General features: G+C 36.7%; 62 protein-coding genes, 2 tRNA genes and 1 riboswitch (1 of these 65 running past the window's edge). Of the genes, 26 read left to right on the top strand and 38 right to left on the bottom strand.

Features of this window, described 5'->3' with window-relative positions; all coding sequences use genetic code 11:
- From CP367_RS01640 to CP367_RS01625, 4 genes are all read right to left on the bottom strand, one after another.
- Positions 1-181, bottom strand: partial view of a YibE/F family protein gene (locus tag CP367_RS01640; protein WP_089145621.1) — the 5' portion only. 605 nt of this gene lie to the left of the window's left edge; only the first 181 of its 786 coding nucleotides appear in the window; it begins with the start codon at positions 179-181; its stop codon lies off the left edge, out of view.
- Positions 178-1,311, bottom strand: coding sequence for a YibE/F family protein (locus CP367_RS01635; RefSeq protein ID WP_089145622.1), 1,134 nt, complete (start codon positions 1,309-1,311; stop codon positions 178-180). The genes CP367_RS01640 and CP367_RS01635 overlap by 4 nt, the downstream gene beginning before the upstream one ends.
- A gap of 90 nt (positions 1,312-1,401) precedes the next feature.
- Entirely contained in the window at positions 1,402-2,151 is a 750-nt protein-coding gene (locus tag CP367_RS01630) for a MerR family transcriptional regulator (RefSeq protein WP_013085684.1), read from the bottom strand.
- Between the two features lie 26 nt (positions 2,152-2,177).
- Positions 2,178-3,260 (bottom strand): D-alanine--D-alanine ligase family protein, encoded by a 1,083-nt coding sequence (locus tag CP367_RS01625; protein WP_089145623.1) that lies wholly within the window; start codon positions 3,258-3,260, stop codon positions 2,178-2,180.
- A gap of 152 nt (positions 3,261-3,412) precedes the next feature.
- Here CP367_RS01625 and CP367_RS01620 point away from each other — a divergent pair, with 152 nt between their 5' ends.
- Complete coding sequence (locus CP367_RS01620; RefSeq protein ID WP_089145624.1) at positions 3,413-4,663, top strand: CAP domain-containing protein; 1,251 nt, start codon at positions 3,413-3,415, stop codon at positions 4,661-4,663.
- 35 nt (positions 4,664-4,698) lie between these two features.
- Here CP367_RS01620 and CP367_RS01615 read toward each other — a convergent pair whose 3' ends face one another.
- From CP367_RS01615 to CP367_RS01580, 8 genes are all read right to left on the bottom strand, one after another.
- Complete coding sequence (locus CP367_RS01615) at positions 4,699-5,436, bottom strand: amino acid ABC transporter ATP-binding protein (protein WP_005725595.1); 738 nt, start codon at positions 5,434-5,436, stop codon at positions 4,699-4,701.
- Positions 5,429-6,913, bottom strand: coding sequence for an ABC transporter substrate-binding protein/permease (locus CP367_RS01610; protein WP_089145625.1), 1,485 nt, complete (start codon positions 6,911-6,913; stop codon positions 5,429-5,431). The genes CP367_RS01615 and CP367_RS01610 overlap by 8 nt, the downstream gene beginning before the upstream one ends.
- Positions 6,914-7,039: 126 nt before the next feature.
- Positions 7,040-7,864: a hypothetical protein gene (locus CP367_RS01605; protein ID WP_005718333.1), complete on the bottom strand. Its 825-nt coding sequence runs from the start codon at positions 7,862-7,864 to the stop codon at positions 7,040-7,042.
- 12 nt (positions 7,865-7,876) lie between these two features.
- A complete protein-coding gene (locus CP367_RS01600; protein ID WP_089145626.1) occupies positions 7,877-8,560 on the bottom strand; it encodes a TetR/AcrR family transcriptional regulator in 684 nt (227 codons plus the stop codon).
- A 164-nt stretch (positions 8,561-8,724) separates the two neighbouring features.
- Entirely contained in the window at positions 8,725-9,711 is a 987-nt protein-coding gene (locus tag CP367_RS01595; RefSeq protein ID WP_089145627.1) for a ribose-phosphate pyrophosphokinase, read from the bottom strand.
- Positions 9,712-9,807: 96 nt separating this feature from the next.
- Positions 9,808-10,221 (bottom strand): hypothetical protein, encoded by a 414-nt coding sequence (locus tag CP367_RS01590; RefSeq protein WP_023487948.1) that lies wholly within the window; start codon positions 10,219-10,221, stop codon positions 9,808-9,810.
- A 1-nt stretch (position 10,222) separates the two neighbouring features.
- A complete protein-coding gene (locus tag CP367_RS01585; protein ID WP_089142974.1) occupies positions 10,223-10,879 on the bottom strand; it encodes an alpha/beta fold hydrolase in 657 nt (218 codons plus the stop codon).
- A gap of 8 nt (positions 10,880-10,887) precedes the next feature.
- Complete coding sequence (locus CP367_RS01580; RefSeq protein ID WP_061204363.1) at positions 10,888-11,700, bottom strand: glycosyltransferase family A protein; 813 nt, start codon at positions 11,698-11,700, stop codon at positions 10,888-10,890.
- A gap of 160 nt (positions 11,701-11,860) precedes the next feature.
- Between CP367_RS01580 and CP367_RS01575 the strand changes: the two genes are divergently transcribed.
- Positions 11,861-12,814: a DUF1002 domain-containing protein gene (locus CP367_RS01575; protein WP_005718327.1), complete on the top strand. Its 954-nt coding sequence runs from the start codon at positions 11,861-11,863 to the stop codon at positions 12,812-12,814.
- A 27-nt stretch (positions 12,815-12,841) separates the two neighbouring features.
- Here the strand turns inward: CP367_RS01575 and CP367_RS01570 are convergent, their stop codons facing one another.
- On the bottom strand, positions 12,842-13,612 hold the full coding sequence (locus CP367_RS01570; protein WP_005721709.1) for a ribonuclease H family protein: 771 nt from the start codon (positions 13,610-13,612) through the stop codon (positions 12,842-12,844).
- Between the two features lie 95 nt (positions 13,613-13,707).
- Between CP367_RS01570 and CP367_RS01565 the strand changes: the two genes are divergently transcribed.
- Both CP367_RS01565 and cls read left to right on the top strand, forming a co-directional pair.
- A complete protein-coding gene (locus CP367_RS01565; RefSeq protein WP_089142972.1) occupies positions 13,708-14,634 on the top strand; it encodes an alpha/beta hydrolase in 927 nt (308 codons plus the stop codon).
- 19 nt (positions 14,635-14,653) lie between these two features.
- A complete protein-coding gene (gene cls / locus CP367_RS01560) occupies positions 14,654-16,111 on the top strand; it encodes a cardiolipin synthase (RefSeq protein ID WP_005726568.1) in 1,458 nt (485 codons plus the stop codon).
- On the opposite strand, the gene CP367_RS01555 is transcribed toward cls, so the two are convergent.
- Positions 16,112-16,597 (bottom strand): hypothetical protein, encoded by a 486-nt coding sequence (locus CP367_RS01555; RefSeq protein ID WP_005726566.1) that lies wholly within the window; start codon positions 16,595-16,597, stop codon positions 16,112-16,114.
- Between the two features lie 89 nt (positions 16,598-16,686).
- On the opposite strand from CP367_RS01555, the gene CP367_RS01550 reads away from it, so the two are divergent.
- From CP367_RS01550 to CP367_RS01540, 3 genes are read left to right on the top strand one after another with little or no spacing between them, the layout of a single operon-like run.
- The gene (locus CP367_RS01550; protein ID WP_081079798.1) at positions 16,687-17,385 is read left to right on the top strand and encodes an NAD-dependent protein deacylase; all 699 of its coding nucleotides are present in this window, start codon (positions 16,687-16,689) and stop codon (positions 17,383-17,385) included.
- A gap of 52 nt (positions 17,386-17,437) precedes the next feature.
- The gene (locus CP367_RS01545) at positions 17,438-17,956 is read left to right on the top strand and encodes a methylated-DNA--[protein]-cysteine S-methyltransferase (protein WP_089142971.1); all 519 of its coding nucleotides are present in this window, start codon (positions 17,438-17,440) and stop codon (positions 17,954-17,956) included.
- Positions 17,943-18,731, top strand: a complete 789-nt coding sequence (locus CP367_RS01540) for a TerC family protein (RefSeq protein WP_013085663.1) — start codon at positions 17,943-17,945, stop codon at positions 18,729-18,731. The genes CP367_RS01545 and CP367_RS01540 overlap by 14 nt, the downstream gene beginning before the upstream one ends.
- On the opposite strand, the gene CP367_RS01535 is transcribed toward CP367_RS01540, so the two are convergent.
- Positions 18,728-19,093: a DUF488 domain-containing protein gene (locus tag CP367_RS01535; protein ID WP_013085662.1), complete on the bottom strand. Its 366-nt coding sequence runs from the start codon at positions 19,091-19,093 to the stop codon at positions 18,728-18,730. The two genes, CP367_RS01540 and CP367_RS01535, sit on opposite strands and share 4 nt — an antisense overlap.
- A 32-nt stretch (positions 19,094-19,125) precedes the next feature.
- Between CP367_RS01535 and CP367_RS01530 the strand changes: the two genes are divergently transcribed.
- From CP367_RS01530 to CP367_RS01515, 4 genes are all read left to right on the top strand, one after another.
- Positions 19,126-19,758 (top strand): DNA-3-methyladenine glycosylase, encoded by a 633-nt coding sequence (locus CP367_RS01530; RefSeq protein WP_089145628.1) that lies wholly within the window; start codon positions 19,126-19,128, stop codon positions 19,756-19,758.
- 48 nt (positions 19,759-19,806) lie between these two features.
- Positions 19,807-19,980: riboswitch (Lysine riboswitch) on the top strand.
- A 110-nt stretch (positions 19,981-20,090) separates the two neighbouring features.
- Complete coding sequence (locus CP367_RS01525; RefSeq protein ID WP_005720493.1) at positions 20,091-21,704, top strand: ABC transporter substrate-binding protein/permease; 1,614 nt, start codon at positions 20,091-20,093, stop codon at positions 21,702-21,704.
- Entirely contained in the window at positions 21,704-22,459 is a 756-nt protein-coding gene (locus CP367_RS01520) for an amino acid ABC transporter ATP-binding protein (protein WP_089145629.1), read from the top strand. The genes CP367_RS01525 and CP367_RS01520 overlap by 1 nt, the downstream gene beginning before the upstream one ends.
- An 83-nt stretch (positions 22,460-22,542) precedes the next feature.
- On the top strand, positions 22,543-23,460 hold the full coding sequence (locus CP367_RS01515; RefSeq protein ID WP_089142968.1) for a DUF805 domain-containing protein: 918 nt from the start codon (positions 22,543-22,545) through the stop codon (positions 23,458-23,460).
- A 49-nt stretch (positions 23,461-23,509) separates the two neighbouring features.
- Here the strand turns inward: CP367_RS01515 and CP367_RS01510 are convergent, their stop codons facing one another.
- The 8 genes from CP367_RS01510 to CP367_RS01470 all read right to left on the bottom strand — a co-directional run bounded on the left by CP367_RS01510 (position 23,510) and on the right by CP367_RS01470 (position 31,220).
- Complete coding sequence (locus CP367_RS01510; RefSeq protein ID WP_080668502.1) at positions 23,510-24,424, bottom strand: HNH endonuclease; 915 nt, start codon at positions 24,422-24,424, stop codon at positions 23,510-23,512.
- Positions 24,425-25,069, bottom strand: a complete 645-nt coding sequence (locus CP367_RS01505; protein ID WP_013436958.1) for a YfbR-like 5'-deoxynucleotidase — start codon at positions 25,067-25,069, stop codon at positions 24,425-24,427.
- An 85-nt stretch (positions 25,070-25,154) separates the two neighbouring features.
- Complete coding sequence (locus CP367_RS01500) at positions 25,155-26,258, bottom strand: glycosyl hydrolase family 8 (protein WP_089145630.1); 1,104 nt, start codon at positions 26,256-26,258, stop codon at positions 25,155-25,157.
- An 8-nt stretch (positions 26,259-26,266) separates the two neighbouring features.
- Positions 26,267-27,574, bottom strand: a complete 1,308-nt coding sequence (locus CP367_RS01495; protein WP_089145631.1) for a glycosyltransferase — start codon at positions 27,572-27,574, stop codon at positions 26,267-26,269.
- 134 nt (positions 27,575-27,708) lie between these two features.
- Complete coding sequence (locus tag CP367_RS01485) at positions 27,709-28,491, bottom strand: hypothetical protein (RefSeq protein WP_143441225.1); 783 nt, start codon at positions 28,489-28,491, stop codon at positions 27,709-27,711.
- Positions 28,492-28,732: 241 nt separating this feature from the next.
- On the bottom strand, positions 28,733-28,873 hold the full coding sequence (locus CP367_RS01480; RefSeq protein ID WP_003548644.1) for a hypothetical protein: 141 nt from the start codon (positions 28,871-28,873) through the stop codon (positions 28,733-28,735).
- 71 nt (positions 28,874-28,944) lie between these two features.
- Complete coding sequence (locus CP367_RS01475) at positions 28,945-30,723, bottom strand: glycerophosphoryl diester phosphodiesterase membrane domain-containing protein (RefSeq protein WP_089145633.1); 1,779 nt, start codon at positions 30,721-30,723, stop codon at positions 28,945-28,947.
- Between the two features lie 92 nt (positions 30,724-30,815).
- Complete coding sequence (locus CP367_RS01470) at positions 30,816-31,220, bottom strand: iron-sulfur cluster biosynthesis family protein (protein ID WP_005727488.1); 405 nt, start codon at positions 31,218-31,220, stop codon at positions 30,816-30,818.
- A 199-nt stretch (positions 31,221-31,419) separates the two neighbouring features.
- Here CP367_RS01470 and CP367_RS01465 point away from each other — a divergent pair, with 199 nt between their 5' ends.
- The 3 genes from CP367_RS01465 to htpX all read left to right on the top strand — a co-directional run bounded on the left by CP367_RS01465 (position 31,420) and on the right by htpX (position 34,098).
- Entirely contained in the window at positions 31,420-32,526 is a 1,107-nt protein-coding gene (locus CP367_RS01465; RefSeq protein ID WP_089145634.1) for an SLC13 family permease, read from the top strand.
- Between the two features lie 96 nt (positions 32,527-32,622).
- Positions 32,623-33,183, top strand: coding sequence for a LemA family protein (locus tag CP367_RS01460; RefSeq protein WP_061204357.1), 561 nt, complete (start codon positions 32,623-32,625; stop codon positions 33,181-33,183).
- 18 nt (positions 33,184-33,201) lie between these two features.
- Positions 33,202-34,098: a zinc metalloprotease HtpX gene (htpX, locus tag CP367_RS01455; protein WP_023487933.1), complete on the top strand. Its 897-nt coding sequence runs from the start codon at positions 33,202-33,204 to the stop codon at positions 34,096-34,098.
- A 103-nt stretch (positions 34,099-34,201) separates the two neighbouring features.
- Here htpX and CP367_RS01450 read toward each other — a convergent pair whose 3' ends face one another.
- From CP367_RS01450 to CP367_RS01425, 6 genes are all read right to left on the bottom strand, one after another.
- Positions 34,202-34,906, bottom strand: coding sequence for a hypothetical protein (locus tag CP367_RS01450; RefSeq protein ID WP_089145635.1), 705 nt, complete (start codon positions 34,904-34,906; stop codon positions 34,202-34,204).
- A 25-nt stretch (positions 34,907-34,931) separates the two neighbouring features.
- Entirely contained in the window at positions 34,932-35,549 is a 618-nt protein-coding gene (locus tag CP367_RS01445; protein ID WP_089145636.1) for an aggregation promoting protein, read from the bottom strand.
- A 261-nt stretch (positions 35,550-35,810) separates the two neighbouring features.
- Positions 35,811-36,086 carry a hypothetical protein gene (locus CP367_RS01440; protein ID WP_089145637.1) on the bottom strand — a complete coding sequence of 92 codons (276 nt, stop codon included), beginning with the start codon at positions 36,084-36,086 and terminating at the stop codon, positions 35,811-35,813.
- Positions 36,087-36,101: 15 nt separating this feature from the next.
- Complete coding sequence (locus tag CP367_RS01435) at positions 36,102-36,791, bottom strand: hypothetical protein (protein ID WP_089145638.1); 690 nt, start codon at positions 36,789-36,791, stop codon at positions 36,102-36,104.
- A gap of 180 nt (positions 36,792-36,971) precedes the next feature.
- On the bottom strand, positions 36,972-37,796 hold the full coding sequence (locus tag CP367_RS01430) for a helix-turn-helix domain-containing protein (protein ID WP_089145639.1): 825 nt from the start codon (positions 37,794-37,796) through the stop codon (positions 36,972-36,974).
- A gap of 361 nt (positions 37,797-38,157) precedes the next feature.
- The gene (locus tag CP367_RS01425) at positions 38,158-39,099 is read right to left on the bottom strand and encodes an AraC family transcriptional regulator (protein WP_089145640.1); all 942 of its coding nucleotides are present in this window, start codon (positions 39,097-39,099) and stop codon (positions 38,158-38,160) included.
- Positions 39,100-39,255: 156 nt separating this feature from the next.
- Between CP367_RS01425 and CP367_RS01420 the strand changes: the two genes are divergently transcribed.
- From CP367_RS01420 to CP367_RS01410, 3 genes are read left to right on the top strand one after another with little or no spacing between them, the layout of a single operon-like run.
- A complete protein-coding gene (locus CP367_RS01420; protein WP_089145641.1) occupies positions 39,256-40,608 on the top strand; it encodes an ATP-binding cassette domain-containing protein in 1,353 nt (450 codons plus the stop codon).
- A 4-nt stretch (positions 40,609-40,612) separates the two neighbouring features.
- Positions 40,613-41,266, top strand: a complete 654-nt coding sequence (locus tag CP367_RS01415; RefSeq protein WP_089145642.1) for an energy-coupling factor transporter transmembrane protein EcfT — start codon at positions 40,613-40,615, stop codon at positions 41,264-41,266.
- An 8-nt stretch (positions 41,267-41,274) separates the two neighbouring features.
- A complete protein-coding gene (locus tag CP367_RS01410) occupies positions 41,275-42,156 on the top strand; it encodes a prolyl aminopeptidase (protein ID WP_060462185.1) in 882 nt (293 codons plus the stop codon).
- A gap of 23 nt (positions 42,157-42,179) precedes the next feature.
- On the opposite strand, the gene CP367_RS10920 is transcribed toward CP367_RS01410, so the two are convergent.
- From CP367_RS10920 to yycF, 8 genes are all read right to left on the bottom strand, one after another.
- Positions 42,180-42,725 carry a C39 family peptidase gene (locus CP367_RS10920; RefSeq protein WP_233186487.1) on the bottom strand — a complete coding sequence of 182 codons (546 nt, stop codon included), beginning with the start codon at positions 42,723-42,725 and terminating at the stop codon, positions 42,180-42,182.
- Positions 42,726-43,224: 499 nt separating this feature from the next.
- A complete protein-coding gene (rlmH, locus tag CP367_RS01400; protein WP_005720466.1) occupies positions 43,225-43,704 on the bottom strand; it encodes a 23S rRNA (pseudouridine(1915)-N(3))-methyltransferase RlmH in 480 nt (159 codons plus the stop codon).
- A 517-nt stretch (positions 43,705-44,221) separates the two neighbouring features.
- Positions 44,222-45,484, bottom strand: coding sequence for a S1C family serine protease (locus tag CP367_RS01395; RefSeq protein WP_057726593.1), 1,263 nt, complete (start codon positions 45,482-45,484; stop codon positions 44,222-44,224).
- Between the two features lie 79 nt (positions 45,485-45,563).
- On the bottom strand, positions 45,564-46,361 hold the full coding sequence (locus tag CP367_RS01390) for an MBL fold metallo-hydrolase (protein ID WP_068813796.1): 798 nt from the start codon (positions 46,359-46,361) through the stop codon (positions 45,564-45,566).
- Positions 46,362-46,373: 12 nt separating this feature from the next.
- Entirely contained in the window at positions 46,374-47,198 is an 825-nt protein-coding gene (locus CP367_RS01385; RefSeq protein ID WP_005720462.1) for a two-component system regulatory protein YycI, read from the bottom strand.
- Positions 47,199-47,200: 2 nt separating this feature from the next.
- Positions 47,201-48,562, bottom strand: a complete 1,362-nt coding sequence (locus tag CP367_RS01380; protein ID WP_089142959.1) for a YycH family regulatory protein — start codon at positions 48,560-48,562, stop codon at positions 47,201-47,203.
- Positions 48,543-50,396: a cell wall metabolism sensor histidine kinase WalK gene (gene walK, locus CP367_RS01375; protein ID WP_005720460.1), complete on the bottom strand. Its 1,854-nt coding sequence runs from the start codon at positions 50,394-50,396 to the stop codon at positions 48,543-48,545. The genes CP367_RS01380 and walK overlap by 20 nt, the downstream gene beginning before the upstream one ends.
- Before the next feature lie 70 nt (positions 50,397-50,466).
- Positions 50,467-51,183 carry a response regulator YycF gene (gene yycF, locus CP367_RS01370; protein WP_005720459.1) on the bottom strand — a complete coding sequence of 239 codons (717 nt, stop codon included), beginning with the start codon at positions 51,181-51,183 and terminating at the stop codon, positions 50,467-50,469.
- A 136-nt stretch (positions 51,184-51,319) separates the two neighbouring features.
- Here yycF and CP367_RS01365 point away from each other — a divergent pair.
- From CP367_RS01365 to CP367_RS01325, 9 genes are all read left to right on the top strand, one after another.
- Positions 51,320-51,392, top strand: a tRNA-Lys gene (locus CP367_RS01365).
- Between the two features lie 118 nt (positions 51,393-51,510).
- Complete coding sequence (locus CP367_RS01360) at positions 51,511-51,732, top strand: hypothetical protein (RefSeq protein ID WP_089145644.1); 222 nt, start codon at positions 51,511-51,513, stop codon at positions 51,730-51,732.
- A gap of 132 nt (positions 51,733-51,864) precedes the next feature.
- Positions 51,865-51,937, top strand: a tRNA-Lys gene (locus CP367_RS01355).
- 179 nt (positions 51,938-52,116) lie between these two features.
- Positions 52,117-52,878: a 1-acyl-sn-glycerol-3-phosphate acyltransferase gene (locus CP367_RS01350; protein WP_013085640.1), complete on the top strand. Its 762-nt coding sequence runs from the start codon at positions 52,117-52,119 to the stop codon at positions 52,876-52,878.
- Between the two features lie 16 nt (positions 52,879-52,894).
- Entirely contained in the window at positions 52,895-53,731 is an 837-nt protein-coding gene (locus CP367_RS01345) for a glycosyltransferase (RefSeq protein ID WP_065991057.1), read from the top strand.
- A gap of 17 nt (positions 53,732-53,748) precedes the next feature.
- Positions 53,749-54,702: a glycosyltransferase family 8 protein gene (locus tag CP367_RS01340; RefSeq protein WP_089145645.1), complete on the top strand. Its 954-nt coding sequence runs from the start codon at positions 53,749-53,751 to the stop codon at positions 54,700-54,702.
- A 13-nt stretch (positions 54,703-54,715) separates the two neighbouring features.
- The gene (locus tag CP367_RS01335) at positions 54,716-55,663 is read left to right on the top strand and encodes a glycosyltransferase family 8 protein (protein ID WP_005726082.1); all 948 of its coding nucleotides are present in this window, start codon (positions 54,716-54,718) and stop codon (positions 55,661-55,663) included.
- The gene (locus CP367_RS01330) at positions 55,660-56,529 is read left to right on the top strand and encodes a lysophospholipid acyltransferase family protein (RefSeq protein ID WP_013085637.1); all 870 of its coding nucleotides are present in this window, start codon (positions 55,660-55,662) and stop codon (positions 56,527-56,529) included. Before CP367_RS01335 ends, CP367_RS01330 begins: the two co-directional genes overlap by 4 nt.
- 92 nt (positions 56,530-56,621) lie before the next feature.
- Positions 56,622-56,843: a cytochrome b5 domain-containing protein gene (locus CP367_RS01325; RefSeq protein WP_005726080.1), complete on the top strand. Its 222-nt coding sequence runs from the start codon at positions 56,622-56,624 to the stop codon at positions 56,841-56,843.
- Between the two features lie 218 nt (positions 56,844-57,061).
- On the opposite strand, the gene CP367_RS01320 is transcribed toward CP367_RS01325, so the two are convergent.
- Entirely contained in the window at positions 57,062-57,496 is a 435-nt protein-coding gene (locus tag CP367_RS01320; protein ID WP_005723985.1) for a GNAT family N-acetyltransferase, read from the bottom strand.
- Positions 57,497-57,671: the final 175 nt, after the last annotated feature.

Here is a 57,671-nt window from a genome sequence, read left to right as displayed (position 1 = left end):
TTAAAGGAATAAAAATCAGCGTCAAAATTGCAATGTTAATTCCCCATGATATTAGCATCGCCACTAAGATCAATAGAATCGTATTAATTAGCACACTAAAAAAACTACGAATTCCAGTTTCACCACCGACGATTGTCATTAAAATCGCTAAGACAACGATCAATGCAAATAATGTACTCATTTATTCTCACCTTCTTTTTTAAACAAACTCTTCCAATCGCGTTTTTTCAAGAAGAACAAACTGCATCCTGTCGCAAAAATAGCCGTCAGAACAATTCCGATTGCCGAAATCACACTTTGCGTTGCCCCCAGCGACAGAGTAAAGCCAAAAGTTGAAGCTAAAGTATTATTATCACGCAAGTACAAAATAGTTTCTGGCAGCGCACCGGCAATAAAAATTAAGACCAAGACATTAATCAACGGTCCCATAATTTCTTGCCCCATCGTTCGACCACTATGAATCAACTGTCTCATCGTAATATTCTTTTTAGTTTGAATTAATTCATACAAACTAGAAATAATATCGGTCGCCTCATCCATTACTGCACCTAGAATTCCAATCAAAGTCTGAGCTAAAAACAAGCCTCGTGGATCTTGCGTTGCATAGTCACCGGTCTCATATTTCATTTCCGATTCACCCGTTAACTTCATGATCACGTAGCACAAGGCAAAAGAAACAAATACTCCTAGCAGCGTTGCCAACCAAGTCGCCAACATTTTTTTATTCAAGCCCTGCACAATGAGCAAGCTAAAGAATGAAAAGACGATATCAGCTAAGCCAAACAGCAAAATAATGTGGGCGCCATTCAAATGCACATCCCAAATGATAATCAAATAAAAGATCAGCCACGAAATTACCATTGACACAACCAGCGAGAGTGAGTGCTTCCCTACTGCAGCCACCATCAATGCTAAAGTGATTGTCACTACCAAAACTAACACCCAATCACGCTTAGGATTAACGATCGCTGGATCACCCTTCTTGATATTGACAAAAATTCTCTGACCTGCACGATACTTTTGCGTCGTCAATTGCGAAGGATAATACACGTTTTTAGTCGTGTAAGTTTCGCCCTTGTGCTTACCCGATAAAACTTTTAAGTGCAAAATTTGCTGGCGAGTTTCATCCGCATTTTTATACACATCTTCACTTTTTTCAATCAAAGTATCCTTGATCTTGCTATCGGTAATCACGGCAACGTCGTCCTTGTGGTAAATATCAGTGGCAAAATAGGACAAGACCGTCAATAATGCTCCTACAATTGCCACGATAACTGCTATCGTATAGCGCTTTTTCCATTTAAATTTCATTACTTCTACTTCCTATTAATTGTTATACGCCTACTGTAAAACAAAAGCTGGCCTTTTGTTAGGTCAGCTCTTGATTCTTAATCAATTTGTTTAAAACTTAAAGATTTTTTGCCACCAGTGTTCCTTTTGGTCCGTTAATTGCATATCTTCTAGTGTACGGTGAACATTAGAAGTGGCTCGCTTCTTGGCATTTTCCTTTGCCTTAGACATAATCTCGTCATGCATTTGTTCTTGACTCTTATTCATGTCTTTTTTAACTTCAGCGCGCTTTTCTTCTTCACTCTTCGGTTTAGGTTCATCCGCACTCACAATTCCAGAAATATCTGGCAAAGCCGCAAACTTATCTAAATCATCTTGTGGCGCAGCTAATTGCTTTTGTGCTTCAATTAAATCTTGATTTTGCTTTTGAATGACATTCAATTGCTTCTGCAAAGAATTAATTGCCTCATTTTGATTAGAAATTGTCTTTTGCAAAGTGTTAAGCAACTTAACCACCTGCTCAGTATCCATTACATCGGTACTGTTATAAGCGGGCTTAGGAGCTGGTTCTTTAGTTTCAGGTTCAGGTTTCTTTTCACTAACAGCATAGATTTGACGAGCGGCTTCTTGCAAAGTTAAGCCACTATTTTTAGATAAACGGTGAAAAGCCTTTAAGTCATCAATATCTTTTTGATGATACAGACGAGCCTTTTGCTTAGTCCGAGCAAAATAGTCGCTCTTGCCGGTCACCTTCTCCACGATTAAAGAATACTTTCTTAACGTGGCAACACTAATTCCTAATTCTTGTGCAGCTGCCTTAGGTGCAGCCAATTCTTCAAAATCATGCTTGTTAGTCGTCATTAAAATCTACCTCTATATTTTTGGCGTTAGTCATGCTTGTGAAGCAAAGTCTTTTTATGATCAAAACGGTCCATTCCTGCTTCAATTAAGCGAGTAATCAATTCGCTGTAAGGAACACCTGCTTCTTCAAATAGCTTAGGATACATACTAATATTAGTAAAGCCTGGCAAAGCATTAACTTCAGTCAAGACCACCTTGCCACCTGGAGTAAGCATTGAGTCAATTCTTGACATGCCGCTGCTTTCGGTAACTTCATAAACTTTACGGGCATTGCTTCTTACAGTATCGATAATTTCTTGTGGTAAATCTGCTGGGATTTGTAACTTAGAAGTTGAATTATCATCATACTTATTTTCATAAGTGTAGAATGAACCTTTTGCATTGGTGATTTGACCAACACCTGCTACAATTGGCTTGTCGTTACCTAAGACAGCTGTTTCAACCTCGGTGCCAGGAACAGTTTCTTCAACTAAGACCTTATCGTCATACTTGAAGGCTTCTTTTAAGGCTGCAGTATATTCGTCAGCATTAGTTACGTGACTAACCCCAACTGATGAGCCTTGGTTAGATGGCTTAACGAACATGTCGCGGCCCAATTTTTCTGCTACCTTTTCATAGTTAAGTTTAGCATTCTTCTTGTCGTCGTATTCAAAACGCTTAATTGAAATCCAATCAGCGACTGGAACACCAACTCTTTGAGCCAAGATCTTAGTGAATTCCTTATCCATTGTTACAGCGGCTCCTAAGACGTCATCACCGACGAATGGCTTATCCATCAAGCGGAACAAACCTTGTAAAACACCGTCTTCGCCTAAGTTACCGTGAACAATTGGGAAGAAAACATCGATTTCTGGCAAGTTTTCTAATTCAATTAAGTTAGAAATGTTGTTAACCTTATGTGGGTTCTTAACTTGGTATGAAGGATCATCTAAAACCTTGAAGCTTTCTTCTTCATTAGCAAAGTAGCCTTCATTAGTGATCCAAATTGGGTGCACATCAAACTTATCTTTGTCGATTGCCTTATAGATGTTGTGGCCTGAAACAATTGATACTTCATATTCTGATGAATTACCACCAAAAATCAAACCAACTTGTAATTTTTTAGTCATTATTTTATACCTCTTTTAAATGTTCCAATCTTTAATTATACGCAAAGAATACCAGAAAAGCGCAAAATAGTGGAATATTTTTCACTAAAGCCTTTTCATTGGTTATAGTTTATAATGAAAGGTATACTGACAACCATAGAAGGGAGTCTAAAATGCTTCTACGGAAATTTTCTATTGCCGCTGCCGCAACTTTATTTATCCCCCTCGCCGGACAAGTTACACAAGCAGCGACATTCACAACACAAGAAGTTAACGAAGTTCATAATTTTCAAAAGGAATATGCGAACCTTGATAAAACTAGTTATAGTGCCGCAAATATTTATGCTAAAAAGCCAAATCTAAGCAAAAAATTTAAGGTAGGTCGCTTAGATCCAAAATACATTAAAACGCAAACAGATTATATCAATTACTATCGATCATTGTTCAGTCTGCCCGCTATCTCGACTACTGATACACTTAATAAAAACGCGCAGATTACGGCTGCTGTAATGGCCGCAATTAATGCTAACCCATTCATTAACCAACATGGTTTACCTAGTGAAACTAAGCCAAGCAATATCTCCAAATTTGTTTGGAAGCTAGCTAAAGACACTTCTGAAACTTCAAATTTAAACTTTAATGTTTCACAGCAAACCGCTGGGGATGTGATCACTGACTTAATTACTGACCATTATAATTTAACTGGTTCAGATACCGGTCACCGAGCTTGGCTACTTTCAAGTCGTTTAACCACTACAGGCATTGGGGCAGCTTATGGTACAAATGGCTACCGCTATTCCGTTCAAAAAGTACTAAACATTAATGATACTTTTCGTCCTGCTAGTCAGCCGGTAGTTGCTTATCCTAGCATGCGTCTTTTCCCTATTGAATTGCTTCAAGGGAAAAATATCATGTGGTCGCTTTATTTATCAGATAGAACCATTAAAAATAAGCCAACAATTACTATCACTGATTTAGATACTAAAGTTGTTACTACTGCAGCTCATGTTAAGAATTACAGCTCCTGTGGCTACGGCAATTTTAGAACGATCCTAACTTATTCACCCGCAAATACTAACCTAGTTGCAGGACATGAATATGAAGTTGACGTTAAAGGCGTGCAGAAGTACAGATTCAAGCTATTTAAGCAAGATAGTACTAATGACACTACAAATTATCAAGTTCAGCAGGATACAACCAACACGCCGACCAATCAAGCAACCACTAATTTAAATAGCGAAACAGATGTGCAATCACCAATTTTACTTCAAAACAAGATTTTACGTGCTGTCATCATTCCAAAAGCCACTGCTTTGCCTAATAATCAAAACACCTTTTTTAATGCATTAATTCAAAAAGGATGGCATCAAAATTTTTTCGTAAAACAGTACGTATTATCAAACCCCATCATTACAGATGAGTAAATTAAAAGGCCCAAGCAATGCTTGAGCCTTTTTGATTATAAAACTTTAGATAAGAAATCTTTTGCACGTTCACTAGTAGGGTGTTCAAACACTTCCTGTGGCGTGCCTTTTTCTTGTAAATAGCCATCAGCCATAAACCAGACCTCATCGGCTACTTCTCTAGCAAATCCCATTTCGTGAGTTACAATCACCATTGTCATTCCCGAATTAGCTAAATCTTGCATTGTTTTCAAAACTTCGCCAACCATTTCAGGATCAAGAGCACTTGTAGGCTCATCAAATAGCATTACTTCCGGATCCATTGCTAGGGCTCTAGCGATCGCCACCCGCTGCTGTTGACCACCTGATAAACTAGCTGGAAATTGTTTTGCACGATCGGCCAAGCCCACCTTTTCAAGCAAGGCTAGTCCAGTCTTCTCAGCTTGAGCTTCACTAACACCCTTGACTTTCATCGGTGCCAACTTAATATTTTCAATTACATTCATATTAGGAAAAAGGTTAAAGTTCTGAAAAACCATTCCCATCTTTTCCCGCAATTGATCAAGTTCCTTACCATCCTTTAGACTAGCCAAGTCTGTTCCATCAAAAACAATTTTACCAGTCGTAGGACGCTCTAATACATTCAGGCAACGCAAAAAAGTACTCTTACCTGACCCAGATGGCCCGATAATACAGATAACCTGGCCCTTATCTACTTCCGCAGAAATATCTTTCAGAACCTCATTTTTGCCGAAAGTTTTCTTCAAATGTTGGATATCGATCATTTTAGTCATTGTGTTTCATCCGTCTTTCGAAATAATTAAGCAATCTAGTTAAAGTAAAGGTCATGATAAAGTAAATAATCATGGCAATGAATAAAGGTAAAACACCACGGTAAGTCGAAGTCTGAATCAATTCCGTTTGGTACATTAATTCAGTTACCCCAATAACTGAAACCAATGAACTGTCCTTCAGCAGGGTAATAAATTCGTTTCCTAATGCCGGCCAAATATTTTTCAAAGCTTGAGGAATAATTACATAGCGGTAAGCCTTAGCTTGAGAAAGACCTAATGATCTAGCCGCCTCAGTCTGTCCTTTAGCTACTGAAGCAATACCAGAACGAATGTCTTCTGCAACGTAAGCACCAGAGTTCAACCCAATTGCGATAATCCCCGCTACAACAGCTGACAGGTTAGAAATTAATGCTCCAACACCAAAGTAAACAAATAAAATTTGCACCATTTGTGGCGTACCACGAATGAATTCGATATAGCAAACTGCAATCCAGTGCAGCAATTTATTCTTGGACAAACGCATTAAGGCTAAGAGCATCCCTAAGATGATCCCGATTAACACTGAGAAAATCGTGATCACGATGGTATAGCCAACTCCCTTAATAAAGTAAGGAATATATTTAGTCATCGTGTTCGTCTTCTGCGCTGTCTTCATATACTTAGCTGCTTCAGGCAAGTATTTCTTATTAATCAAATCTTTTTGTTCAACGCGATTAATAGTCTTGTTCACAGCAGCTACTAAGTCATTTTGTCCTTTAGCAATTGCTACTGCGTTACCAGCTTGTTGTTCACGCAAGTCACTTCTCACAGCCACCAAGCTATTGTCGTTTTGTTGGTAGGCCTTAGCAGTCATTTCTTCCATGACAATGCCAGAGATCTTATTAGATTTTAATGCCAGAACTAAGTTATTGATTTTGCCTAAGCCTTTAACCTTAGACTGTTTCATTTGCTTTTGAATCAAAGAATACTGAATACTACCAGTTTGCGCACCGACAGTTTTACCAGCAAAATCTTTAATTTTTTTGTATTTGGCCTGATCGCGTTTGTTAATTAAGAAATATTCGCCACTTGGCTTGTAATATATCTTAGAAAAATCAACGCTCTTCTTTCTCTCGGGATTAGGTGTCATAGCCGAAATAACCATGTCTACCTTGCCTGTCTCTAGCGCTACCAAAAGTGAATCAAAGCTCATGTTTTTAATAACTAGCTTTGCATGTAAATCCTTGGCAATATCTTTTGCCAACTCGATATCAACCCCCACATATTTGGTATTGCCATTTTCACTGGTAGTAAACTCCAGTGGCGGATAATCCGCTGAGGTGCCCACTACTAATTCTTTCGACTGCTTAATTTTTTTCATCACTGAGCCAGTCTCAACCTCCTTATTGGCTGCATTAACAGGCTGATTAAACAAAAAAAGAGTCGAAAGCATAGTAATGAAAGCAAGAAAAGTCTTTATAATTTTAGCTTTTTTCATAAACTCGCCAAATTCTTTTAAAATATAAACATATGAAATTTGTTAATTATTTTTTAATTATAAAGAAAGATGATTCTTTGTGCAAACAAAAAACGTAATCATTCTACAGATTACGTTTTCTCATTCTTATTTAGCAGCTGTAATTTGCCATGGTATCGCACAAATGATGTAAATAATTACCCCAGCAATTACATATTCCAAAAAGACGCTACTGCCAATCTCAAGCAAAAAGCCAAATTCAATATTATCGACATTAAAGATTACTGGCACAAGTGCTAACAAGCCTGAAATCAAAATTAGCCAAAAACCTGCCCACATGCCAGCAGCCATCGTATCATGAATCACCATTCGAATTGTAGCCCGCGACTTCATATCGTTGAGTAGCGAAACCATTGTAATAATGGTAACAATAATTATTATCAAATTAACGATAAACAATAAACCAGCAATATTTGCTCCTAAAGTGATCACACTTAAATTGAAGGCTTTAATAATCGCGTAAGGTGCATTAGTTCCCTGCTTTTTCAGTTTACGGTTAACTTCCTGTGCCCCACTTGACGAGCCTTTAGCAATTCCTTGATCGATATCGCTTAAAATCTGATTAGCCAGTGGCAAACTAGTAACCTTAAACCAATGAATACCCAAAGAATAATCAATAATATGGTCGGCAATTGGTTGAGTTTGCGTATCCGATAGTAAGTTTGAATTATCTTCACTATCTGCATTAATCAAATCAGCTAGGCTATCATAATTTTTATTCACTTGGCGAACAACTACTGCCCTATTATAGCTAGTCCTAATCTGTTTTTTCATAAAGATTGGATTTAAAAAAGTAGCTGTAATCAATGACAATGCAGCAATCAAAAAGATGACGAAAGCCAACAAACGTTTATATTGGTTATTTTGCTCATAACCCATTCGTCGCAAATCAGCTCTTTTGCCTTCAACCATGGCGACTCCCCTTTAGCTGAAAATTTCCTTGCCTTCATCGAACATTGTATCAATTGCTCGGTGAACAACTTCCATATCAGCAGTTTCAATAATTTCATGTCCTTCTTTTAAGGCTTGATCAATTTCTTCAGAAGAACAATGCAAGAAACTGAACATCAATGCACTCGTTGCATAGTTAGCAAGAGTTTCGGCCGTTAAATGGTGCTTTTTGCGATCATGATATAGACGGCCAATACCACTAGTTACAAAAGCAATTCCTGTCTCAAGTTCGCTTTCGTCAACGTTAATGTCATCAAATAAATGATTTTCCTTAATCCATTCATTAAGCATGATTCCCCAATTATCTAGGGTAGCATTGCTAACAAAAGCTTCAGAAATAATACGGTCCAAGCCCTCATCGTGCATCCCCAAGATAGCAATCGTATAAATAAATGCCTTAGTTCTAGCATAAGGAAGATTGCTATTAGCCATGTCATAATTATTAACTTGTTGACCTAGAGTATTAAAAAGATTACGAATAATGTCGTTAGTTAACTTAGCCTTATGAGGATAGTATGACTGCAGTAAGGATTTTGAAATGCCTGATTTTTCTGCAATCATTTGCAAAGAAACATTATCCATTCTATTTTCTCTGATCAGATGGAAAGTATTACCTAGAATAACTCTCCGTCTCTTCATGTTTTTCCGTCGTGCCATAGTCTATTCCTCTAACTTTCTCTTTTTCTTTCTATACAACACACATCAATTATATCAATCATTACTATTTAGACATAGTTTTATGACTTATCTACCCGATTTTTTGAATAAAAAATAATCCTCATAGTGAGGATCATTTTTTATTCAAATTATCAATAAGAATTTTACTTTAAACGGTTTTGTTCGTCAAAGATTTGGTGGATTGAACGATCATTGTATACATAATCGATACCACGAGCAAGCAATTGGTCTACGGAAATTCTGACCATTCTGTCTGGGTAGCGCTTGTGCTTAATGGTATCAGTAACTACGATTTGCTCAATTGGTAATTCATTAAGTACTCCAGTAGCATTCTTAGAAAGAAGTGCGTGGGTTGCGGCAACGTAAACTTTCTTAGCACCAGCTGCCAAAACTGACTTAGTTGATGAAGAAATACGTGAACCTGTATCAATCAAATCATCAATGATGATACACTTTTTGTCCTTAACATCACCAATCATGTCGTGAACCTCAGTATCATAGCGAGCACCTCTTTGATCAACAATTGCAATCGGTGCATTGAAGTATTGACCAAAGTTACGAGCAAGCTTAGCGCCTGAGTGATCAGGTGAGACTACAACGATATCATCATCTTCCTTGGTAGCAATTCCGTTATCTAAGAAGTATTGACCAAGAAGTGGAATGGCATGTAAGTGATCAACAGGGATATTGTAGAAACCTTGAATTTGTGAGGCATGTAGATCAACAGTAATTAAACGATCCATGCCAGTCAATTGAAGCAAGTTAGCCACTAACTTAGCGGTAATTGGTTCACGTGAACGAGTCTTGGTATCTGAACGTGAATATGCCAAGTATGGTACAACCACGTTAATTACATGAGCTGATGCACGTTGAAGTGCGTCCAAAACAATTTCAAGTTCCATAAAGTTTTCGTTAACTGGATCTTGGATAGATTGAATTACGAAAACATCACAACCTCTGACAGATTCACCAATGTTAACTTGGATTTCACCATCGCTAAAGTGGTGAACCGCAGTTTCGATCAATGGTTGGTGTAAAATTGCCGCAATTTTTTCATTTAATGCAGTGTTACCACCTAAGCCAATAACTTTCATTGGGTGCAATAATTGATGAAGTTCTTCCTTGTTCATTATTTACCTCTTCTGAATAAAAATCGTATACACCACCATTATATACAAAAAGGCACCTCTATTGAAGAGATGTCTTTTTTGGATGAAGAAATTTATTTACTTTTGTTTTGGATAAACAAGCAAGATTAGCCCTACAATTAAAGCTAATTCAGGCACTAATAAGTTAGCAAAGTTCAAGCTTGCATTATGAATGAAATATACTAAGCACACTGCAGCTACCATTAATGCAATTGCCAAATCTTGTAGATTGATTTTTCTAGTCGATCTAGCAATTACACTAACGATTAACATGATTATGCCTAACACAATCAATATGCCAGCTACAAACATCAATACTGATGAAGTATCAAAATTGCGATAAACCGGAATTGCGCCTAAAAGTAAGACAATCCCAAAAGTGACAAAAACTAACCCACCATTAAACAGATTAAATGCTTCTGCTCCATTATTAAGCCTAGCAATAATCGCAATTATTGCAATTACTACATTAATTACTAAAATTACCCACATTCTACTTACAAAATCCTTTAATCAAATCCAGCAGTTTTAAACTGCGCACTGCATAACTATCATGCGTCTGCCGCGGCATAATCACTAAACGGGCATTAGGCATAAATTGGCTATACCAACGTACATGCTCAACCTTAACCCAGTCTTTTTCACCTACTACACAAAGAGTTGGCGTAGTAATCTTCTTCAAGTCATCTACTGAAATAAAGGACTCAGTCAACTCTACGCGGCTGTCACGATCAAGTCTCAAAAAGCGATGAAAGCCTTCCGTTAAGTAGTGATATGGTCTAATGCCTGCACCATTAACGAAAACGCCAGCTACAATCATCTTCTTAAAGATCGTTGGATGTTTTCTAGCTAGCATCATTGCCACCAGACCACCTGCATCAAAACCGAAGCAATAGCAGCCTTCAATGCCAACCTGTTTAATAAAGGTATAAACGTCTTCTACTTCAGTCTTGTAGTGTTCAGCGATGTCGCCTTCACTTAAACCATGGCCTCGCATATCAAGCACATAGACAGTGTAATAAAGGGAAAGCGGAGCCACAATTTTATCAAACATACCGCCATCTAAGTGATGTCCATGTAGTAAAAGCAAAGGCTCACCTTTACCTAACTTATGATAATAAATTTCAACTCCATTAACTTTTTCTTTCATGTTTTCCCCTACTCACTATCACGCAAGGCCTGCTGTCGCTCTAACTTCTTACGCATCTTTTCTTCCTCGCGGTCTTTCATCATTGTACTGATAATTTTGCTCCAAACCCGGTAATTTCCCCGGAAATTATCCGCAACTTTTTTAATATTAGGCTGGTGAATAATACTGCCCTTTCTCTGCCAGTAGTGGTAATACGGCTTTTGCGTGTAATAGACGCCTTTAGCCACAGAAATATATTTAACGTTAAAAATCTGATCTTCCAGTAGTGAAATATCCCTATCAAACTTCAAATGATATTTCTTAATAATGGCAGTTTTATAGGCCTTGTTCCAGCTATATCCTTTCATTGGTGAGCTAAAGACATTAGTCAACTTCAAATAAGTTTCACCGCGCGTTAAATAGCCACCTTCTGGTCGACCAACAACGCGTTGCTTTTTGTCAGGATAATCCATCCAATAGCCACATGATACTAAGCTGACATCTGGATGACTTTCAAAAGCATGAATAAAAAAGGATGTGTAGCCTGGATCCACCCAATCATCACCATCATGAAAGGTGACATATGGTGTGTCGAGATACTGCATCCCAACATTACGTGCATCGGATGGGCCGCCATTTTTCTTTTTAATTATTTTAAAATATGGAAAACGATTGGCATAGCTTTCGGCTACCTCAACCGAATTATCTGTTGAGCCATCATCTACTACAAGCAATTTGAAGCACTTGTCAACTTGATTAAGCAGAGCATCAAAAGCACGTGGCAAGTATTGCGCCGTGTTATAAACAGGCATGATGATGGTTAACTTAGGCACTTGTAACATATTGTCCCCCTTTGTTGCTCTTTATTATACCATCTTCAATAATAAGGTCGAAATTAAGAAAGTTTTACGTGTTGTTTAATTCACTTTTGAAAAATATTTAGTATAATGTTCCGTATTACAAGAATAAATATTCGATCAAAAAGGAAGAAAAGAAGAAAAAATGAAGAAATTTATCACACTACTCACAGCAATGTTATTAAGCGTGGTCGCGATGATCTCATTTACTAAGCCAGTATTAGCAGATGATGATACACCTGTAGTTACCTTAGGTACATCATTAACTGATGCGCAAAAGCAAGGCACATTAAAGACCTTAACCGCCCCACTAAACGGTGGTAATTATCAAACAATTACTGTTACCGGCTCAGATCTGGTTAAATACTTAAATCCATCCGGTGATAACTTCACTACCTCATCAGGCGTTTGGTCCAGTGCAATGATTCAAAAGACCAGCTCAGGCAGCGGAATCAACGTCAAAATTTTAGACTACGATGGTAAAAATAATATCACGACTATTACTGCCAACCAGTACAAAAACGCAGCCCTGACCGCCGGCATCAGCGATGCCAACATTTATGTTACTAGCGCTATTCCAATTGATGGTTCAGGGGCATTAGCTGGAGTTTATGCTGCCTATGCTAAAAATGGCAATGCATTAAATCAAAAGCAAGTTAATGCCGCTCAAGATGAAATGAATACCTTGTCTGGGATTACCCAAGATAATAAAAACAAAAAAGGTTATTCAGATGCTCAATTGAACAATGCGGTTGCCGGTGCCAAGAATGAGATGGCTAAACAAGGGCAAAACATTACCGACAGTCAAATTCGCGACATTGTCAACAATCAAATTAATATTAACCACTTAGGTGACACCATCAACAACAATCAAAAAAATCAAATTGTCAATCTTCTAATTGAAATTCGTGATTCAGGGGCATTGAAGGACGGTAACTTCAAGCAACAGGCTTCGAAATTATCCAGTCAGATTCAAAATGGAGCTAAAAATATCTTCAATAAATTTAATACCCAAGAAAACCGCAACTGGTTACAAAATTTGTGGGATCAAATCGTTAAGTTCTTTAGTGGTTTGTTCGGCGGTGTTATTTTAAATTAAAAAAGGCTACAGTGTAGCCTTTTTTTCTTACATTTTTTGATCCATATAACGGTTCAATTCATGATCGACAAATTCATTACCGCGATTATTAGCGTGACCTTTCGTCCATTCAAACGTACTATCAGGAAATTCCTTTAATAACCGATCTAATTCCTGCCATTCCGCCACATTAGCCAATGGTCCAGAAGAACGTCTCCAACCACGTTTTTTCCAGCCTTGTAGCCAATGCTTATTAATCGCATTCAACACATACTGCGAATCAAGAACAAATAATAGATGTTTATCGTTAAAACCAAGCTCAAGCAGCTTTTTTAGTGCATTAATCAATGCTGTCTGCTCCATCTTATTGTTAGTAGCACCATATTCACCACCGGAGCCATGAACTTTCTGGTCATCCCATTCAATTAAATAAGCCCAGGCTGCTTTATCGGTCTTTTTAACGTGACCGCCCTTATAAACACCAGTATTGCGCGTGCCACCATCAGTATAAGTCACCGCAAAGAAGTCAGCAGGATTGCTATTAACATGGTTATACTGCTTCGCCTTTTTTCGCGGTGCTTTTTTTATTTCTTGACTCTTTTGTTGCACCCTTTTTACGGCGTTTTGTAAATTATCTTCACCTTTTTGCAGGACATCGCTCTGAGTTTGGGCATTCCAATCTAAGTAATCTGTAGCATCGGTAATTTGTTCAAATGACTTATATTCAGCGCCAGAGAAGCCATCAACTTGTTCTTTGGCTGCATCCCAAGTCCGATATATTCCCGGAGTACGTCCTTTTTTGACTGCATAAAACTTCATTTCTACCTCTAAAATTCCAAAATCTTTACCCAATGGTAAAATATACTTATTGCATAACTTTTATTATAGGAAAAAAGAAAGAGAAGGTGGTAAAAATGTTTTTCAACACAAAAAAATATGCTGAAGAAGTTGAAAAAGATCATAAACATGACCTCCAAGAAGAACCTAGCATGTTTAACATGATTTCTTTGGGGCTGATGGCCACCTTCGCTCCCACGCGAATTTTCCTCAAATTACACAAGCGCCATATTGAAAATAAGGCAAACATTGAAAAAAGCGATCTAAAACAAGTACCCATTATTTATTTCCATGGCTTTCGCGGCGGTGATTATACCACTCGCGTGATGGTGAAACACGCTACTCATGACAAGGGCAATCCCAAGTTTTTAAAGGTAACCGTTGATTTATTAGGAAATTTCAAATTAGAAGGAACTTGGACTAGTGACAAGCATCCTATCGTGCAGGTTGCTTTTCGCCAGCGAATAGTCGGTATCTATGGCATCGACTATTATCTCAACTTCGTCCTGCCCTTTTTAGCTAAAAGATATGGTTTTAAAAACTATATTGCAGTCGCTCATTCATTAGCCTGTCCATGTATTATTCGCACGGAAATGAAGCACTACCGCAGCAAAACGTTCCCACATTTAAAAAAATGTGCCTTTATCGCTGGTCCTTTTGACGGGGTCACTTACTTGGGCGATATCCCCAACGTCAACTATTTGACCGAAAGTGGTCGGCCTAGTGTCATGAACCCGCACTACCTTTATTTGTTTTTTAATCGGCGCAAATTCAATCCTGATATCTCGGTCTTGAATATTTATGGCAACGTTTTAGATAACACAAATACTGATAAATTCATCTCTGTTGTTTCCGCAAAAAGCATTCGCTATATCCTTGCCCCAAAGGCACATTTTTATCAAGAAGTAGAAGTACGCGGTAAAAATGACGCTGAACATAGTTGGATGCATGACAATCCGTTTGTAATCGATATTATTGACAAGTTTCTTAAATTAAAAAAGTAGTTTAATTTTGGAGGAGTTTATGATCTGGTGGCATGACTTTGTTAGAATCATTATCATTACCAACACAATCTTAGCCTTCTACGTTGTCTTCCACCGTAGAAGATCCGTTTCAACCACTTGGGCTTGGTTAATCATCCTGTTAGTATTACCAGTAGTCGGGATCACTCTTTATGCCTTCTTTGGTCGGGGTATTTCCCAGGAAAATATTTTTGCCATCAATAAGCAAAAACACATTGGCTTGAGAAATGTTCAAAAATCGATTGCTAAAGCACCTAAAAATACTAGTCCTTCTGACACTTCAAAGGCTGGTAATATAGCAATTAACTTTTTTAACCACCAACAAGAAGCTCCCCTAACTAAAAATAATCAGGTCAAGCTCTATACCGAAGGTGAAACCTTCTTTCATGACATGCTTAAGGACATGGTACGAGCTAAGGAAATAATCAATGTTGAGTTCTACACTTTTTATAGCGACAATATCGGCAATCGTGTTTTGCAACTATTGATTAAAAAAGCAAAACAAGGAGTTAAAGTACGCGTAATTTATGATGCCTGGGGTTCAATGGGAGCTACTAAAGCATGGTTCGATCAATTGCGGGCAGCTGGCGGGGAAGTTTTGCCTTTTGTCACTTCACGCAACATGATCACCCGTTACCGCATTAACTACCACTTGCACCGCAAGATTGTTGTCATCGACGGGCGAATTTCTTGGACTGGCGGTTTTAATATTGGTGATCAATATTTAGGCAAAAAAAAGAAGTTTGGTCATTGGCGTGATAGTCAGGTAAGAATTGTTGGTTCTGCCTCTCTGCTTTTGCAAGAGCGTTTCGTCATGGACTGGAACGCCTCTATCACTAATAATCAACAGCTCATCCGTTTCAATTCCACTCTATTTCCTGATCTTGATGAAAAAAACATCCACGAAGGCGACGTTGCAACGCAAATCATTTCAGATGGGCCTGATCGTTATGCACCATATATGCGTAACGGTATGATGCGGCTAATGCTTTTGGCACGCAAACGGTTATGGATTCAAACACCATACTTAATCCCTGATGATGCCGTTTTTGCTACGTGGCAAACAATTGCCTCATCGGGTGTTGACGTACGAATTATGATCCCATGTAAGCCAGACCACCCCTTTATTTATCGCGCCACACAGTGGTATGCCAACGAATTAACTCGCTTGGGTGTCAAAATTTATATCTACGAAGATGGCTTTTTACATGCCAAAACGACGATTGTCGACGACCATTTTTCTTCAGTTGGTTCAATGAATCAAGATTTCCGTTCTTACAACTTAAACTTTGAAGATAATGCCGTTTTTTATGATAAAAAGTTCAACCAGAAAATGGTGGCAGCTTTTGAAGAAGATATGAAACACTCGCATTTACTAACTAAGGAAGAAATAAAAAAGCAAAGTCGCGCATTGCGGACTTTGCAGGCATTCTCGCGAATGCTTTCTCCAATTTTGTAATTACATCATTGATTGAACTTCAACAGGAATTTCTCGACCAGCATATTCTTGTAATTGCTTAATTACGCTATTAACTTCATTATTAAAGCGCATCATATAAGCCTTACCATCGCTAGTTCGAAAAATCGCCATCACTAATGGCTTCTCTTGGTTGGGGATCTGGATTAAAGTAACGCTGGCTAAATCATCATACTTAACTGTACGCTTGAAGTAGCCTGAAACGACCATCCGCTTTTTACTAAATCCTGAAAAACCATCGACAATACTAATTAAGATAAAAAGAGCCAAGAAGACACTCAGGCCTGGATCACCTTTTTCAATGTAATTCCATGTAAAGCCCAGCCAGATAAAAATTAGCGCCCAAACAACTGAGGAGATACGATAGCGACCACGAAAATCAACTTTAGCTTGCCAATACCAACTATAACAAGCATAAACTACTAATAAAATATCAATTGCTACATAAAAATACGTCATATATTTCATAAAAATCCCCTCAATTTAGTTATTTTACTCATTATAACAAAACAATGATTTATAATTAAAGTAATGACTTTCACGGAGGGTGACATTATATGATGGATTTAGCAGAATTACAAACAGATATTAATAATGCCCAACATATTGTATTCTTAACTGGAGCTGGTGTTTCTACCCACTCAGGTATCCCTGACTACCGCTCTAAAAACGGAATCTATGATGGCGTGCAAGAAAGTCCCGAAACTATTCTGAGCGATAGTACGCTATTCAATCGACCTGAATTTTTCCATGAATTTGTCATGAACAACATGTACTTTCCTACTGCTAAACCAAACTTAATCCATGAAAAAATCGCCCATTTTTGTAATGAAAAAGGTAATTTAATTACCCAAAATATCGATACTTTGGATACTAAGGCTGGCAATCAACATGTAACAGAATTTCATGGCAATTTATATAATATTTATTGTACTAAATGTCATCAACCTGTTTCTTATGAAGAATATGCTAAAAGCTATTTACACAAAGATTGTGGCGGAATTATTCGCCCCGGTATTGTGTTATACGGCGAAAGCATTGATCCGAAAGTATTAAACCAGTCCGTTGAAATAATGCAAAAATCAGACTTGATCATCATTTGTGGGACGAGTTTTGTAGTTTATCCTTTTGCCCAGCTCTTGGCTTATCGCAAAGAAGACGCCAAAATTTACTCTATCAACAAGACAGAAATTCCTACCCCTGGTGTCACGCAAATAATTGGGGATGCATTAACAGCATTCCAGAATTTGAATTAACTTTCCTAGTTTGTTATTCTTAGACTAATTATTTTTAATAAAGGTGTTACACATGACAGAGTTTTTTTACTATGATTACGTTACAATTGAGCCATGGACCTACTTTTTAACAGCTTCAGAAGCCGGCCTAACTTACGTCGGACTTAAAGGAGATGAAACTGTTTCACCTATTTTTAGCTTCTACCCTCACCGCATGTTGGTGCGGGACCCTAAAAAGATGGCACCTTATATCAACCAATTAAAGGAATATTTTGCTGGTATCAGAAAGAATTTTGATGTTCCTATTGATATTTCGGAATTCGGCACTGAATTTCAACGAAAGGTATTAGCCGTTGTCCAACATATTCCTTATGGTGTGACGTTAACTTATGGTGACGTCGCCAATTCACTAGCCGAAGCCACATCTTCTCGCTCAGTTGCACACGCCGTAGCATTAAACCCTGTTTTGATTTTTATTCCTGACCAAAGAGTTATTTTATCCAACAATAAAGTTGGGACTTATCGTCTGGGACAAAAAGAAAAAATCAGATTAATTAAATTAGAAAAGAAGCAGTTACATGTCAATTCTTAAACTATATGCACCCTTTTTTGACGGCAATAACTGGTTACATGTCCTAACCAGTGGCAAAGACTGGATGATCATTCTGACTTTAATTTTGATGGAATGCTTGTTATCAGTCGACAATGCTGTCGTTTTGGCCGCACAGACACAGGTGCTACCTAATAAAGCTGAACAACGCAAGTCCTTGGTTTATGGCTTGTGGGGTGCTTATTTATTCCGCTTTATTGTTATCGGAATCGGGACTTATCTGATCAACTTTTGGGAGATTAAATTAGCTGGTAGTATTTATCTTTTTTACCTAGCCTTTAAATTCTTCTATGATCAACGCCACCCTAAACAAGCTGCCGAACATGAGAAAGAAAAAGAAGAGCGCGAAGCAGCTCACCACAAAGGCAAAAAGAAAAAGAGACATGTACTATCTCTTTTCTGGCGTACGGTTATTTCAATTGAATCAATGGATATCGTCTTTTCAATTGATTCTGTTTTAGCTGCTTTAGCCGTGTCTGATAACCCCGTTGTTGTTTTAATCGGTGGCATGATCGGTATTCTCTGTATGAGAGGAGTTGCCGAAATTATCATTAAATTAATGGATATTATTCCAGAATTGCAGCCAATGGCTTACTTATTGATAGGAATCATCGCTTTAAAATTGCTGCTAGCTCTGCCACCATTGAGATTTGAGTTGCCAAACACCGTTTTTGCAATTATTGTCTTTGCGATCTTAATTTTGACAATTCTCTTCCACTTTTGGAAAGTTAAAAAACACGGTCACAAACATATTTAACTGTTTAGCGTATTTAATACATATTCTTTGAGTACAACTGCTTGGTTGTGCTCTTTATTTTTGGCACCAAATAAGAAAAGAACATCTTCTTTAGCCAAATGCTTCTTTACATCTTGCAAAAATTCCGCTGTATAATCATTATGATTAAGTTCTTCAATATACTTTTGCTTAAATTCAGGGAATTTTTCATCTTCATGATTAAACCACTGACGCAATTCCTTACTAGGGCCAATTTGTTTATCCCATTCAGCTAAATCGGCCTTAACTTTGCTCATTCCCCGTGGCCATAAACGGTCAACTAAAATCCGATAACCAGCAGGTTGCTCATGGTCATAAATTCGAACTAATTTAATTTCTGTCATTATTTTTTATCTCTTTTCTAGAAAGGTCAAAAATGAATTATTCAACTTATTTTTCTACTAACACTACCGATTATATTGCAAAAGACCTAATTGGGCGAATGCTTACTTTTGATAATGGTCAAGAAAAATTAGGCGGCTATATCGTGGAAGCAGAAGCATATATGGGTAAAAAGGATCGCGCTGCACATTCTTATGGCGGTCGTCGTAGCCCAGCGAATGAAGGACTTTACGGCAAAGGCGGAACGATCTATATCTACGCGCAACGTCAATATTTCTTCTTTGATGTTGCCACTAGGGTTCAGAATGAACCACAGGGTGTTTTAATCCGTGCAATCGATCCCACTTTAGGAATTGAGACCATGATCAAGAACCGTCATGGTAAAGATGGCGTTCTTTTGACTAATGGTCCCGCAAAAATGATGCAAGCTTTTGGTATTCATGATAAAAATTGGAATTTGCACTTTTTATCAGACTCCCCTTTCGCCATTGATCTTGATGATCATCATAAAAAAATTCCCCAGGAAATAATTGCTGCAGTGCGTGTTGGTATCAATCAATCTGATCCCGTTTGGGCTAACAAGAAATTACGTTTTTATGTAGCAGGAAATCCTTATGTTTCTGATATGAAAAAGATAAATTATGAAACTAATAATGGTTGGGCTTGACAAATTTAACTTTTTCTTCTAGTATTCTTCATTAGTTAAATATTTTTCCAATGCAATAGAGGTTGCGACAATCACAAGTTAAGTTTGAGTTCGCGAAAACAATGATAGTTAACTTAGGGTTGCCGCCGAAATAGATTTAATATTCGCGTGTTAATCTGTTGGGCTATAGAAGAATATTCTATAGACTGTCCTGGTTAGTCCCCAGGGAGCGCTATAAGATTTGGTTTAAACACTGATGATTATGACCCTCGCAATTCTTTGGAAGAGCGAGGTTTTTGTTTACTCTTTATTGTGTTGGCTTTATGTTAAAACTATTTTTGGAGGTTTTATAATTGAAGTCAAGATTTAGATGGATGGCTGTAATAATGTCTGTCCTACTCAGTTTATTTATCGGTTTTTCCCTTAGTAGCAATCAGACTCAAGCTGCTAAGAAAGATTCTGGCACGTTAAAGATAGGTATGGAGGCAAACTATCCTCCATACAACTGGACTCAGCCAACCAAAGCTAATGGAGCTGTTCCAATTGATGGTTCTAACTCCTATGCTAATGGTTATGATGTTCAAATTGCCAAGATCATCGGTAAACGACTACACAAAAAAGTAATCGTAGAAAAGACTCAATGGGATGGCCTTTTACCAGCTTTAACTTCAGGTAAAATTGACTTAATTATTGCTGGTATGTCTCCTACTGCCGAAAGACGCAAGGCAATTAATTTCTCAGAACCTTATCGTAAAAGTACTTTCGTCGTAATTACTAATAAGGCAAGTAAATATTCTAATGCTAAGAAGTTGACTGATTTCAAAGGTGCCAAGTTAACCGCACAACAAGGAACTTTGCACTACGATTTAATCAAGCAATTAAAAGGTGCTAAAAGAGAACCAGCTATGCGTGACTTTTCAGCCATGCGTCAAAGTTTAGCTTCTGGCACCATTGATGGTTATGTTGCTGAAGATATTGAATTTGAAAGTTACCACAACGTTAACCCTAACATTATTGCAGTTAACTTAAACAAAATGGCTGGCTTCAAAGTTGACCATGACGATTCCGTAACTAGTATCGGGGTTAAAAAGGGTAATACCAAGCTTTTAAATGAAGTTAACGCTACTTTAAGAACTATTTCTAATAAAAAGCGTGATCAATTAATGTCACAAGCCATCAAGGAACAACCTAAGGCTGGTAACGAAACTAAGAAAGAAAACTGGCTAGTTACTACTTGGAAGCAATATGGTGGCATGATTATGTCAGGTATTGGCATGACCTTGCTTTTAGCTTTAGTTGGTACCATTGTTGGTTTCTTTATCGGCTTGCTTGTAGGAATTATTCGTACCATTCCTACTCCAACTACTCGCGGCAAGCGTTGGACTTTGAACGTAGTTAAGTGGTTATTATCTGTTTATGTAGAAATCTTCCGTGGTACACCAATGATGGTTCAAGCAGCCGTAATCTACTATGGTATTGCCCAATTCTGGCACTTGAATTTAAATAGAACTGTAGCTGCTTTGATTATTGTGTCAATTAACACTGGTGCTTACTTAGCTGAGGTTATCCGTGGTGGTATTATTTCAACTCCAGAAGGTCAATTCGAAGCAGCTAGTGCACTTGGTATGACCCACAACCAAAGAATGTGGCATATCATCTTGCCTCAAGCAATTAGAAACTGTTTACCATCAATCACTAACGAATTTATCGTTAACATCAAGGATACTTCAGTATTGAGTATTATCTCAGTTTCTGAATTGTTCTTTGTTGGTACAACTATTGCCAGTCAATCATTCAAGTTCTTCCCAACTTACTTAATGATTTCAGCAATCTACTTGATTTTGACCTTTACTATTACTAGAATCTTCAACTTCATTGAAAAGAGACTCGAAGGTAACAAGAACTACAACTTGATGGCTAACCAAGTTCAAGTTGGTACTCCAAAAGATGCGGAGGCAAACAATTAATGACTGAATCAAACGAAGTAATTTTAAGTTTAAAGCATATGCAAAAGTCCTATGGGGCTCACAAGGTATTGAAGGACATTTCTTTCGATATCAACAAAGGCGAGATCGTGACCATCATTGGTCCTTCCGGTGGTGGTAAGTCTACTACCCTTCGCTGCATCAACTTGCTCGAAGAACCTACTGGTGGCGAGATCGATTTCCACGGTGAAAACATTTTGGCACCTGGTTACAACCGTAATACCTTTAGATCCAAGGTCGGCATGGTATTCCAGCAATTCGACTTATTCGAAAACAAGAATGTTTTGGAAAACTGCATGATCGGCCAAGAATTGGTCCTCAAGCGTTCAAAAGACGAAGCACGTAAGATTGCTATGGAGAACCTTAAAAAGGTTGGTATGGATCCATTTATCAAGGCTAAACCACAACAATTATCTGGTGGTCAACAACAGCGTGTTGCTATTGCCCGTGCGATTTCAATGAATCCAGAAGTGTTACTCTTTGATGAGCCTACTAGTGCGCTTGACCCGGAAATGGTTGGTGAAGTACTAGAAGTTATGCAAAAGCTCGCTACGACTGGTTTAACAATGGTGATTGTTACCCACGAAATGGGCTTTGCTAAGAGTATTTCTGACCGAGTATTGTTCATCAGTGATGGCGTGATTACTGAGCAAGGTTCACCTGAAGAAATATTTGATCATCCTAAGAACGAAAAGACGCAAAAGTTCTTGAGCAATTTTAGAAATAATGAATTTTAATATCAAAAAAGCCGCGAAGTTTAATTGCTTCACGGCTTTTTTAGCGTATAATTTATAACAAATTAATTTTTGGAGGAAGTAAAATGAATGATAGAGTATATTATTTTATCAAGCCTTATGACGAAAGTCTGCCACTGCCGCCTGCAGAAAGTTTTGCGCAAATTTTGAACGAGGCTTATTTGCATCCCTTCAACTGGAAAGCAAGAACTACGCGTAAATCTTTCTGGTGGAGCACTTTGATTAATCTTGTTATCGGCATCTTATGCATCCTTCTTGGCTTCTATGCTTTTAACCAAAACATCAACCCCGGCATTAGAATAGTCGATGGTATTGTTGCGGCTGTTGTTTATCTGTGGCTATTTTTAGCTGCATTAGGACAAACGATCCGACGTTTGCACGATGTTGGCTACAGCGGCTATTGGTACTGGGCTGCCTTCACTGGTTATGGCGCAATGTTTTTATTTTATCTTGAATTGCAGCCATCTGTTCAACGCCAAGTTAAGTGGGGCAAATATTTCTTTAGTAATCAAGACTACCCTGCCGGCCATAAAGAAACAGTTCCTGTGCCAACTATTGGTCAAATTCTAAAAGAACACTTCTTTGATTGCTTCAAGTGGAATGCTAGATCAACTAGAACATCATTCTGGGTAGGAACAGCAATTAATCAAGTTACTTTAGGAATCGGCACTCTTTTCATCTATGCTTTTTCTGCTTTTTTCACGATTATTCCTGGCTGGCATCAAATGCCGCAAGCAATCGGTATTTTCTTTTTATGCTTTTTAATACTTTTACTGGTTATCCTTATTTGGTCATTTTTAGCTCAATTAGGACACACTGTTCGCCGCTTGCACGATGCAGGCTTTAACGGTGGCTGGTGGTGGTTAGGCATTGTTCCTTACGTGGGAGATTTGCTTTTAGCCTTCTTATTATTCCACCCAACAGTTGACGCAGATAATAAGTGGAACAAGTATTTGTTTGATCCAGAAGACAGAATTAGATAATTATCAAAATAAGCCCGCTATTCAGAAATGAACAGCGGACTTTTGATTTTTAAACAATATCTTTCTTAGCCTTAATCCGAGCTAATTTCCAGCCGGTATCAAAATAAGTCTTGCGCGTTTGACGCAAATTATCATAGTCACTCTCCAAGCTATCAATTGCGTCTTGCAGCTGCTTATTTTGCTTTCTAATCGCATTTAGCTCAGAATCATTGATCACACCCTTAAGGTGTACTTGAGCCGCTAAATAGCGCCGACGATGCTCAAATTCTTCTCTCAAAGTACCCAGCGCATCTTCATACTTAACTAGCTTTTTATTGATCTCAGAAATTTGATCATTCAGTTGAATAAACAACTTATAAGGCATATCCGACTTAATTCGGTTGCATTCCGCACAAGCTAAAGTTAAATTATCTAAGCTGTTGTTGTGACTAAGAGAAACAGGATCCTTATGATCTACGCTGTGGCCACGTCTGCCGCAATATTGGCAGCGGTATTTATACTTGGCCCGAATGCGTTCACGATCAATAAAATTAACTTCGTTTAACTGGAAATTGATCTCCAAACCCATTCCCTTTAAATTTTGCTCAAAAGTTACGCCTTGGTTAGGCACATAATTAAGCTTGCCATCTTCGCTTTTAATTACCGCCAAATTCAAATCAGACCTTTTAATCTGTTGGCGGGCGATTTCATTGCCATCATAATCTTGTAAAAAGGCCTCGTATTTTTTACGGTCCTTTTTATTTTTCACAATAAAACCTGATTGATCTTGTTTCTTTGCACCGACAAACGTGTAAAGCAAGCTTTGAGCAAAAGTTGCGACCGCATCATTTGCGTAATCCTCCGGATTCAGGTTGCGCGTGATGCAAATGTCGCAAATACTGGTCAACTTAGGATTCATTAACCCCTCTTGCTTAAAATGCAAAGAGTCCATGCGCAGCCCGCATGAACTACATTGAAATTTCACCTAATCATCCCCTAACAATAGAATGCTAAAAGCTATTCGTTGCATCTTATCCTTTCCCGCGAAATCACCTTTAAAAAGATCTGGCAAAATTTTCTTAATAAAGTATTGTACGCAAACTAAATCGTCGAACTTCTTGATCGTTTCAAGACTTTCCTTGAACATTTGCATATAAACCGGGTTAGGATTACCTAATTCGATTTCTCCATAAGCTTCATATAACAAATCTAATTTATCACAGATTGATAAAATTTTACCCTCTAAAGTATCATCTTTGCCTTCTGAGAGACGTTTAGTATAAATTTCTTGAAATTCTTCTGGAATCTCATCCTTAATGAACTTAGTGGTCATTGTTTCTTCAACGTCACCAATCATCTTTCTAAGTTGAGGAGTAGCGTATTTAACAGGTGTCTTAATATCACCGATGAAACGTTCAGTATAATCGTGATTCAAGCTCTTTTCATATAAAGCCTTCCAATTGATCTTCTTATTACCGTGAACTTCTTCGATATCACCCATCATTTGTGCGAGTTCAGCTGTTCTGAAACAGTGATCAGCTACTGAGTGGTGGTGGTACTTGAAGTAACCTGGTGCACGATCGATTGACTCTAAACTGTTAAAACCTTGAATGTATGCATTTAATCCCATTTTTTGTCCTCCTCATTTTCCTTAAAATTTTTACTATGTTATCAAAGATTGATTTTCAATGCAAATAAAAAGAGGCCTTTGCCTCTTAAAATCTATGCGCCGGTGTCAGTATCGTTGCCATCGTCGTTAGTGCTGCATCATAGTAATTATTTTTAGGTAATTTTTTAGCAAAAATATATTGCTGCGAAGCAAACAAATTATCATAGCCTTGATTGCGATTTTCATTCACCGCAATATAAATTGGCGCGCTAAAGCTAGCTGATTGATAATTATTGACTGGCTTGCCTTTTAAAGTATAGCCTGCTGTAATTGTATTTTGCTTGCTAAAAAATTTAAGCAAGCGATGTACAGTATTCTTTGCTAATTTATCCTTACTAAATGCTAAATCCATTGGCACCCGGCAAGCATTGGCATAATAATCACCATCATATCGATCAGTGGTAACCCTTCCTTTAACTAGCTTAGCATCTTTTGATGTCAGCCAGGCAAAGTCTGGAACTAGGCCACTCTTATGCTGGTGACTCAACTGATTGAGCCGCTTTAGCATTGTTTTTTTAATTAAGAGCCACCGCGAATCATTGCTTTCACGATAAAATTGATCAAACATTGTCGGCAATACATCTGAAGTCCGCATTAAATTATAATACTTCGACTTAGAATCGGCCCAATTGCCCACCGTTAAAGCGTGCGTTGTCGGATTATATTCATAACGCAAAATATCGGCAATTAATTTTTGCCCTTGCCGCTGATATGCTGGGTTTTTCCATCTTTTAGCCGCTAAAAACAAAGCTTTAGCAATAAATAAGTCCCCATCAGTAGCGCTATTGCGTTCACTGCTCCATTTTCCATTTTTCTTTGTTTGCCGCCAAGCCATCAATTGCGTATTACGATCCCGGTGTTTTAAATAATACTGCACTAGCTTAGCAAAGTTGCTTTCTTTAACTGCTGGATCATGCGCCGCAATAAACATCCCATATCCTTGGCCTTCAGATAAAACCGTCACTTGTTCCTGCTTAGGCGTGGTATTAATATAGGCAAGATTCTTTTCTTCAACTACATAATTTTTATGCCAAGAATGTAGAAAAAAATTACGCACCGCTGAATTATTATCTGCTCTGATATAGATCATAATACCGGTAAATGCAATCGTTACGAGTAAAAATCCTAGTAGCATCCATCTTTTTTTCATCTCATCACCTAATCCGCAAATCTCTTAGTCTTAACCCATTTAGTACTATCACGATGAAAAACGCGATCTAGCATTACTGAAGTAACCGCATGAATTGATACAATGATGAACAATTGCGAATAAGTAAAATATGATGCTAAGGCTAGCCAAATCTGTTCGTCAGTTGCCTGCCCATATTGCGTAGTCATAGCTAGGTTAATTTGCAAAATATAAAGCAAAACCATCAATAGCCAATTAAAGAGCAGAATTTGAGCTAATAAAATATTACTCCGCGAAATTGTAAATGGTATTACTACTGCAGGATTCCAAAGATGGACGATTAAGGCAATCAAATTAGAAAAAAAGATCAGATCTGATAAAACAATCGCCAAATTAAACCAGAAAAAAGTGCAGGAATAATAGACAGTCTCTAATTTAACCCGCCAGTTGCTTTTATCAAAAAGATGGCAAAAATTATTGATCACCACTTCATAGTTACCTTTAGCCCAACGCAAGCGTTGGAAATAATAATCTTTTAAGCGTTCTGGTTCTTGCTGGAAGGCTTCAGAATTATAGGCTAAGGCAATCAAACTACCTGAGCCCATAATTTTAAAAGAAATATCAGTATCTTCGGTCAAAGCGCCATTGCGCCAGCCGCCAATTGATCTGACATAATCAGTATTAATAATAAAGTTAGTCCCTGGAATACGACCAATCTTAAATAATTGCCAGATACCGCAGTGTTGAATTCGCTGGGTAACAACAATTTCCTGATTGATACACTTAGTTAAAAAATTCTGCCGCGCATTTCTCGTCTTATTGCGCCCAAAAGCAGCCTTATATCTCACCGGATTTTCCAAAATCTTTTTAATTAAAAAATACAAAGCATTTTCTTCTGGCATGGCATCTGCATCATATACACCAAGGTATTCTCCTTGGGCAATCTTCAAAGCATCATTTAATACACCAGCTTTGCCACCACTACCTGTTCGTTCAATTACTTGAACATTGATTTCCCGTTCAGGATATTGCTTGATTATTTCCCGGGCAATTTTAGCAGTATCATCAGTACAATTATCAGCATAGATTAAAATTTGTAACTTATCAGCCGGATAATTCAAATTTAAAATTGCCTGCGTAGTTTTACTAATAACTAATTCTTCATTATGAGCTGGTACAACTAACGTAACTTTTGGGTAACGCTTAAGTGGCGTGATTTTAACTAAGAGCTTGCTGTGCTTTAACCAAAAGAAAACTGCACCACTTAAGGTAACTAGAGACATCAACAAAGAAAGCCAAATCGAGATTAACGTTAAAATTTGTAATGCTTCACTCATTTTTCGTCTTTTTTCCTTTTTTATTGATTACCGTATTTTCAACATTAAAGTAAATGACAAACGCACAAATAAACATAACTATGAAAGCAAGTAAAAAGATGCCTGAAATGCTTAAAGCTAAGAAATAAAACCAATTAGTCATTTGCTTCAGCCTTTAAATATTCAACAATTAAGTCAGTTTCCAATTCGCGGTCCAAATGTTTTACAATCACATTTGGATCTGTAAAACGATCCACGTTTGTTTCATCAATTCGCTGACTCGTCCATTTCAAGCCTCCGGGAAGATCATCTTGCACTTTTTTTAATTCCGCAATTGTCTCCTGATTAATCTGCTTGATAATGTCATCTCTTAATTCAGGCGAAATAATAAAAAAAGTGGCATCTCCTAAATAAAAGAGTTCCTCAGCTGCTAATCTTCTCTTTTTTAAGATATCAGCTAATTTTTCTAAATACTGCGCGTGCTCTTCTGGATGAAGTTGAGCAAACTGTTCGTGGTTAGCCCAACGCAACATTGATACATGCATCCATAAATGTAATTGTGGCCGTTCTTTAATATTACTAATTACTTTTGAATAAATTTTATTAGCAGTGTAACATGTATGCATTTTTAGAGTGCCATTGTAGCGTTTAAGGTAATTGCGAATATCTTGCCGATTTTTACTAATAAAACGCCAATCTAGGACATAATAGCGCAACACCGTTAAAAGCCCTGCCTCTATCGGAAAAGCTACCACTAAAAACCACTTTGCTTCTGTAGGAATTACAACATATCCCAGCACTAAAAAGCCCGCTGCAATCGTCGTTAATAAAATTATCAGCCAGCTAACCATTATATTAGGCAACAATAATCCCGTCATAATAGCTAAAATTAGAATCAAAAATAAGCCATTGACGATATTTGCCGAATATTCTTCCACTTGAAAAACAGCAATTACTGGAAAAGTATTGCTGCAACGAGATCTAAATAGATCAAAATATTGTATTTATTATTCTTATTCATATATCTAACTATCTATATCCTATATATTATCTATAAAAACCTAAGTTAAATTATATTCAAAAATCTTTTTATGTCCATGTGCTAAATTAATTTTTTCAGTAAGCACAAAAAAAGCTAGAAGCGTCAGCTCCTAGCTTTTATTTCAATATTATTAAAGACTACTTGTTTTCGTCTTTTGCGGCCTTGTTCAAGAAAGCAACAACTGCTGCTACGTGAGCAACACGCTTCTTTGCGTTTCTCTTGTTCTTAGGTCTTTGGTTTGGTTCACAACCAGTGTTGTAATTTTCACCTTTACGCATATGCTATACTTCCTTTCAGATTTTCGAAAATCTAGTATAGTTTACCATGTTCAGCCCTTCAGATCAAGTCTTCATGCAGATTCAAAATTTTTCGGCAGATGCAGGACAACAATATAATTTAAGATTCGCGTAGCATAACTAGCATCCTTTTGGAAACTTTTAATTGCCTTTTTAGCTAAATCAACTCGATCAGTAATTAAGCCATCAACTTGTTGATACATCATCTTCTTCATTAATTTTTCGTCATTAACTGTCCAGGCATAAACAGGACGATCCTGCAAATGGGCTTGCCAAATAAAGTCTGAATTCAAGGTAGAATATTCCATTGAATATCCACTAGCAACACTTTGCGGATAAGTAAAATTATAAGGTTGAATGTAAAAGACAACCAAACGTGGATTAATTAAGTGCAGTCCTTCAACCACGCGATAGTCGAGTGATTGTACTTGATACGTATTTTTGAGAATCGTTTTGCCATATTTTTGATTAAAGCGCTGCAGCATTTTCTTCGAATCTTTAGCCGTCGTTTTAATTTCAATTAGCAATTTTTGATGCAGTCTTTTGGCTTCCTCAAGATATTGATCAAAGCTAACTAACTTAGCATGATAGCCGTCTTCTTTGGCAGTTAACTTTTCTAATTGCCGTAAAGTTAAATCATTCGGGGCTTTATTAACTCCCGTTAGCTTCAATAAATTCTCATCATGAATTACGATATATTTTTTATCCTTAGTTTCATGAACATCAATTTCAACGTAGTCCGGCTTTTCTTTAGCCGTTTTTCTTAATGACTGTAACGTGTTTTGTACGCCATTTTTATCATCAACGCCGCGATGAGAAATAATTACTGGCGCTTTAGCATTTACACTAGTCAAATATAAATAATTGGTGGATATTGCATCAATCATTACTAGTACAAACACAACTAATGTACTTAGAATTATTTTTTTAGTTTTACCTGTTTGACTTATCTTTTCTTGCCTTAAAGCTTTCAAAATAATAGATAAGCCCAGTACACTAACATAGACTAACGCTACTTCACTAATAATTTGAACAAGCGAAAGATTGACAATGGCTAAAATTAACGGACATTTCCCAGGTAATAAATCAACTAATAGCTGCAGGCAATACATTGCTAAATAGAAAATTGTCATGACTGCTGCAGATAAAACGGCTAAAACAATAATCCTCCAGCAAATCGTCCGCCAACGGTAGTGCGCCGTTAATCGCCAACTTCTTTTTACTGCTTGCGCCGACTTTAAGTGGTCAAAAACGATGATGGGTAAAGCAAATACTAGCCTTGCACCAAGGATCAAAGCGGCTAAATAAAACGCAATCAAAACGGCTAACAAGATTGGCGTTCTCGTCAGATAATCCAAGATAAATTCTGAAATCTGCACTTTGCTTAAAAGTGGTGTTCTAAAGATGACATCGGCTAACGGTACTACCAATAAAAAATAGAGCATCAAAATAAAAAGCGTGCCCAAACGAATTTTTTTGATATTTTGCCAAGTTTGAATAAAACTATTTTTCCACGTAAAAACTTGATGCTTAATATCCCAAACGCCATGAAGTAAATAAGCTAATTGCGCATACAAGACTACTAATAAAAGCAGCAACTCAATTATCAAAATTAAAAAGGCAACCGTATGCGTCGTAATGATCATCACTACATTTTGATAAGATACGAACGGAATAGCACTAGCCTGCAAAACAAAGGTTGTAATATAGCGAAAAAATGGAATAACAATAAATTGATTAAATAAACTTAATCCCATAAAAAGTAGCAGATACCGCAGCCAATTTTGGCAAAATTCACGACTACCTGCTTTTATTTCTTTGACAAAAGTCATTGTTCTTCCCCCCTTGCATTGAAATTACTTTCTTAATTCTATACTAAAAAAGGACGAGGTCATTCCCTCGTCCCTATGATTAATTTTATTTTTTAACATTGACCGCCGTTTTTTAGATCATCAGCAGTAATTGCTTCAGGTTCATATTGGGTAACGGTCATCCCACCATCAATAATGCCGCTGTCTGAAGATAAACTCAAAGTTGAGTTGCGCGCATTTACCACTAGACCTGGTTCAAAGAAAGTTGTTTCCGGCTGAGCAGTATACAAGTCAAGACCAGCATTATTTTCGATTGAAATATTATACTTAGGATCTTTTTCAGCAAGGATTACAAACTGGAAGCTGTCGCCAATAGTACAAGTGCCGCCTTTTTTAGAATACTTGGTTGAACCATCATCTAAAGCCAAGATGACAATTTGGTGATCTGCATCCATCTTGCTTTTAATCATTTCTGCAGCATCTGGTTTAATATTGATTGAAATTGCATTCTCTGTCATTTTGTTTCCTCTTTTCAATCTAAATTTGATTAATTTACTTATTTAAATATAGCACGACTAGTTCCAACTAACTAAAAATATGCTCGAAAATGCCGCTAATCTTGATATTTTTAAAATTTATCATTGCATGCAATCACAAAAAGGCTCAAAATGGTACATAGGGTTTTTAGACGATTGTAATACGTAAGGGGGACCTTTTATGACCGTCTTAAAGAATATTGCTAAAGATAGAATTTTACAGATTACTGTGATCATTACAGTAGTCAGTCTTTTTTTTGCCAGACTGCGGTTTGCGGATATTAATTTCCATACATTATGGTCCGTTGCCGCGATGTTAACGATTATCCAGATCTATGCATACTTGCACGTTCTGGACGTTTTGGCATACAAGCTTACAAGCATTGCCGACAACACACGTAAGCTGAACACGCTGTTTTCGTTGTTGGCTGTTATTTCAGGGATGTTTTTAGGTAATGACATTACTGCATTAACCTTGATCCCATTGTATTTAAATATTGCTAAACGTTATAAATTGCCGCAGATTTTACCTGTTACCTTAATCGGAATGGGCGCAAACATCGGAGCAGCGTTTACGCCTTGGGGCAATCCGCACAATATTTTCTTGGTCAGCCGTTTTAACGTTGGTCCACTAAAGTTTTTTGAATGGTCTGTGCCTTATTTAGTAGTTTCAATGTTAATCATGGGGTTAGTCTTTCTATTTATTCCTAAAGAAGAAATTCCTGTCCAAAAAACTGAGCCTATCAAAATCAGTTGGCGTCCGACACTGATAACTACTGCTGTCTTTATTTTCTTCTTCTTTGGTGTTTTCAGAACCATTGATATTATTTGGCCAATGTTGGCATCAATCGCATTAGCCCTCGCAATTAATCCTCGGATTATGCTTAAAATTGACTACGCCTTACTTCTTACCTTTACTGGTTTCTTCATCTTCATCAGCGATATCCAACAAATCCCTGTTATTGTAAATCTAATCCATGGTACTGTTTATTCCGAAATTTCAACTTACTTCGCTTCAATTATCTCCAGTCAGGTAATGAGTAACGTACCATCAACCATTTTAGTTGGTAAATTTACTACTTATGCTCAAGCATTATTCTTGGGGTCAAACATTGGTGGTTTTGGTTCAGCCATTGGCTCAATGGCCAACATGTTAGTTCTTAAGACTTTCAATCAACACGGCAGCGTAAGCAAGAAGAAATTTTTCATTCAATGGACCATTATGCAGTTTGCTGGTTTGATTATTTTGACTGCAGTCGGATTATTACTATTAATCTTCAGAATTTAATATTTTTTGTTAAGAATGTCGCTTTGGCATTCTTTTTCATTGCCCAAGAAATTCGAAAACGATAAAATTAAATAAATATTTATGGAGGAAAAAACTATGTCACCATTAATTTGGATCATTATCGCCATTATTGTTTTAATCGTGGCTATTTATATCGTAACTTATAACGGTTTGCAAAGAGCAAAAGTCTACGCCGAAGAGGCTTGGAGTCAAATTGACGTTCAACTTAAGCGTCGGAATGACTTAATTCCTAACTTGGTTGAAACCACCAAGGGCTATGCCAAGCATGAAAAATCAACTTTTGAGGAAGTAGTCAAATTACGTAATCAATTGGTTAATGTGCCTCAAGGTAACCATGAAGAAGCGATGAAGCTTTCTAACCAAATTACTGATTCTCTGAAGTCAATTTTTGCTTTGGCTGAAGCCTACCCAGACTTGAAAGCTAATCAAAACTTCTTAAAATTGCAAGAAGAATTGACTAACACTGAAAACAAGATCGCTTACTCTCGTCAACTTTATAATTCAACTGTAGCAACATATGATCAAAAGTTGCTTACTTTCCCATCAAATATTGTTGCCAAGTGGCACCACTTTACTAAGATTAACTACTTAGAAACTCCTAGTGAAGAAAAGAATGTGCCTCAAGTTAAGTTTTAATTTTAAGGAAGTTTAACCATGCTTTACCAACAAATTGCTCGTAATAAACGCAAAACGGCGTTAATTATGTTCATCTTTTTGGTGATCTTAGGCTTAGTTGGTGCGGGAATCGGTTATCTTTGGAGCAATAGTCCAACAATGGGCGTTATTATTGCTTTAATCGGTAGTTTAGTCTACTTATTCATCATGTGGCAAAATCCAGCCAACATGATTATGAGCTTGAATCACGCGCAAGAAATTCATGAAGCCGACAATCCGGAACTGTGGCATATCGTAGAAGATATGGCGATGGTGGCACAGGTTCCAATGCCACGGGTCTATATTATTCCTGATCCTAGTCCCAATGCTTTTGCAACTGGTCGGGACCCTGAACATAGTGCGGTGGCAGTTACTCAAGGAATTTTAGAATTACTTGATCGTGAAGAACTCGAAGGCGTCTTAGGGCATGAATTATCACACGTGAAAAACTACGATATTTTACTTTCAACAATTGCCGTGGTATTAGTTGGGGTCATTTCTTTTATCTCTAATATGGCGTCCAATTTTTGGTTCTGGGGCGGCGTGCGCAGTGATGACGACGATGACCGTGACAGTAATGCTTTAGCCATGATTTTTAAAGTGGTTGCCTTGGTCTTCGTTTTGATCTTAGGTCCACTTTCGGCATCCCTAGCCCAAATGGCTTTATCACGTAACCGTGAGTATCTAGCTGATGCATCTTCAGTTAAATTAACACGTAATCCGCAAGGCTTAATTTCTGCCTTACGCAAGATTGAAAATAGCCAACCAATGAAAGTAGCTGATAGTAGTAGTGCTGGATTATATATCGAAAATCCATTCCACAATCACGGTTTGACGCACTTGTTTGATACTCACCCACCAACAGCAGACCGCATTAAACGCTTAGAAAATATGTAAAAAAGTTCGAACGATTATTGAATTTTCTAAATAAGGAATCAATGATCATTCGAACTTTTAAATTTATGACTGTATTTTTCTAATGAATACAGTCATTTATTATTTAATTAATAGTCCATAGTAAGATATTATCCTGTTTTTCCTGCATAAGATCTCGGATACCATCATCTTGTTTCATTTGTTGTAAGAAACTTAAAACAAACCTACGTTGCTTTCTTTTTAACTTTTCAGCTGCTTTGACAGCTAAATTAAAATCATACTTATTTTTAGCGATCCGTTTACGACCAGATACAGTATCTTTTTCTGGTGTTTTACTATTTAATCTTTCAAAATCTCTCTTTTTTATTCTTTTTAATGGATTAATAACCTTTTGAAGAGACTTACTTTGTATATCACAGTATTGTAGCCCAGCATTTGGTGTCCAGACATTATACTTATGATCCTTAGAAGTGACAAAATACTCGGGGGTACCATTCACATTCTTAAATACCATGACTTTAACAACCTTAAATTTAACATTTTTTAGCTTTTTAGAACTAATGCTTTTAGCGCCTTTAAAGTATGGATTATTTAAAAGTTTTCGATAGTTGCTTCTTCCAACAAAAATAGGTAGGGCAGAAGAATTAACATTTAAAATGTAGCCCCATTTACTAAGTTTAGGAGTATTCTTAATTACATAATGCTTTTTTACTTGCTTTGAAGCTACATTAGAGGCATTTGCAACATTACCCGAAATTAATGTATTGTTAAACAATGCTGTAAGTGCAACTGTAGTAACCAGAGCTGTAGCAATTTTCTTTAATTTCATAATCTAATCTATTAATTCTTTTCAATTAATACCAATTATGTGCTAACCAGAATTTTTTAGCATTTACCCATGAGCCATAACGACCTTTAACATATCGATTTGCAGTTCGTTCCTGATTAGCGGGAGATAAGTTTCCGTGTAAGTAACCTAATGATAATTGATAGCGTCCATATACACTACCATTTCTTGCAGTGTAGCTACCACCAGATTCACGTTGTGCAATCCAAGCTTTAGCTCTACGATTAGCAGGTGATAGATGGCTCCAATACTTTACATACAATGAATGTGGTACAGCATCGTTCTCTTGAGCAAATAAATTTGAATTTTGTGGGAGATACAAAGGGGTCCCATTTTTAATTGGATCATCTGGTTTAATATTGTCGTTTAATTTCTCAAGAACTGCTAAAGAAGTATTATTAGCTTCTGCAACTTGACGAAGAGTTTGATTATCATGGCTTGCAACCGGTGAAATAGATGTTTTAATAGGAACTACTGTATCGTTGTGACCGATTTGTAAAGCATTAGTATCAGCTGCTTTTCCATTTTCGATTGTATCAGCTTTTACTTGATTCCCCATGACGAAAATTGCTCCTGCAATAATCGCTGATGATAATAATAAACCTGTTTTTCCACAGATTTTCATTTAATTTCTCCTTTTCATATAAAATTTTTATCAACTAGCCAATAATATTCTAAAGAATTAATCTTATTTATTTACTTTTTAGAAATCTGCTAAATACTATACTTCATCTTTTTCAGATTTATTTAATTAAATGAAACAAAAAGTACAAAACAAAAACTCAATATTTCCATATAAATCAAAGCAGATCTAGAAAAAGGTCATTCAAATACAGTAAAAATGTAATCGAATGGTCTAAGGCACAAAACATTAATTATTTTGAAATTACTTATTGTTTCGAATTTTTTTTATTTTAAAGTAAGTAAAAACTGCACTAATTAACGCTACAATATCTAGTGGTATAAAAAGTATAATTCCAATTATATTTTTTATTAGCAAAAAGAATATATTAGCAATCAGCATTAACATTGGTAATACTAGTACATTCCAATAACCAAATCTTTGCCATAGACTATAGCGATAAGCCTTATATGCAGGCGTAGCACTAATTCCTAATCCTATGGCAATTAAGACTATATCAAGCCAGCCTAGATAAGACATGTCGTTCTCCTTATGTTAAAAAGTGTGAAAAGAAATATTAGGCGCATCCATGTAAATCTTACTATGACGATGTTTCCTATTAAAATTAGCTAATCTATTAGAAGTAGAATCTGTGTATGCCCCTAATGCATCACTTAGAGTACCAGCAATTTCATGTCCAGTCACCTGAGCTACCATACCGACAATAGTAGTTACACCTGATGCTGTACCTAATTTACCTATAAACCAATTAACGGCAGCATTTGAAGTAAAGTAGATTCTTACGCCCCACCAAAAACCGCGTACATAGCATCCACTATGTATTCTAGTAGATCCGCTAAATCCTGAAGCAAACATTACAAAAGGAGATTGATATGAAACTTCTTTTGTTTGTGGGTCAATAATCAGCCTATCCTTAATAATAGCCTGATTAGTTTTTTCAACTTGTTTATTTACAGATTGAATGACATTATTTGGTAAAAGCCGTTCTCCTTCTGGAGTGATATAAAATTGATTATTTTTCACTTCAACATACTGATCTGCCAATTCAATGTCAGATTGTGAAAGATTAACAGAAGTATGTTGATTTAAATCAACTTTATTTAGATCTGCTTTACTTGGTTGTGATGTTGTATCTGCAGATACCAATGTTGATAAAGGAAAACTAGCTACTGATGCCAATAAAGCAGCTGCTAACAAACTAATCTTAATTTGTTTTGATTTCATTATTAAATCCTCCATGTTAAAGCCAATAATTTACTATTCAGAAAGAATTGGAAATTCCCAATAAATCATATACTCACCTCTTTTTTTATTTTTCTTACTAAAGAATATTCCTCTCTTACTAGAAGGTTTTATAAAGTTTCGTAAGCGAAACAAATGTGGTGAAATATTTCATGTACTTATTTAAATTGGCCAATTTTTAACCCCTACAGTTATTCCCAAAGCCAACAAATCTGACTTCATTTGCTTTGCAGTATCTATTTCATTATTAAACAAGTGGTTAAAATACTTGCCACATATTTTATAATTTTCAAAGTGAGCGGTCGATGCAAGATCTTTTAAATATTTCAAAGCATTTGTGACATTATCGTTTATTTTTGGCTTCTTTTTATATCTCCAGTCAAGATAGTTACAACATAAGATAGCATACCGTTCTTTCATACTTTCATAAATTTGTTCAGTATGAGCAATTTTTATGAAGAATAGTCTCATTTCAACTTCAACTTTATCATTTGGAAGAATCAATAACGAAGTATTAAATAATCTTAGTGCGTCTATATCTTTTATCCAGTTTGGATGACTATTAAGTTTATCAATTACCGATTTTTTAAATTCATCATTTAATTTATCAATATTATTTGTCAAAAACGCAACTGTAATTTCGGCCCGTTGTTGTAAATACTTATTAGATGTTTTAGTTTTTATTTGAGCTAAATATTCTTGAGCCATCTTCGTATTATGATTATTTAAGGCCTGCTGCATTCCATTAAATATTTTTTCTTCATATTGTCTACTTTCAGACATATATGTACTTTTTAACATTTCAAAAAAATCGTTAATATCAATATTATTTTTAAATAATATCTTCACCAATGAATCACTGCTAAGGCTTTGTTTCCCATTAACCACTTTAGAATAAGTTCCTTTTGAAATTATACCAGCAGCCATCGCTGTAGCTGTTAAACCTAATTGATTTTGTACTTTTTTTAATGCTTCCCCAATAGTCATAATCTGTTACTTCCCATTCTTTTAATAAGAAAATTATACTCATTATTCTTACACTCGATAATCAAATTAAATAAATAATTACCAAGCATACCTGTTATTACGATAATTATGACAGTATCACTGTTGAATCGGTTATTGTATTGAACGATTACGTAACATTAAGCAAAAATACAAACATATTTTATCTAGACATATCAAAATCTGGAGATGTCAACAAATATTTATCAATTACAAAACATGCCCGAAAGGCTTTATATTGAACTATTGAATAAATGAAGCCTCATTTGTTCATACACTGAATTGGGTTTTCAAACTGATTTAAAGTAAAAAATAATCTGGAACTTTCGTCCAGATTATTTTTTTACTTTAAATTGATATTTGCTTGTCTAAACAATTCTGCCCGCATCGCTGCTGGTGTTATGTGGTAGTATTGATTAAATTTCTTATAAAAGAAAGACTTACTCGAATATCCGACTCGACCAATAATCTCTCTAAGTGAAATATCAGGCTGAGCCAGCAATTCACGCGCTTCTTGCATTCTTCGATCATCCACGTGATCCACAAAACTCTTGCCAGTCTTAGCCTTAACCATATTAGAGAAATAATTAGGATTGAAGCCAAAGTATTTTGCAGCGTCAGATAAAGAGACATCGGCAAAATGAAGATCGATGTAATTATCTAAGGTCTTCTTTTCAAACTTAGTTTTATCCAAACTAGTCGGTGTTGCCATGCGCTGAGTTCTAATTGAAATAATCAACATAGTGGTCAACTCAGCCTGAATTAAAGCTTTAGTAAACAAATCATTATTCAAATAACCGCCAATAATATGTTGCATCACTTGAGAAGCACGAGTAATTTGATTATTTTTTAGCCAAAGAACATGTTCATTTTCTAAGCTATCAACGATTTGCTCAATAACTTTAACCTCACGTTCTCCCTTACAGCTAAAATCTTTAAAATACTTGCGATATAGAAATCCACGCTTAAACTTCAACTTTATCAGTACGGTATCAGGTTTTTGACTTAAAATCTCATACTTGCAACCTTCATTCAGTAGCAAAACATTCCCAGACTTCATTTGAATGATCTTTTCACCACTCTTAATTGTCACAGTACCCTTAGCAATATATAAAATCGTTGAAACATCCATCCGATAGCGATGAATACCAGTATTATGATTTTCAAGGTAGATAGTAAACAGATCAAAATCTGGATTACCAGCTTCCAACTTTATTTCATTCTTATCTGTTGAATTTGACTTTAATACACTTGCCAGATATTGGTCCAAAGCAACAGCTGCCATATGTCCACCTTCCTTAAATTAAATAAAATATGGTAACACTATAATTACATTATAAATCAAAACTTTATTTAGTATTAAGTATTATTTATGATTTGCTCTACTTATAACAAACTTTACCTGTAGACAGTCCCCAAAGCATCTTGTACAATCAGACTTATGAAAGTAACCGTTAACAATCTTACTTTTTCTTATGAAAAAGAACCTATAATTGACCATCTAAATATTGAAATTCCCCATGGATTTTCTCTGTTAATTGGACCAACTGGCTGCGGTAAATCTACCTTGCTTAAAATTATTGCTGGTTTATACCCCAAATATGCAGGGAGACTGACAGGTACGGTGGAACTGCACGGACAAAAGGCGGCAATGATGTTTCAAAATGCGGCTGAGCAATTCACAATGCCAACTCCACGTGAAGAAATTGTCTTCGCTTTAGAAAATTTGCAATTAGATGAAGGTGAATATCAAGCACGACTGGATCAGGCAACGGCTTTCACCCAAATTGCCGATCTTCTTGATCAAAAGATTAATACCCTATCAGGTGGCCAACAGCAACGAGTTGCTTTAGCTGTCTTAATAGCTATGGATGTAGATTTATTGCTCTTAGATGAACCGTTTGCCAGTTGTGATCCTAAGACACGTGCTTTTTTGATTAAAAAATTAGCGATTTTAGCTCACAACGGAAAAACTATTATTTTAAGTGACCACGTTTTAGACGATTATGAACCTGTCTGCGACCATCTTTTTGAGTTTACAAATAATCAAGAAGTTATTGAATTAAATGCTAGCAAAAAAATAGCCTTATTTGAACAAAATAAAAAATTGCATGAGCGACATTATCATTTTGTCTTACCTAATAGTGAGCCTATTTTCACTTTAAAACAAGTCCAAATTAGACAAAACAAGCTTTTGCTTAAGCAAAATGAGCTAAATTTGCATTCTGGCACTACCCTAATTACTGGTGCTAATGGTGTTGGCAAGACGTCTTTATTTAAAGTAATGACCAAAATGATTCCGTATACTGGTAATTTTGCTTATTTAAATAAGGAAATCGCTCAAATCTCAGCTAGAAAATATTTAACACAAGTAGCTCAAATTTTTCAAAAAGCAAGCGACCAATTTTTAGCTGTGACTGTCAAAGATGAACTAGAATTAAGTAAAAAGGATAGAAATTTATTTTTTACTGAAAAAAAGGTCAATGAATGGTTAGAAAAATTAGGTTTAGCTGACCACTTAGACCAAGTAGTCTATTCTCTATCAGGCGGCCAACAGAAGAAATTACAAATTCTGCTAATGTTAATGACTAAACATCAAGTTTTATTGATTGATGAGCCGCTCAGTGGACTTGATCACAACTCGGTCAAACTTGTTTTAGAATTAATGCGAGAAAGCCAGCAAAAGCTTCACCAGACGTTTTTTATCATTAGCCATCAAATAGACGAGCTAGCTGAATTCTGCGATTACCGGCTAATTTTGGCGGATCAGCGCTTAAAATATGTAGAAAGATAAGCTTATGAATCCTAGTTTAAAATTTCTTTTAGCGTTTATTATTTCCCTGGAAATATCTTTAAAGGCTAGTTTAGTTACTAATTTGTTAGTGATTGCCTTCGCGCTAGTTTATTTAATTATTACTCGAATCAAAATTAAAGAGTTAATTTTGCTCATTGTTCTGCCCTTTATTGCTGCTTTTACAATCTTTGCAACGCTCTTTTGGTTTTCACCAACACCAAATGCTTATTATTCTTGGAATTTGTCAACGCGTGTCTATGTTTATACCTTGACGATTGCCTGCGTGACACGTAATAACACCGCTACAGACTTTGCCCGATCATTAGAGCAGAACCTGCACTTACCCAGTAAATTTGCCTACGGCGTGCTGGCGGCGATTAACATTATTCCGCAGATGAAGATGGCGGTTAAACAGATCCGAACTAGCGCTATGATGCGGGGCATTTATCTCAGTTTTTGGTCGCCGGTCCTCTATTTTAAAGCAATTCTTGTTGCTTTAAATTCAGCTGACAATCTGGCCCAAGGAATGGAATCACATGGCTATGTCGAAGGGCAAAGAAGGTCGACGATCATCGCTATTCCTTTAACAGCTAGAGATTGGGTAATCTTCTTTACCCTGCTAATTTTGGTTAATATCTCATTGTTTTTGTTCAAATAGGTGAAAAAATGGAAATTATCGAAGGAAAAATGCCTTTCATGGGCTATGAAACTTACTATCGTATTGTTGGTCGAAGAAGCGAAAAGACACCACTCGTATTGCTACATGGTGGTCCCGGCTCAAGTCATAATTATTTTGAGGTTTTGGACAAATTAGCCGAAATTGATAACCGACGGATTATCATGTACGACCAGTTAGGCTGCGGCAAGAGTAGCATCCCTGATGATCACCCTGAACTTTATACTAAAGAAACATGGGTTAAGGAACTCATGGCGTTGCGGGAGCACTTGGCTTTGCGCAAAATACATTTATTAGGACAAAGTTGGGGTGGGATGCTAGCGCTAATCTACATGTGTGATTATCATCCTGTTGGCATTCAAAGCTTGATCTTGTCTTCAACCTTGTCGTCTGCTTCCTTATGGAGCAAAGAATTACACCGGATGATCAAATACTTGCCAATTGAAGAACAGGCGGCAATTCATCGCGCCGAATTGACTAGCAATTTTAACGATCCTGATTACTTAAAAGCTAATGAGCACTTCATGAATCAACATGCAATTGACATGACGAAAACGTGGCCTGAATGCGTTATGCGAAAAAAATGTGGTGGTATTGTAGCTTATGAAACCGCCTGGGGACCAAATGAATATACGCCAGAGGGCAACTTGCACGATTACGAATACACAGAAAAACTAGGCAAAATAAAAATCCCAACTCTAATTACGAGTGGGACTGATGATTTATGTACACCTTATGTAGCTAAAACGATGCAGGATCATCTTGCTGGCAGTAAATGGCAGCTATTTGAAAACTGCGGTCACATGTCTTTTGTAGAAAAAACAGATGAATATGTTGAAATGCTGCGAAAGTGGCTTGATCAACATGACTAAAAAGTAAATATATTTACATAAAATTAATAACTCAACGCCCGATGAGCATCTAAAGCCCAATGCGTTGCAAAAATTTCCTGCTTGATTTTCCGCTTGGTTCCAGTCCAAGGATCATTATAATAGATCGTTTTACCATGGTAACCCGTCAAGGTAATAGCATGGTTAGAGAGGCCGTCAAACATCCCTACCCAAACAACCACCAAGTGTGAATTAATCAGCTTATCCTTAATTGCGGGCAAACCACAATTAGTCATATTCTGTGCTCTACCAAGATAATGCTTCACTACTGGTTTCACCCCATTAGGAGCAACCCAATAGCCGAGCGGATATTTCTTGTAAGGCGAACCGATAAAGCCTTTGTACAACTTCCAAGCACCGTTATGCGTAGTGCGTTTTTTTGATTTACTGTAGATGTAGGCGTTACGCTTTAAAACGCGACCTTGACCACTAATATTGGTCACCTTAATATAAGCATCCCTATCAGCCAACTTGTAGAATTTAGCGCCATTAACTGTTATGGGACTTTGATTTACAGTTACTGCACGATATGCGTAATACTTTTCACCCAATGACTTGCCATTTTCATCATAAAAAAAGCCGCCCCGAAGGACGGCTGTATTGAGTCTGGATCGGATTAATCAAAGAAACTATCAATCAGGTTCTTGAGGAACTTTTTAATAGCCCTCTTGAGCTCTTGAAGCACTTGCCATCACGATTCAGTGGTAGAAATACTACTACAAAGATAAAGTAATACTTCATGGGAGTCTACCTCCTTCCACACGAGTAAGGGCGCTACCCCTTCAGCGTTACCATTTATGTGTTAAAATTGAGATACTACAAAGATAAAGTACACTTCAGCGTGTGCGTGAGCTACTAGCTGGTAGCTCAAAAATTAGCAGGGCGATCGAAAGATCGTCTTTTTTGTTGCCAAGCATAATTTAACAAAATCTATTTTTAAATCATAAAAAACTAAAAAAGCACTGACCTGCCACAGTTTTTTTCAATATGCTTGTGAAATCTGCAAATATGCAAAAATAAAAAGCCCAATTTATGGGCTTTTTCTATATTCTACTTATGATAAGGACTACCTGAGTTAATCATAAATGCACGATAGATTTGTTCAATCAACACCACGCGCATCAACTGGTGTGGCATCGTCAATTTACCAAAACTAATCAAGTCATTTCCCCTCTTGTTTACAGCATCGCTAGTCCCTAAACTGCCACCAATGACAAACGTAATGTCTGAATGACCATAAGTTGCGAGATCCTGAATCTCTTTAGCGAACTCTTCGCTGCTGCGCTGCTTTCCTTTAATTGCAGTCACATACACGTACTCCTTATCTTTAATTTTGCTCAGGATTCGCTGACCTTCAATCTCTTTAACCTTCTCATCTTCAGCTGCACTGAATTTTTCCGGTGCTTTTTCATCAGGCACCTGTACAATGGACACCTTTGCAAAACGACTGAGTCGTTTCTCATACTCCGCAATTGCATCCCTAAAATACTTCTCTTTTAATTTTCCAACACATACAATTTTGATATTCATGATTCTATTATAACAAGCATAGCTAATTTTCCATTCATAATTTTAATCTACCAGCACAATACTAACATCCCTTCCACACTATTTACCCAAACTTTTCCACAAAACTTCAAAGACCAATTTCAACATTTTGTGGTATTATTTCACTTATGCCCCAGAAGTTGTATTTAATAATTTTTCTAAAATTTCTTTATTCACATCGATTTTATGAAAGCCTTTTTTCACAAACTTTATCTCTTAAGGCTTGTTATACCTGCATGAACGCCTGTTTTCTCAAATAGAATTCACTAAATAAGGTCAAAATCATCATATTTTTCCACAAGTTAATAAACCTATATTTATCAAGTTATACACAATCCACAGAGTTATCCACACTTATCAACAGGCTGGTGTCTGTTTGACAACAAATAATTCCGAACAATTTGATGTTACACATTTAAAAAGTTAACAAAAAGGCTATATCTACGTTTAAACCGCGTGATATAGCCTTTTTTCTTTTAATTAACTTCTATTTTGATTTTTAGTTACCTTCAAGTTTTACCTTTAAGTTGACATCCTTACCATTTCTGTTCACGGTAACATTTACGGTATCACCGACTTTATGGCTGTATAAAATGCTGTGTAACGATGCCACATCATCAATCTTCTTGCCGTCAACCTTGGTAATAACGTCGCCGCTCTTCATTCCGGCATTAGCAGCTGAACTATTCTTGTTTACTGAGGCAATGTAAATACCACTCTTCAAAGTAGAATTGATCTTCAAGCGGCTTCTGTAGCCTTCTGGAATACCTTGAAGTGCGATTACCCTTACGCCAAGTTGTGGACGGGTAATCTTACCCTTCTTAACTAATTCGTTCACAATCGTAACTACTTCGTTTGATGGAATTGCAAAGCCCATTCCTTCGACAGAAGTACCATCACTTGATTGGGCTAACTTCATTGAGTTAATCCCGATCACTTGACCAGCTGAGTTAACCAAGGCACCACCTGAGTTACCTGGGTTAATTGCGGCATCAGTTTGAATAACCGTTTGTTGATTGCCTGATGAAGTAGAAATGGTTCTAGCCGGTGCTGAAATAATCCCTTGCGTTACCGTAGAAGCATATTCACTACCTAATGGTGAACCAACGGCAATGACAGTTTGACCAGCTTGTAAGCTCTTAGAATCGCCAAATTCGGCCGTCTTAGTCACATACTTAGCATCAATTGAAAGCACAGCTAAGTCAGTTGTACTATCCTTACCAACAACTTTAGCATTTACTGTCTTGCCATTAGCTAGCATTACCTGAACAGCATCACTGCCTGAGATAACGTGGTTGTTAGTAACGATATAGCCCTTGCCATTAGATTTCATGTAGACTACACCTGAGCCTTCACTGTAAGTCTCAAGCTTGCCCTTGCTGCTTGATGAAGAGCTATCATCACTGTCATCATTACCGAATAAACTATTATAAAGTGAATTAGTACTATTAGAACTTGATTGGCGTTTTAAGTTAATAACTGAAACAACCGCTCCTTTTACATCATTATATGCAGTAGTCATTGTGCCACTAGTCTTAGCACTCTTTTCTGAAACTTTACTACTACTTGAAGATACACTAGTTTGAGCAGCACCATTATTAACTGATGCATTATTCATTTGATCAGCTGCGTAATATGAAACGCCTCCACCGATCAAGCCACCAACTACACCGACAATCGCTGCAGTGGCAATGATTTTACCATTAGTATTCTTTTTTCTAGGTTGTTGTAAATTGTTATTATTATTTTTATTTTCTACCATACTTGCTTCTCCCCTCATCTTGTTTACTAATCATACCGATTAAATTTGAATATTATATGAAAAAATGTTGTGAAAACTGCTAAATTTCAACTAATTTTGTAGGCTGATTAGGTTCTGTATCAATAATCTTAACATCATCATCCAAATTTGCATCCCCCTCAAGCAGCATTTCCTTTGCCGTTTCGTGAGCTAAATACTCCGTATTATTATGTTGGCTGCGATGCGCTAAAAAGATATGCTTTGTTTTAGGTGTGACTACATCAACTAATGCCTGGGCTGCTTCGTCATTAGATAAATGGCCTACATCCGACAAAATTCGCTGCTTCAGTGCCCAGGAATATGGTCCATCTCTGAGCATCATATTATCATAATTAAATTCCATCATATAGGCATCAGCATCTTCAATTGTCCCTTCAACTTCTTCTGATACATAACCTGTATCAGTTAAAAAAGCGACCCGCTTACCACCACTAGTAAACACATAATATTGCGGCTCAGCTGCGTCATGACTAGTTGCAAAGGCAGTAATATCAACATCACCAAAAGTTTTAGTTTGGCCTGGTTCAATTGTATTCATTTGTTCAGCCGGTAATTTACCTATTTTTTGCGTATCCAATAAATACTGCCAAGTCCCACTATTGGCAAAAGCATCTATCTTAGGATAACGGCGCATCAACACGCCGAGTCCGCCACTATGATCGGTATGATCATGACTTAAAAAGGCCATATCAATCTCGTTAATATCAACTCCAACTTCGGCTAGCAAATCTTTAGTTTTCTTACCAGAAAGGCCAGCATCCATCAGGATTTTATGCTGGCCTGTAACGATTAAACTGGTATTGCCGGTCGAGCCGCTTGCTAAAACGGAAACCTTCAATTTTTATCCTTTCTATTTTTCTACATTATAGGTACTCGATTGTAGCATCTGTGCCGTATATGCATTAATACGTTTCATCGTGATATTTTTAGTTGTCTTATTTTCTACCCAAACCAGCCAAGTTGGCAACAAGATTGTGCTGCCACGTACTTCTGTCAGTTTGGAGTAACCTAATTTTACCTGCGTTACGCGCGAATTATTAGTCAACTCACGATCAGTGTACATCGCACGCACAGCACGCCAAGCACTGATGGTTGACTGTAATTCACGCACTGGACTAGCTTGCCCCATATATGTTTCAGTAAAATTAATAATCTGATTATCTTTTACATTGATATTCAATTGGGCCGAGTTAGCATAAATTTCACCATAATCTGAGTTTTGCACAAAAACATAATTGTCTTCACTCGACATATCAGGTTCATACTTGAATTCTTTACCATAAGGAATATTTTTCGAATCATTCTTAAAATCTTCAATTTGTTCTAAAGCTTCCTTAGGTTTTTTACTCAAAAGGACTGCTTGTCTTGGTTCACCATAAAGCACATTATCGCTTTTAGAATAGCGGGCATTTACATTAGTCAGCGAGCTAACTTTGCCAGAAAGGTAGTCACGATTCTTGGTAGCTAAATAATAACCAGAATCTGGTGCATCCGAAATCTTATCGGGCAAATCAATATTGTCTGACTTCATTTCATTGCGGATGCTAGCAACGCTGCGAGTAGTGGTATCAGCGTTACTTAAATTAACGGGAGAACGGAGAATTTCGATTCCAAGATAAATATCAATTAAAAAGAAAACAACGAAAAATAGCCATTCGATTCGTTTATGGTCCATTTCTATTTTCCCCTTTCGTTAACAGTTAACTGATCAGCTTCACGGTAGGTAGATACGTCTTGCTTTTCCCATTCACCTAGGCTCTTCCATTCATCGTAGGCTTTGATATAGTACGTTGGGATCAAGTTAATCAAACTATGGTGACTTGAATCCTTTTCTTCAGCAAAACCAACGATAATTCGTTGAATATCTTCCTGCTTTAGGCCGTGATTGACTAATTCATCAACAACATCTTGGGTTGGTTTTAACCGCTTAGTTTGACCATCAAACGGAATTGGAATTTGGAAGTTTACACTATTAAAGGCCACATTAATCGAATCTGTTGAAAAGGTCGTCTTGACTTGCAAATCATGCTTATTTAAGAAAACAGGAATCCCTTCAATATAGTTTAGATAACTAACATTAGCACCATCTGCATCAAAGAAGCGTAAATCTTGCTCGGTTAAACCCAATTGGTGAACATAATAAACGCTATCTAATAAGCGGTTAGTAGTATTGGGGATCTTATTTTTTTCATAATGAGTATAAAGATAATTATGCTCACCTGAATTAGAATCTGGCACTCTTAAGCGAGTATAGTAGTTCAAAGAATACACCGTTTGACCATTCTTATTAGTCTTACTAGTAACGCCAGATGTACCTAATAAACGCGAAACAAAGTAAGAATACGATTGATGATTAGTCAAGTAACTATAAACTTTAGCATTCATTGTCTTGATGTAAAACGGTGAATAGCCTTCCTTTAAACGAACTAATCTAACTGGATACTTGCTCTTAGCATTACGTGCATATTTACGTAGTTTATCAAAATTTGCGCCAGCAATTTTTACTTGATAAATTTCATTAGTCTGATCATTTCCCAAATAAATCCAGTGATTTGACTGCGAGATAAAGAAGCGGTTAAACTCGCGGTTATCATTTGCGGCATTATTCAACTGGTTAAATAAGGAGAAAGTAATTTCATCTGGATAAACCAACTGCACATAGTTGGGATTGTTTAAATACTCTTCATATTTAGTTCTAGTATCAACTATTTTCTTAATTTTATTAGTGGCCTTGGCTTTTTTTATCTCTTTGGTAAATTCTAAAGTCAAATTATTTTTTGAATCATATAGCTGACACAAATTTCCATTAGCAAAACCATATGAAGTAGTTGGAATATATAAATCATATAATGACTTAAAATTGTGACTACGCGTTTGCTCTTTAGTGATATTATTTTGATTTTGCTGACCAATATTACTAAAGCGCTGATCACTAGTCATAATAAAGATCCAAAGCACAATTGAGAGGACAATGACGATCAGTGTAGCTAAGCCTAAGAAAAATTCACCGAATTTGAATTTAAACTTCATCCCAATCATCCTCCTCTGTCATCGGTTCATATGGCAAGGAAATATAGAAAGTAGACCCCTTGCCTTCGCTACTGTCAGCCCAAATTTTACCATGGTGAGCTTCCACAATTTCTTTAGCAATGGCCAAGCCCAAGCCGGTACCACCTTGGGCCCGGGAACGTGCCTTATCAACTCGGTAAAAGCGGTCAAAGATTTTACCCAGATCTTTTCTTGGAATACCCAAGCCCTGGTCAGAAATACTTAAGATAACATGATTTTGGTTTTGGGTCATTCTAACAGTAATTACACCGCCATCAGGTGAATACTTAATTGCATTGTTCATAATGTTATCAATTACCTGCATCATCTTATCGGTATCGATTTCCACCCATAAGGCTTGACTGCCTAATTCACGCTTAATTGTGTATTTCTTCTTTTCTTTATTTTTATCTGTTTTAACAATCATATCGAAACGGTTAAGAATATGGTTAACAAAATCGTTTAAGTTAACAAATTCTAGATCCATTTTTGAAACGCCACGGTCCATTCTAGACAAACTCAACAAGTCATTGATCATTCTAATCATCCGACTAGTTTCTTGTTGAGTAACTTCCAAAAACTTAGGAGCAATCTCTGGATTCTTCCAAGCACCCTCATTAAGAGCTTCAATATAAGCCTGCAAACTTGTTAAAGGTGTTCTCAATTCGTGTGAGACATTAGAAACAAACTGTCTTTGTGAATCTTCATTCTTTTGTTGCTCAGTTACATCGTGTAATACACAAACTGACCCTGATACAAAGCCAGTTACCCGCTTAATCAAAGAAAAACTAGCATGCAAAATAATTTCATCCCGCGTACCTGGATCAAGGGTAATAACGATCTCTTTTTGACTAGAAATCAAATCTTGTGACGAAGTATCTTCTAGTCCCAGTACTTCAGCAATCGGCTTATTGATAACCTCGTCTTCTTTTTTATTTAAAAAGTTTAGTGCCATATGATTAACCACACTGACGTTACCATGACGATCAGTGGCTAGAACTCCATCGCTCATGTGTGACAGAACACTATCTAGTCGCCGCCGTTCACTATCAGACTCTTCTTGTGAGCGTTCAATTCGTACGGACAGGGTATTAAATGCTTTAGCTAATTGCCCTAGTTCATCATTGGAATAAATTTTTACCTGACTTGAATAATCACCATCAGCAATATGCAATGCTTGTTTCTGCATTTCTTCGATCGGTTGCGTAATTGCCCGGGAAATAACCAATGACAAAAATGCACCTAATAAAGCCGCGATCAATGACGCAATCAAGAAAGTCAATGAAATTTGGCGCAAATTGTTAAAGACATCTTGCATACTAGCTTTAACATAGACAGCACCAACAGTATTGTTAGAGCCATTGCCACTAGTCAACGGCGATATTTGAATCATGTAATTGCCATGATCATCGACCACTTTATTAATTTGATGTCCAGTTGAAATAACCTGCTTCACATCAGTATTGTTAATCCGTTGACCGATCTTACTTTTATCATTTAAGTTAGAAACGGCACGAATCGTATCCTTATTATCGACAACAATAATTTCACTAATTGCATCATTATTGTAGTCATTAACAATTTGATTCAAGCGATCATTAGTATTTTTATTATCACTGGTCAACTGATTAGCTAACTGATTGCTGACGATAGTCTGAATCTGGATTGATGATTGGAAATTTTCAATGCTATTTTGCTCTAATTGACGGGTAAAATAAGCTCCAATAACTTCAATTGTTGCCAGTAGCATCAGCATGAACACAATTGCAATTTTAGTATTAATGGAATTAAATGTACTATTTAATCTTGCTTTGAATTTTTTCATTCTACTCATTCAATATCTAAAAAATATAAAAAAGAAAGCCACTACCATAACAGTTCTGTGGCTTTCTTTATTATTCTTCACTCGGCTGTTTTACATAATAGCCAACACCACGACGGGTAACTAAAATTTGAGGTTGGATTGGATTATCTTCAATCTTTTCTCTTAAACGGTGCACCGTTACGTCTACAGTCCGCACATCACCGAAGTAGTCATAACCCCAAACAGTCTGAAGCAGGTGTTCACGAGTCATAACTTGTCCCATATGTTGAGCTAAATAGTAAAGAAGTTCAAATTCACGGTGAGTAAGTTCAATCTTCTTACCATTTTTTTCTACAATATAGGCATCTGGCATAATGACCAAGTTACCGATCTTAATATTCTTATCGGTCTCTTCTTGGCTGGCAGCTTCTGCTTTTTTAACAATATCACGACGACGCAGGTTAGCCTTCACACGGGCAACTAATTCCCGGTTAGAAAACGGCTTGGTTACGTAGTCATCTGCACCCATTTCCAGTCCTAAGACTTTATCAATTTCAGTATCTTTAGCAGTTACCATGATGATTGGCATGTCATGCGTTTGACGAACTTCACGCGCAACTTCCAACCCATCTTTTTTGGGCAACATCAAATCCAGAATCATTAGATCCGGGTCGTATTCGTCAACTTTTTTAACAGCTTCTTCGCCATCATAGGCGGTGTCGACATCAAAGCCTTCCTTAGTTAAATTAAATTTGATAATATCAGAAATCGGCTTTTCATCGTCGACGACGAGAATCTTCTTTGGCATCGGGAATGCCTCCTTTGCCCTTACATTATACTGAATTTTGTAACATTAGCCAAAAATTTTTGTTTTTTTTCAAAAAAAGCTTGCATTTTCTTATCAACAATAGCATAATAATATCTGTTGATTGATTCAACGACATGGGTGGCTAGCTCAGCTGGCAGAGCAACGGACTCTTAATCCGTGGGTCCAGGGTTCGATCCCCTGGCCACCCATAATATTTTTCGTAAGAGATAAGATGTTGATCTTATCTCTTTTTTTGTTTCTTAAATTGGATTTAGAAAGGGCTTTCTTGGTAAAATAAAATTAGAATTTGTACGAGGGGGCTTTACAATGAACGAAGCTGTATTTTTTAATCCAGGGGATGCCATCGCATCTTCACACGACTTTAAAGAAGCACGCCGCAGTGCTCAAATCATTAAGGCAGAACGTCCAACAGGGCGCCAAATTGTGATTGCCAAAAATGATCAAAGCGGTGTCTATGCTGTTTACTATGCAGATCACATGAAGCATGATCAGCAAGGCACAGCCTATCATATTCAAGATAAACTTTAGTAAAAAAGCGGCCATTATGGGCGCTTTTTGCTAGCTTCAAATTATTTTTCAACTTTTTTCAAAAAAAGCTTGTCAAATTATAAAACTACTGGTAATATATTTAAATGTCGGCGGGAGCTGATGAACAAATATGGGTGGCTAGCTCAGCTGGCAGAGCAACGGACTCTTAATCCGTGGGTCCAGGGTTCGATCCCCTGGCCACCCATAATATGAAAGATGCACTGCAAGAAGGCGGTGCTTTTTTTATGCTATTTTACAGAAGATTCGTATTTTTCAATCATGAAATTACGAATCTTTTTTATTTTCTTTCAGCATTCCTCTCGTCTTAGGAATTAGGCTTTTTTCCATGGTATCATAGGATACATAAGTATCATGGAGGGCAAGATGAAACGGATTTATTATTACCAAAAAACAACCGATGATGTAGTCGATAGTCACGATCAAAATTTCAGTCTACCCGATAATTACGTTATTCTACCTAATTCTCTTGGAGCTAGAATCTGGTCCACTACCGCTCGTCACTTAGCATGCGCTTTTGGTTGGGTGGTTTTCCGCTTCTTCGATCATGTAAAAGTCGTTGGTCAAGAAAAACTTAAGCAAGTCAATGGGGGCTATTTTATTTATGGCAACCATACTAGACCCATGGGGGATGTCTTTACCTCGCTCACAATTTTTCCAATCAAAAATTTTTATGCTATTGCTAATCAAGCTAACTGGGGCATCCCCTTCATTGGCAAATATCTTGTACGCTACGGCGGTCTGCCTGTTGGCAAAAATATGAAGCAATCGCTCAAACTAATTAAAGCCATTCAAACTGTGATTAAGGATAAAAAGGGCGAGATTCTCATCTACCCTGAAGCTCATGTCTGGCCCTATTACACGAAGATTCGCCCGTTCGATGCAACAAGCATGCACTTTCCAGTTAAATTAAATGCGCCTAGTTTCGTCATGACCAAAACCTACCATAAAAAGTGGCTTAGCAAGCGACCTAGTGCCGTTATTTACATTGATGGGCCCTTTTACCCGGATACAAATTTAAGCCGTAAGGAAGCTCAAAATAAGCTTCACGATGAAATTTGGCAGGTAATGAAGCAGCGTGCAAAAAATAGCGATTATGAATATTGTCAATATATTCAAAAGAAATAAAAAATAGGAGTTTATCATGAATATTCTTTTTTGTGGAGATGAAAATGCTCAAGATGGCGTTTTGATTTCCACCTTATCTTTAATCAAAAATTCTGGTGCTCAAGAATTGCATCTTTATATTTTAACGATGGAGGCACACAGTGATGAACGTAAATATCACCCTTTCTCACAACATGCGGCTGATTTTTTACGTTCTTTAGTAAAAAAAGCCAATCCTAACAGTACAGTTGAATTAATTGACTGCACCAAGTTATTTGAACAGGAACCGCCAACCGCTAACATGAATACTCGCTTCACGCCATATGCCATGTTGCGTTTATTTGCAGACCAATTGCCACAGATTCCTGATCGCATTCTTTATTTAGACGATGACATTGTCATTCGCGGTGATATTACAACTTTTTACAATGAGGATATTAACGGAATCGAATTAGTGGGCGTACTTGATTATTGGGGTCGCTTCTTCTTCCACAATCTTAAGACCAAGCGCGCATTTGATTATCTTAATTCTGGCGTTTTGTTGCTGAATATGAAGAAAATTAAACAAACTGGTCTCTTTGCCGAGGTGCGGCATATGATGCAAGTTAAGCAAATGTTTTTGCCCGACCAATCAGCAATAAACAAGCTAGCTGTAGCCAAGCGAGTAGCACCACGCCGTTATAATGAGCAATATCATTTGCAAAAAAACACCAAAATTCAACATTTCACTACTAGCTTTAGGTTTTGGCCTTATTTCCATACTCAAACAGTTAAGCCATGGGATGTTGATCGCGTACACAGTGTACTTCATTTACATGAATATGATGATTTGCTTAACGAATATCTCAAATTACGAAATAATTTAAAAAAATAATTTAGGAGGATCTTATTTTGAAAACCATTCCTGTTTTTTACACAATTAGCGATAATTATACGCCATATGCATATGTTTCAATTAAATCATTAATTGACCATACTGACCCCAAGAAGGACTATACGATTACCCTTTTAGTCCAACAGATATCTGATGAGCACAAAAAGAGCTTAGAAGATCTTTCAACTGATAATATTCATGTTCAAATCTTTCATATCGACGATGACATGGTTAAGCCAATCCATAATACCAAGGAAAACTACTTACGTGCTCAATTCTTTACCATGTCAATTTTCTACCGGCTATTCATTCCAGAATTGTTCCCTCAATATGACAAGGCAGTTTATCTTGATGCAGATACTATTATCTGTACTGATATTGCTAAAATGTACGAAATTGATATCGCCGACAACATGTTTGCTTCATGTCCCGACTTATCAATTCGTTACATGCCACTTTTACAAAAGTACATTAAAGAATGTCAGGGAATTTTGCCTGCAGAAAAATACATCAATAATGGTGTAATTCTGTTTAATATGAAGGCCTTTAGAGACAAAAAGTTTGTTGATAAATTCTACTACTTAATGAATAAATATCATTTCGATAACGTTGACCCTGATCAAGCCTACATGAATGAAATTTGCGAAGATAAGATTTATCACCTACCTAAAGAATGGGATGCTATGCCAAATGAAAGCATTCCTGAAATTCAAGATCCTAAGATCGTGCACTACAATCTTTTCTTCAAACCATGGCATTTTGCTGATGTTCAATATGGTCATTATTTCTGGGATATTGCTAAAACTACGCCGTATTACGATGAACTAAAGCAGCAATTAGACAACTTTACTGATGAAGACCGTCAAAAGGCCCGAGCTGACCTAGAATGGATGGCCAAAAAAGTTGACATGATTGTCAAAGAGCCAAATACTTGGGCTAAGGTTAAACAAACGGAATCAGTTAAAATCTAAGAAAGGTAATTTTATGACAATTCCTATTTTTTACAGTATCAGCGATGACTTTACCAAATACGCTGCTGTTTCTCTTAATTCTTTAGTCAAACATACAGATCCAAATAAGGATTATACTGTTTACTTTTTAAATCAAGATCTCTCATCAAAGCATCAAAAAGCTTTGTCTGATCTTAGCAGTTCAAACGTTCATGTGAAGTTTTTCCATATTGATGATCAACTTGTACAACCTATTCAAAATCGTAAGGAAAACTTTCTTCGCGCTGACTTTTTTACCATGTCGATTTTTTATCGCCTCTTTATTCCAGAACTTTTTCCCGAATATGATAAGGTGATCTATATTGATAGCGACACAATTGTAAACGACGATCTTGCTAAACTATACAACTCCGAATTGGGTGATAATTTATTTGCTGCTTGCACCGACTCCTCAATTCAATATGTAGACAAGATGATAAAATACATCAAAAATGTCCTGGCACTTGACCCCAAGAAATACATTAACTCTGGCATGCTCGTCATGAATGCTAGGGCCTTTCGCGCTGAACATTTTATTGACCATTTTATGACACTTTTAGAAAAGTATCATTTTGATTGTATTGCTCCTGATCAAGACTATTTAAATGAAATCGGGGAAGGCAGAATTTTGCACTTAAATCCTCGCTGGGATGCTATGCCAAATGAAAATACTGAACCTTTAACTAATCCTGGTCTGATTCACTATAATCTTTTCTTTAAGCCATGGCATTTTGCTAATGTCCAATATGCACAGTACTTCTGGGATAGTGCCAAACAAACGCAGTTTTTCGATGAATTAAAGAACGAACTCAATAATTATACTGATGACGAGCGTGCAGCAGACCGCGAAAAATTGGATCATATGCTTGCTAAGGAAGACAAAACTGAGCAAGATCCTAATAATTGGGCAAAAGTTAAGAAACGAGAGGCAGTAACACTATGATTTTTGGCGATAATCGTGAGGCAGTGATTAAAAATATAAAAAAAGCTGCTAATGAACGCAACTTCACAGCAAAAGTAGAAATCGGCGATCCCCAAATGTCCCTAGATCAGCGCCTTAAATTGGTCAATGATTATTGGAATAAGCGTAACACTTTTTCAAGTAAGCTTAATAATCGTATTGGACATCTCTTATTTGGTACTTTATCCAGAGCATTAGCTGGATCAACTGAATTTGTAGGTTTAGAGAACCTAAATAATTTACCTATTGGTGGCGCAATTTTAACTTCTAACCACTACAATCAGGTTGATTCTTTACCAATGAAGCTGCTCGCTAACAAGATGCACCATCAGCTTTCAATTGTAATTGAAGATACTAACCTAATGCTACCGGGATTTTTCCGCTATTTAATGAATTATGTTGGCACTATTCCACTAGTTCAGAGTCCTAGCTATATTGGAAATGAATTTCCTAAGCACCTCAGTGCAGCTTTAGCTAAAAATAATTGGGTTTTAATTTATCCAGAACAGGAGATGTGGTGGAATTATCGCAAGCCTCGCAAATTACAACGTGGTGCCTATTATTTTGCGGCTAAACAAAATGTACCGGTAATCTCCACTTTTGTCGAGATTAAGGATCTACCTAAAATCGAAAAGAAAGATCCTAATTTTTATGAGACCAAATATATTGTCCATGTTTTACCACCAATCTTCCCTGACGTTTCTCTAAACGCCAACGAAAACGCTCATAAGATGATGGAACTCGACTACCGACAAAAAGTTGCTGCCTACGAGAAAATTTATGGTAAAAAGCTTAATTATGACTTTCTAGATTGGGATATTGCTGGGTGGCGTGGTCATCTTTCATAAGAAAAGCATAAGACTCCTTCGTATCTCTTGCTATAAGGTGACACAGTGTTACCATTGATATATCAAGATCTTATTAGAAAGGAGCTTCTTATATGAGAAAATTTACTAAAGAAACTCTATCAAATTACAATGGTAAAAATGGACGTCCAGCTTATATTGCATTTAATGGTACTGTCTATGACGTAACTAATAATACCCACTGGCTTAATGGCGAAAATAATGGTATCCATGCTGGCTGTGATGTTAGTCTGGACCTCGCTCAATCTCCAGTTCTGGAATTGGCCCACATTAATCAAGTTGGTATTTATAACTAAAGATAAACTAAAAATTTGATCAAAATGATCCATAAAACAACGAGAGAATTGCTCGTTGTTTTTTTGTCTAACTCAGCATTTTATACGCTGAGTTAATTATTTGATTCAACTACAGTCTTTAATTACTGATGATTACATTTTTCTAATACGAGTGCTTATCTGACATCACACCAACTGATTGTTTGTATGAATTACTTGGTAACATGAATATTTTTGATCTATAAATCATAAGAGTACCAGTCAGGTTGTTGCTCTTTAAACCCCATTCTTGTAAACATTTTTTTGCTTTGAATATTAAAGTCATATATGTGAGCCTTCACTTGCGTCATTTTCTGAATTCTTGCAAGCTGCACCAATTTGTCGACACATTTTCTACCAAGATGCAAGTTTTGATATTCTTTGCAAATCACGATTGATATCTCACCGTCTTTTAGCAAAGTACAATCACCAATCAATTTCCCTTGATATTGAATATAGTAGCACCACCCATGCACTGACAAATATTCATACATTCGACGTAATTTAGTTAAATCATAAACGGTATCAATATTATCTACCTGCTTACAGATTTTAGGATCCTGGTACCATTTAAGAGTCTGCTTTTCATTCGGGAAATATGGCACTAACGTAAGTCTATCAGAATTTTTATCCATCTAAATATGTCCTTTTTTCTAAGTATTTAATGTCTGAAATTTAACATATACTTTTGAATATTTACCAGTCTAATAGAGAGACAAAGACAACAAGTTTATACATTTCATAACGCAAATAAAAAGCTATAACTTCTTTATTAGCTCTATAATTTTTTCGGTTCAGTATAAATTCTTG

This window comes from Lactobacillus sp. UMNPBX16 (genome assembly GCF_002553775.1).
Taxonomy (GTDB): domain Bacteria; phylum Bacillota; class Bacilli; order Lactobacillales; family Lactobacillaceae; genus Lactobacillus; species Lactobacillus crispatus.
The sequence above is the reverse complement of the archived record's forward strand: the minus strand, read 5'-3'. Positions and strand labels throughout refer to the sequence as shown.

Bases quoted from the DNA above. Each gene is read 5' to 3' on its own strand.
- CP367_RS01425 (WP_089145640.1), bottom strand. From the start codon at position 39,099: ATGGCAGCTGTTGCTTTGGACCAATATCTGGCAAGTGTATTAAAGTCA.
- cls (WP_005726568.1), top strand. From the start codon at position 14,654: ATGATCTGGTGGCATGACTTTGTTAGAATCATTATCATTACCAACACA.
- CP367_RS01430 (WP_089145639.1), bottom strand. From the start codon at position 37,796: ATGACTATTGGGGAAGCATTAAAAAAAGTACAAAATCAATTAGGTTTA.
- CP367_RS01325 (WP_005726080.1), top strand. From the start codon at position 56,622: ATGAGAAAATTTACTAAAGAAACTCTATCAAATTACAATGGTAAAAAT.
- CP367_RS01555 (WP_005726566.1), bottom strand. From the start codon at position 16,597: ATGAAATATATGACGTATTTTTATGTAGCAATTGATATTTTATTAGTA.
- CP367_RS01515 (WP_089142968.1), top strand. From the start codon at position 22,543: ATGAATGATAGAGTATATTATTTTATCAAGCCTTATGACGAAAGTCTG.
- CP367_RS01320 (WP_005723985.1), bottom strand. From the start codon at position 57,496: ATGGATAAAAATTCTGATAGACTTACGTTAGTGCCATATTTCCCGAAT.
- CP367_RS01360 (WP_089145644.1), top strand. From the start codon at position 51,511: ATGAACGAAGCTGTATTTTTTAATCCAGGGGATGCCATCGCATCTTCA.
- CP367_RS01345 (WP_065991057.1), top strand. From the start codon at position 52,895: ATGAATATTCTTTTTTGTGGAGATGAAAATGCTCAAGATGGCGTTTTG.
- CP367_RS01540 (WP_013085663.1), top strand. From the start codon at position 17,943: ATGTCAATTCTTAAACTATATGCACCCTTTTTTGACGGCAATAACTGG.
- CP367_RS01495 (WP_089145631.1), bottom strand. From the start codon at position 27,574: ATGAGTGAAGCATTACAAATTTTAACGTTAATCTCGATTTGGCTTTCT.
- CP367_RS01505 (WP_013436958.1), bottom strand. From the start codon at position 25,069: ATGGGATTAAATGCATACATTCAAGGTTTTAACAGTTTAGAGTCAATC.
- CP367_RS01445 (WP_089145636.1), bottom strand. From the start codon at position 35,549: ATGAAAATCTGTGGAAAAACAGGTTTATTATTATCATCAGCGATTATT.
- CP367_RS01620 (WP_089145624.1), top strand. From the start codon at position 3,413: ATGCTTCTACGGAAATTTTCTATTGCCGCTGCCGCAACTTTATTTATC.
- yycF (WP_005720459.1), bottom strand. From the start codon at position 51,183: ATGCCAAAGAAGATTCTCGTCGTCGACGATGAAAAGCCGATTTCTGAT.
- CP367_RS01580 (WP_061204363.1), bottom strand. From the start codon at position 11,700: ATGTTACAAGTGCCTAAGTTAACCATCATCATGCCTGTTTATAACACG.
- CP367_RS01530 (WP_089145628.1), top strand. From the start codon at position 19,126: ATGAATTATTCAACTTATTTTTCTACTAACACTACCGATTATATTGCA.
- CP367_RS01385 (WP_005720462.1), bottom strand. From the start codon at position 47,198: ATGGACCATAAACGAATCGAATGGCTATTTTTCGTTGTTTTCTTTTTA.
- CP367_RS01565 (WP_089142972.1), top strand. From the start codon at position 13,708: ATGTTTTTCAACACAAAAAAATATGCTGAAGAAGTTGAAAAAGATCAT.
- CP367_RS01630 (WP_013085684.1), bottom strand. From the start codon at position 2,151: ATGACGACTAACAAGCATGATTTTGAAGAATTGGCTGCACCTAAGGCA.
- CP367_RS01595 (WP_089145627.1), bottom strand. From the start codon at position 9,711: ATGAACAAGGAAGAACTTCATCAATTATTGCACCCAATGAAAGTTATT.
- CP367_RS01545 (WP_089142971.1), top strand. From the start codon at position 17,438: ATGACAGAGTTTTTTTACTATGATTACGTTACAATTGAGCCATGGACC.
- CP367_RS01585 (WP_089142974.1), bottom strand. From the start codon at position 10,879: ATGAAAGAAAAAGTTAATGGAGTTGAAATTTATTATCATAAGTTAGGT.
- CP367_RS01635 (WP_089145622.1), bottom strand. From the start codon at position 1,311: ATGAAATTTAAATGGAAAAAGCGCTATACGATAGCAGTTATCGTGGCA.
- CP367_RS01500 (WP_089145630.1), bottom strand. From the start codon at position 26,258: ATGAAAAAAAGATGGATGCTACTAGGATTTTTACTCGTAACGATTGCA.
- CP367_RS01335 (WP_005726082.1), top strand. From the start codon at position 54,716: ATGACAATTCCTATTTTTTACAGTATCAGCGATGACTTTACCAAATAC.
- CP367_RS01410 (WP_060462185.1), top strand. From the start codon at position 41,275: ATGGAAATTATCGAAGGAAAAATGCCTTTCATGGGCTATGAAACTTAC.
- CP367_RS01460 (WP_061204357.1), top strand. From the start codon at position 32,623: ATGTCACCATTAATTTGGATCATTATCGCCATTATTGTTTTAATCGTG.
- CP367_RS01435 (WP_089145638.1), bottom strand. From the start codon at position 36,791: ATGAAATCAAAACAAATTAAGATTAGTTTGTTAGCAGCTGCTTTATTG.
- walK (WP_005720460.1), bottom strand. From the start codon at position 50,396: ATGAAAAAATTCAAAGCAAGATTAAATAGTACATTTAATTCCATTAAT.
- CP367_RS01605 (WP_005718333.1), bottom strand. From the start codon at position 7,864: ATGGTTGAAGGCAAAAGAGCTGATTTGCGACGAATGGGTTATGAGCAA.
- CP367_RS01535 (WP_013085662.1), bottom strand. From the start codon at position 19,093: ATGACAGAAATTAAATTAGTTCGAATTTATGACCATGAGCAACCTGCT.
- CP367_RS01380 (WP_089142959.1), bottom strand. From the start codon at position 48,562: ATGATTGGGATGAAGTTTAAATTCAAATTCGGTGAATTTTTCTTAGGC.
- CP367_RS01550 (WP_081079798.1), top strand. From the start codon at position 16,687: ATGATGGATTTAGCAGAATTACAAACAGATATTAATAATGCCCAACAT.
- CP367_RS01475 (WP_089145633.1), bottom strand. From the start codon at position 30,723: ATGACTTTTGTCAAAGAAATAAAAGCAGGTAGTCGTGAATTTTGCCAA.
- CP367_RS01395 (WP_057726593.1), bottom strand. From the start codon at position 45,484: ATGGTAGAAAATAAAAATAATAATAACAATTTACAACAACCTAGAAAA.
- CP367_RS01600 (WP_089145626.1), bottom strand. From the start codon at position 8,560: ATGGCACGACGGAAAAACATGAAGAGACGGAGAGTTATTCTAGGTAAT.
- CP367_RS01350 (WP_013085640.1), top strand. From the start codon at position 52,117: ATGAAACGGATTTATTATTACCAAAAAACAACCGATGATGTAGTCGAT.
- htpX (WP_023487933.1), top strand. From the start codon at position 33,202: ATGCTTTACCAACAAATTGCTCGTAATAAACGCAAAACGGCGTTAATT.
- CP367_RS01415 (WP_089145642.1), top strand. From the start codon at position 40,613: ATGAATCCTAGTTTAAAATTTCTTTTAGCGTTTATTATTTCCCTGGAA.
- CP367_RS01480 (WP_003548644.1), bottom strand. From the start codon at position 28,873: ATGCGTAAAGGTGAAAATTACAACACTGGTTGTGAACCAAACCAAAGA.
- CP367_RS01465 (WP_089145634.1), top strand. From the start codon at position 31,420: ATGACCGTCTTAAAGAATATTGCTAAAGATAGAATTTTACAGATTACT.
- CP367_RS01570 (WP_005721709.1), bottom strand. From the start codon at position 13,612: ATGAAGTTTTATGCAGTCAAAAAAGGACGTACTCCGGGAATATATCGG.
- CP367_RS01625 (WP_089145623.1), bottom strand. From the start codon at position 3,260: ATGACTAAAAAATTACAAGTTGGTTTGATTTTTGGTGGTAATTCATCA.
- CP367_RS01610 (WP_089145625.1), bottom strand. From the start codon at position 6,913: ATGAAAAAAGCTAAAATTATAAAGACTTTTCTTGCTTTCATTACTATG.
- CP367_RS01590 (WP_023487948.1), bottom strand. From the start codon at position 10,221: ATGTGGGTAATTTTAGTAATTAATGTAGTAATTGCAATAATTGCGATT.
- CP367_RS01520 (WP_089145629.1), top strand. From the start codon at position 21,704: ATGACTGAATCAAACGAAGTAATTTTAAGTTTAAAGCATATGCAAAAG.
- CP367_RS01450 (WP_089145635.1), bottom strand. From the start codon at position 34,906: ATGAAATTAAAGAAAATTGCTACAGCTCTGGTTACTACAGTTGCACTT.
- rlmH (WP_005720466.1), bottom strand. From the start codon at position 43,704: ATGAATATCAAAATTGTATGTGTTGGAAAATTAAAAGAGAAGTATTTT.
- CP367_RS01330 (WP_013085637.1), top strand. From the start codon at position 55,660: ATGATTTTTGGCGATAATCGTGAGGCAGTGATTAAAAATATAAAAAAA.
- CP367_RS01420 (WP_089145641.1), top strand. From the start codon at position 39,256: ATGAAAGTAACCGTTAACAATCTTACTTTTTCTTATGAAAAAGAACCT.
- CP367_RS01615 (WP_005725595.1), bottom strand. From the start codon at position 5,436: ATGACTAAAATGATCGATATCCAACATTTGAAGAAAACTTTCGGCAAA.
- CP367_RS01470 (WP_005727488.1), bottom strand. From the start codon at position 31,220: ATGACAGAGAATGCAATTTCAATCAATATTAAACCAGATGCTGCAGAA.
- CP367_RS01575 (WP_005718327.1), top strand. From the start codon at position 11,861: ATGAAGAAATTTATCACACTACTCACAGCAATGTTATTAAGCGTGGTC.
- CP367_RS01440 (WP_089145637.1), bottom strand. From the start codon at position 36,086: ATGTCTTATCTAGGCTGGCTTGATATAGTCTTAATTGCCATAGGATTA.